The organism is Luteibacter sp. 621 (genome assembly GCF_050435445.1).
Classification (GTDB): Bacteria; Pseudomonadota; Gammaproteobacteria; order Xanthomonadales; family Rhodanobacteraceae; genus Luteibacter.
Map to the genome: position 1 here is coordinate 168,828 of NZ_JBNDKI010000005.1, position 44,783 is coordinate 213,610.

A 44,783-nucleotide genomic window follows, 5' to 3' on the forward strand; every position below is an offset into this window, starting at 1 on the left:
CGCAGCCATTCCAGGTCCAGTGCTTCGCCCAGTTCGTAGAACACCTTGGCGACGGTAGCGATGTCCTTGCCGCTCTGCTTCGAAACTTCGACCATATCGAGCGCCGAGCGCAGCACCGAAACGCGGGCCAGGCGAACCGCCAGGTCAGTCGGTACGCCAAAGCCTTCCCACTTCTCCTGGCTCGCGGCGAAATCGCCACGGCCGGTATTCGTAAGCGCATCCGGCAGGGCCTTGCGCAGCGTGGTGACTTCGGCCGCGTAGCGATCGACGTTGGCGGCGATATCGAGCGACCCACCCGGACGATTGAGCAGCCAGCGCGTGAGGTGACGCAGCAGCGACCAGATCTGCAGGATCGCGTCGATCTGCGTGTCCTCAGCCACCTGGCCATCCAGCGCCTCGAGCTCTGCCCACAAGTCGCGGGCATCGAGGATCTCACGGGCCGCCGTGTAGGCCTTCGCGATCGCCGCCGGGCCGTGGCCCGTGTCTTCCTGCATGCGCATCATGAAGGTGGCGCCCATGCGGTTCACCGTCGAGTTGGTCACCGCGGTAGCGATGATCTCGCGCTTCAGGCGGTGGCGCTGCATGTGCTCGGCATACTTCTCGTGCAGCGGCACGGGGAAGTAGCGCACCAGCTCACGCGACAGGTACGGATCTTCCGGTACATCCGAATCCAGTAGCTGCTGGAACAGGCGGATCTTGTCGTAGGACAGAAGCACAGACAGCTCAGGACGGGTCATGCCCTGCCCGCGCTGCTTGCGCTCGGCCAGCTCGGCCGAGGTGGGCAGTGATTCCACCTGGCGATCGAGCAGGCCTTCGGCCTCCAGCGTGCTGATGAAGTGGGCCATGGAACCCAGGCGGCGCACCGACTGGTGCTCCATCACGGTGATGGCCTGGTTCTGCCGGTAGTTATCCCACAGCACGAGGCGACCGACTTCATCAGTCATTTCGGCCAACTGCTTGTTGCGGCCTTCGAAGGTGAGTTCACCACGCTGCACGGCATCGTTCAGCAGGATCTTGATGTTCACCTCGTGATCGGAGGTATCCACGCCCGCGGAGTTGTCGATGAAGTCGGTGTTCATCAGCACGCCCGCCTGCGAGGCTTCAATGCGGCCCTTCTGGGTCATGCCCAGGTTGCCGCCCTCGCCGATCACCTTGCAGCGCAGTTCATTGCCGTTGACACGCAGCGCATTGTTCGCGCGGTCGCCTACCTCGGCATGCGTTTCGCTGGTGGCCTTCACGTAGGTACCGATGCCGCCATTCCACAGCAGGTCGACCGGTGCCTTCAGGATCGCGGATAGCAGATCGTTCGGCGCCATGTGCGTGGCATCCGAGCGAATGCCCAGTACCGTCTTCACTTCGGCCGAGACCGGGATCGACTTGGCGCTGCGCGGGTACACGCCGCCACCGGCGGAGATCAGCGATTTGTCGTAGTCATCCCACGACGAGCGCGGCAGCGCGAACATGCGCTGGCGTTCCACGAAGCTCTTGGCCGCATCCGGGTTCGGGTCCAGGAAGATGTGACGGTGGTCGAACGCGGCCAACAAGCGGATGTGCTCGGAGAGCAGCATGCCGTTGCCGAATACGTCGCCCGACATATCGCCCACGCCCACCGTCGTGAAATCCTGGGTCTGGCTGTCGCGGCCCATGGCGCGGAAGTGGCGCTTGACCGACTCCCAGGCGCCCTTGGCCGTGATGCCCATGCCCTTGTGGTCGTAACCGTTCGAGCCGCCGGACGCGAAGGCGTCATCCAGCCAGAAGCCGTGCTCGGTCGAAATCGCGTTGGCGATATCGGAGAACGTGGCCGTGCCCTTGTCCGCGGCAACCACCAGGTACGGGTCATCGTTATCGTGGCGGACCACGTCGTGCGGCGGGACTACCTTGCCTTCGACGAGGTTATCGGTGATATCCAGCAGGCCGTTGATGAACATGCGGTAGCACGCGATGCCCTCGGCCAGCTGTGCATCACGGTCACCACCGACCGGCGGGCGCTTGACGAAGAAGCCGCCCTTCGAGCCGACCGGCACGATGACGGTGTTCTTCACCATCTGCGCCTTCACCAGGCCGAGCACTTCCGTGCGGAAATCCTCGCGGCGATCGGACCAGCGCAGGCCGCCACGGGCCACCGAGCCGAAGCGCAGGTGGATGCCCTCCACGCGCGGGGCGTAGACGAAGATTTCGCGGAACGGCACCGGCTTGGCCAGGTCCGGCACTTTGTGCGAATCGAACTTGAAGGCGATGTAGGCGCGGAACGTACCGTCCCAGGCCTGGAAGTAGCTGGTACGCAGCGTGGCGTGCACGAGCGAGATGAAGCTGCGCAGGATGCGGTCTTCATCGAGGCTGGAGACGTTATCGAGCAGCGCGTTGATCGCCTCTTCCACCGCGGCGGCCTGCTGCTCGCGCGGCAGCGACAGGGCGGCGATAAGGGTACCGATCAGCGCCGGATGCGCCGCGAGGGTTTCCTGGTCGATCAGCGCATGCATCTCGTGCGAGAGCATGCCTTCGGCGTAAGCGCGTTCCTTTTCATCCATGTTCTCGCGGCGTGGATCAAAGCGCGCGTTGAACATTTCGATGATGAGACCGGCGATCGCCGGGTAGCGGTTCAGCGCGTCTTCCATGTATGCCTGCGAGAACGCCACGCCGGTCTGCAGCAGGTACTTGCAGTACCCGCGCAGCACGGCCACCTGGCGCCAGTTGAGCTTGGCACCGAGCACCAGGCGGTTGAAGCCATCGTTCTCGGCATTGCCGCGCCAGATCTGCTCGAAGGCGTCTTCGAAGATGGTGCCCACCTGCGATACATCGAACGCGAGGCGGCCGACCGGCTGCACCTCGAAATCCTGGATGTACAGCGAGGCATCGCCCAGCTTCACTTCATACATGTGCTCGGTAAGCACGCGCAGGCCCAGGTTCTCCAGCTGCGGCAGCACTTCGGAGAGCGCAATATCCGAGCCCGAGCGGTAGACCTTGAAGCGCAGCTCTTCCGGGCGATGCGGCGGGTGGTAGAACGACATGCTGATGGCGTCGGGGCCATCCAGGCCGGCCAGCGCGCGTACATCGGCGGCGGCCACGGAGGGCGACACTTCATCGACGTAACCGGCCGGCAGCGCCTTGCCGTAGCGGTTGGCAAGGATGATGCCCTGCTGCTCGCCCGCGGTACCGATCAGCTGGTCACGCAGTTCGTCGTACCAGTTACGTGCAATCGAAACGATCTTCGCTTCGATCTCGGCCGCGTCGTACACGGGGTGATCGCCGATGCGCGGACGAACCGTCACGTGCAGGCGCACCAGCGCGGCTTCACCCATCAGCACGGCGGAATCGACATGCTCGCCGTGGAATGCATCGCGCAGGACGGCCTCCACGCGCTCGCGCACGGTGGTGTTGAAACGATCGCGCGGGATATAGACTAGGCACGAGAAGAACCGGCCGTAGCTATCGCGGCGAATGAACAGGCGCGTGCGCGTACGCTGGGCCAGCTCGAGCAGGCCCGAGGCCAGGGCGAACAACTCATCGGTGCTGCACTGGAACAGCTCATCGCGCGGCAGCGTGTCGAGGATGTGCTGCAGGGCCTTGCCCGAATGGGAATCGCGCTTCAGGCCCGAGCGGGCCATCACCGCCTCGCACTTATCGCGCACCAGTGGCACGTGCTGCGGGTGGGCCATGTAGGCATTGGACGAGAACAGGCCAAGGAAGCGCTGTTCCGCCGTCGGGCGGCCGTTCGCATCGAACTTGAGGACGCCGATGTAATCCATGTAGCCCGCGCGGTGGATCGGCGAACGGGCATTGGTCTTGGTCAGGATGATGGCATCGGTGGAACCCGAGCGCGGCAGCTCGCTGGCTACCAGGGTGCGCAGCGAACGCGGCGCGAGCGAGCGCTCGGCGGCGCGCAGGATGCCCAGGCCCGAGCCGTCGACCGTCTTCAGCACTTCATCGCCGGCATCCGCGGCCACTTCGTATTCACGGTAACCCATGAAGGTGAAGTGGTTATCGGCCACCCAGCGCAGGAACTCGGAGGCTTCACGCACTTCTTCGGCCGTGTACGGCAGCGAGCGCTTGCCGAGATCGTCGGCCACCTCGGTCATTTTCGCGCGCATGGCCCGCCAGTCGGCGACGGCTTCGCGCACATCGGCCAGGGCGGTCTCGACGTTCGCCTTCACCGTATCCAGCTCGGTGTCGTCGATGCGGTCGATTTCAAAGCGCATGATGGATTCGTTGTGGTCGCCGGTCCCCATGGCTTCCAGCTGGCCGGCGGCAGAGCGCGATACCGGCACCACCGGGTGGATGATCGCGTGGATATCGGCATGGGCGGCGCCCACCATCGATACGGTATCGACCAGGAAGGGCATGTCGTCGGTGACGACCTCGATCACCGCACGGGTACCGGAGACGCCGGGGTTATAGACCCGCACCTTGGCCTTGCCGGGGGTGCGCTCGCGGGCGAACGCCAGCAGGTCGCCGATCAGCGCGGCCCAGCGCTCAGGGGTGTGCAGGGCATGATCGGCCTGTGCCATGCGCTCGAAAAAGGCTTCGATAAAAAAGCGCGCCTCATTAAGGCGCTCAGCGGGAAAGGCGAGTTTCTTCAGTTCATCGAAAACGAGCGTCTGGAACTGGCCGTTTTCGGCTGCGCGAATCGCATTCATGGGCGGATATCGATGTGGGGAAGTTGGGAAAACCGTAAAAGGATAGCTCCCGTACGTGTCATAGAGCCACACCAATCGCGAATGTGATTCAAGTGATTTTCACCGCAGCGCGACAATTAATCGGTAACCGGCGACGCACTTCGCTCGCCTATCCAATTGGCATGACATGTGCGTCGCAACAATTCGCGTGCGAATGGGCGTCATGACCGTTGACGCTGGTCCCGGGGAGATTCTAAACTGGACGGTATAGTCCAGCAGGTATAGGTATGTCTCACCTGGAGAGCCGCCCGCCTTCCGACCGGCAGCAGCGGGTGCTCCAGGCGGCGTGCGCCCTGTTCCTGCGCGACGGTTACCGCGTAAGCATGGGTGCCGTGGCCCGCGAGGCGGGGGTGTCCAAGCAGACCGTATACGCGCACTTCGAAAACAAGGACACCCTTTTCCACGCCGCTGTAGAACAACTTGTCCTGCCACTGCACGCGAGCCTCGCCCCGGAGCGCCGCGGGCTGGCCGCCACGCTGCAGGCCCTGGCGCACGCGCACCAGACCCACGTGATGGACCACGACAATGTCGCCCTTGGGCGCATGTTGATTGCCGAGGCACCCCGCTTTCCGGCGGCGGCCAGGACATTTTTCCGCACCGCCATCGAAACGGTGGCCGTGCGGCTATCGCACTGCATGGCTGAGGCAATGGATAACGGTGAGATGCGCCGGGAGGACCCGGAGACGGCTGCGGAACTGTTCCTGTCCATGTTGCATGGGCTGGAAGGGGACCGCCGCCTGTTTGGCCTGCGTGCAAGGGGACCGAAGGCACAGGATGACTGGGCCCGGCACGCGGTAACAGTATTTATGCACGCGTACGACATCCTCCCGGATGCCCGGACACGAACGAACAAGAAACCTGGAAAAGGAACGGAGTTCTCATGAAACCCCTGCCCCTGCGCACCACCCTGCTGGCCGCCGGCCTCGTCGCCGCACTGGCCGCCTGCCACAAGCAGGAAGCCCCACAGCAGCCACCCCCGCCGCAGGTGGGCTTCGTCACCGCCCAGCCGCAAGACGTCCCCCTGGTCCAGGACCAGGTGGGCCGCGTATCGGCGTTCCGCACCGCGGATGTCCGCGCCCGCGTGCCCGGCATCCTGCTGAAGCGCCTGTACACCGAAGGCACGGACGTGAAGGAAGGCCAGTCGCTGTTCAAGATCGACCCTGCCCCGCTGCAGGCCGAGCTTGACCAGCAGCTCGCCAATCTGGCGTCGGCCAAGGCCACCGCGGTAAACAGCAAGGCCCAGGCGGATCGCGCCCGCGGCCTCATCGGCAAGAACTACGTGTCCCGCGCCGACCTGGATACCGCCGAAGCCACCGAGCGCACCTCGAATGCTGCCGTGAAGCAGTCCGAGGCCGCCGTGCAGTCGGCCCGCATCAACCTGGGCTTTACCGACGTGCGCTCGCCCATCTCGGGCCGCGCCGGCAAGCAGCAGGTCACCGAGGGCGCCCTGGTCGGCCAGAGCGATACCACCCTGCTCACCCAGGTGGATGAGCTGGACAAGGTGTACATCAACTTCAGCATGTCCGTGGGCGACCTGGACACGCTGCGCACGGCCGCCGCCAAGGGCGCCGCCACGCTCTCGTCCACGGATGAGTCGAAGGTGCGCATCCAGTTGCCGGATGGCTCGGACTTCGGCGAAACCGGCCAGCTCGACTTCTCGTCGGCGACGGTGAACCCGCAGACCGGTACGACCGATCTGCGCGCCCTGCTGCCCAACACCAACCAGCGCCTGCTGCCGGGCCAGTATGTGACCGTGAAGGCCACCCTGGGTGACCTGCACAACGTGTACCTGGTGCCGCAGGTGGCCGTGTTGCGCGATACCAACTCCGCCTACGTGATGGTAGTGGGCACGGGCAAGGTGAAGGATCCCCAGACGGGCGAAGAGAAGACGGTGGAATCCGCCGCTGTTCGCCGCGTCATCCAGACCGATCGCCTCAGCGGTTCGGACTGGGTCGTGACCGGCGGTCTGCAGCCGGGCGACAAGATCATCACCGAGGGCCTGCCCAAGGCGAAGGAAAACTCGCCGGTCAACGCGCAGCCTGCCAAACCGCAGGCCGCCGATGGCGCGGCACCGGCGAAGGCGGGCACCTCGGCCGCCCCCGCCGGCAAGCAGTAAGGGAGTTTCGTCATGCCGAGTTTCTTTATCGACCGCCCCATCTTCGCGTGGGTCGTGGCGATCCTGATCAGCCTTACCGGCACGATCTCCTTGCTGAACATGGGCATCGAGTCGTATCCGAATATCGCTCCGCCGCAGGTCGTCGTTACGGCGACCTACCCGGGTGCGAGCGCGGATACGACCGAAAAGACCGTGACGCAGGTGATCGAGCAGCAGCTGACTGGTATCGACCACCTGTTGTACTTCAGCTCGCAGTCGAGCTCGTCGGGCCAGGCAACGGTCACGCTCACCTTCGAAACCGGTACCGATCCTGACATCGCGCAGGTGCAGGTGCAGAACAAGGTCTCGCTGGCGACGCCCCGCCTGCCTTCGGAAGTGACCCAGCAGGGTGTCGTGGTGGCCAAGTCCAACCCCGACTTCCTGATGTTCGTCGCCCTCACCTCGACCAACCCATCGATCGATAGCTATCGCCTGATGGATATCGTGTCGTCGCAGGTGCTCGACCAGGTGGCTCGTATCCCCGGCGTGGGCAGCACCCGCCAGCTGGGTTCCGAGTACGGCATGCGCGTATGGCTGAACCCGGACAAGCTGCGTGGTTATGGCCTTTCGGCCACGGACCTGCAGCAGGCCCTGTCCACCCAGAACGTGCAGTTCGCCGCCGGCTCGATCGGTACGGACCCGGCCACCAACGGCCAGGGCTTCAGCGCCACCGTATCGGCCGAAGGCCGCTTCACCTCGCCGGAAGAGTTCTCCAACATCATCCTGCGTGCCAATAACGATGGCACGGTGGTGAAGCTGAAGGACGTGGCCCGCGTCGAGCTTGGCCCGCAGAGCTACGGCTTTGCCACCGAGTGGAATGGCACCCCCACCGGCTCGTTCGGTGTGCAGCTGCTGCCTGGCGCGAACGCGCTGGACGTGGCCAATGCCGTGCGCGCGAAGATGGCCGACCTAGCCAAGAGCTTCCCGGATGGCGTGACCTGGTTCGCCCCGTACGACACGACGAAGTTCGTGGTGATCTCGATCGAGGAAGTGGTCCATACCCTCGTCGAGGCCATCATCCTCGTCTTCCTCGTGATGCTGATCTTCCTGCAGAACTTCCGCGCGACGATCATCCCCACCCTGGTTATCCCGGTCGCCCTGCTCGGCACGTTCCTGGGCCTGTCGCCGCTGGGCTTCACCATCAACCAGCTGACCTTGTTCGGCATGGTGCTGGCCATCGGTATCGTGGTGGATGACGCGATCGTCGTGATCGAGAACGTCGAGCGCATCATGTCCGAGGAGAACGCCACTCCGAAGGAAGCGACGCGCAAAGCCATGGGCCAGATCACCGGCGCCATCATCGCGATCACCGTGGTACTGGCGGCCGTGTTCGTCCCGTCTGCACTGCAGCCGGGTGCCTCGGGCATCATCTACAAGCAGTTCGCACTGACCATCGCCGTCTCGATGGGCTTCTCCGCGTTCCTTGCGCTGTCGTTCACCCCTGCCCTGTGCGCCACGATCCTTAAGCACGATCACGGCCAGGGCAAGAAGAACATCGTCTACCGCAAGTTCAACGAAGTCTTCGACTGGACGACGCACACGTACGCCGGGCACATCACCTCGGCCGTGCGCCATGCACCGCGCTGGATGGTGGTGTTCGTGCTGATCGCGGTGCTCTGCGGTTTCCTGTTCACGCGCCTGCCCACCAGCTTCGTCCCCGACGAAGACCAGGGTTACGCGCTGGCGATCGTGCAGCTGCCGCCGGGCGCCAGCCTGGCCCGCACGCAGAAGGCACAGGAAGATATCCGCAAGGTCATCCTGGGTGACCCGTCGGTGGATGGCGTGTTCCAGATCTCCGGCTTCAGCTTCCTGGGCCAGGGTGAAAACGTCGGCATGGACTTCATCCGCCTGAAGGACTGGTCTGATCGTGATGTCACGGCGACCCAGTTCATCCAGGCGATGAACGGCAAGATGCAGTCGGTGACCAACGCCACGATCTTCGTGGTGAACCTGCCGACCATCCGCGGCCTGTCGCAGTTCGGCGGTATCGACATGTACCTGCAGGCACGTGCCGGCCAGTCCCGCACGGAGCTGACCCAGGCCCGCAACATGCTGCTCGGCGCTGCCGCGCAGGATAAGCGCCTGGTAGGTATCCGCCCGAACACCCTGGAAGATGCACCCACCCTGCAGCTTGACGTGGATCGCACGCAGGCACAGACGATGGGCCTGTCGGTCAGCGATATCTACACCGCGATCCAGCTCACGCTGGCCCCGGTGTACATCAACGACTTCCAGTACGGCGGCCGTGTGAAGCGCGTGATGCTGCAGGCCGATGCGCCCTACCGCATGGGCACGGACTCGTTCGAGCACATCTTCACGCCCAGCACGCTCAGCTCCACGTCCTCGAGCAGCTCGACCAGCACCGGAGGAACGGTTTCCAGTTCGTCGACCACCACCGATAGCACCATGATCCCGCTGTCGTCCGTGGTGCATTCCAAGTGGACCAACGTATCGCCCAGCCTTACCCGCTACAACGGTTACTCGGCCGTGGAAATCGTGGGTAACCAGGCGCCGGGGTACTCCACCGGCCAGGCCATGGGCATCGTCGAAGGTATCGTGAACGACAAGCTGCCGAAGGGCTTCGGCTATGACTGGACCGGCCAGTCCTACCAGGAAATCCTGGCGGGTAACTCGGCCACCATGCTCATGGTGCTGTCCATCGTCATCGTGTTCCTCTGCCTTGCCGCCCTGTACGAAAGCTGGTCCATCCCGGTGGCCGTTCTGCTGGTGGTCCCGCTGGGTATGCTGGGTACGGTGGTGTTCTCGGAACTGCGTGGCCTGCCGAACGATATCTTCTTCAAGATCGGCCTGATCACCGTGATCGGCCTGGCCGCAAAGAACGCGATCCTGATCGTGGAATTCGCGGTGGAACAGCAGGGCACCGGCAAGACACTGAAGGATTCGGTCGTGGAAGCAGCCCGCCTGCGACTGCGCCCCATCCTGATGACCTCGCTGGCATTCATCCTGGGCGTGCTCCCGCTGGCCATCTCCACCGGTGCGGGCGCCAACTCCCGCCACGCCATCGGTACCGGCGTGATCGGCGGCATGTTGTTCGCCACGTTCCTGGGCTTGCTGCTCATCCCCGTGTTCTACGTGGTGGTGCGCCGCCTGCTCGGCGATAAGCTGGACGAAGCCTCGAAGACCATCCGCCACCATGGCGATGATGGCCACGACGGCCACGACCCGCACGACGGTGGCAGTGGTCCGCAGGGCGGTGGCACTCCGCCCGTGAACGCGGCACCGCACGCACCGAATGTCGGTGATGTAAGGGCCTTCGATTCCGACCCGCGACGCGGAACGGATCGCCCGTAACAAGAAAAGCCCGGCGAAAGCCGGGCTTTTTTTTGGGTTGACATCCCGCGCTCCTGCCACCAGCATGAAATAACGATCTGGCCGTCCAGACGTCTCACCGGGCCAACACCAAGAGGCATCCGTGATCCCGACCATGCAGCACCCCAACAACACGCCTTCCCTGCCGACCACCCTGCGGGTTGCGGCGTGTTGTTGCCGCTGTCGGGCGTAACCCCCTAGCCGCTCTGGCCCGCCGGGCCCTGTAGGAGCGCGCTTGCGCGCGATCGGCCGTCCCTCAACGGCTGATCCCCGCTAATCCCCCCATTTCCTACAAGCGTTCGCCCCCACGGCGAGCTAGCGTCGTTCGCGTGCGTTTTTGCGAATGGCGTCGCCTATCCATCGCTCCCCCACCAGGATCGCACCCCATGTTGCACGCTCCGCTTCGTCGCCTCGCCCTACCCGCCCTGCTCGCTGCCAGCCTCGGCACGCCCGTCGCAAGCGCGCAGGAGACGCCACCCGATGCCCAGGGCAAGCCGCCCACGCAGCTCGAACAGGTCGTTGTTACCGGTACGCGCTCGGTCAACCGCAGCCAGGAAAGCTCGCTTTCGCCCATCGATATCGTAACGGCGAAGGATCTGCAGACGGCCGGCGACACCCAGCTAGGCGCCGTGCTTTCACGCTTGGTGCCGTCGCTGAACTTCCCCCGCGCGCCGGGCAATGACGGCTCCGGCATCGTGCGCCCTGCCGCCCTGCGCGGCCTTTCGCCCGACGAGACGCTCGTGCTGGTCAACGGCAAGCGCTGGCACACGAGCGCCCTGCTCAACCTGCAAGGCGCGCTCGGCCGTGGCTCAGCGCCCGCTGATTTGAACTCGATCCCGATTTCCGCGATTGACCACATTGAGGTACTCCGCGATGGCGCATCCGCACAGTACGGCTCCGACGCCATCGCGGGCGTGATCAACATCGTGCTCAAGGGCGCTGCGAAACCCGGTAGCAACGAAGCGAGCATCACCGCCGGCCGCTACAGCGCCGGCGACGGCAAGCAATGGCAGGGCGAGGCGAGCATTGGCGTGCCGCTGGGCGGCGACAAAGGCTGGGCCCGGCTGAGCGTCGTGCAAGGCCATGCGGACGCCACCAACCGCGGGGGCCGTGATTACCGCGACCCGACATCACCCGTGTATGGCCAGATCACCCAGCGTATCGGCGAGCCAGATATCAGCACCCACCAGGCGCTGCTAAACGTGCAATACGCGATCACACCGCATGCGGAGTTCTACGCCTTCGCGAGCACGAGCAGCCGCGAAGGCACCTCCCCGGCCCTGTTCCGCCCCTACAACAGCTCGCGTAACGTTCTCTCGATCTACCCGGAGGGCTTCCTTCCGCTCAACGACGTGCGCTCCATCGATAGTGCGCTCGTGGCGGGTGTGCGCGGCACGACGACGGGTGGCTGGCGATGGGATATCAGTGGTAACTACGGCCGCGACCACGTCAGCATCGATCCCATCCACACGTTGAACGTGGACCTGGGCGGCGCCAGCCCCACCCGCTTCAACGCTGGCCGCCTGGTCTCCACACAGAAGGCCTTCGATGTCGATATCGCGAAGGACCTTTCGGTCGGCTGGTTGCAGAATCCGGTGACGCTGGCGTTCGGCGTGGAGTATCTCTACCAGCGTTACGGCATCGAAGCGGGCGATCCGGCGTCGTATTTCGGCACCGGTTCGCAGGGTTTCCCGGGTTTTACGCCTGGCGATTCGGGCTACCACGCACGACACGATGTCGCCGAGTACATCAGCCTGGAGAACCAGATCACCGACAAGCTCAGCGGCTCGCTCGCGGTGCGCCATGAGGACTACACCGACTTCGGCAACACCACATCCGGCACTCTTTCGGCCCGATACGACTTTACCGATACGTTCGCATTGCGTGGCACGGCAGGCACCGGGTTCCGTGCACCGTCGCTCGCCCAGCAGTTCTACACGACCACGTCGACCAACGTTATCGGCGGCGTGCCGACGCAGATCCGCAACTTCTCGGTAAACGATCCCGTGGCTCGTGCGCTCGGCGCCGAACCGTTGAAGGCGGAGAAGTCGCACAACTACACGCTGGGCGCCACCTATCTCCCGGGTGGCTGGACGTTCTCCCTCGACGTTTACCAGATCACGATCGGTGATCGCATCGTGCCTTCTGAAAACCTGGTGGGCAATGATGTCCAGGCCTATCTCACCAGCCAGGGTTACGCGAACATCCAGGGCGGCAGCTACTTCACCAATGCACTGAAGACCCGCACGCGCGGCGTCGATTTCAGCAGCGGCTACCGGCTGGACCTGGGTAACGCTGGCCTGCTGCAGTTCACCGCGGCCTACAATCGCAATCACACGACCATCCTTTCCGTTGCGCCGAACCCACCTGCCCTCGCGCAGAACGGCCTCGAACTCGTCCGCGTGGGCCATATCGCCCAGGGTTACATCACCAACGGCGGCCCGCGCGACAAGATCGCCCTCGGCACGGACTACACGCTAGGCAACTGGAGCGCACACGGCACGCTCACCCGCTACGGCACGTTCCTGCAGAACCAGGATCCAGTGAGCAACCCCGGCTACGACCAGTGGTTCCCCGCACGCTGGGTGCTTGATCTCTCCACCAGCTACGCCGTGGATGGCTGGACCTTCACCGCCGGCGTGGACAACCTCACCAACGTGTATCCGCAGAAGTACAAGGCAGGCAGCGATGGTGCGGTGGGTGGCACGTGGCCGTACCCGGATTATTCGCCGTTTGGGTACAGCGGGCGGTACCTTTACACGCGGATCGCCTATCGCTGGTAGGCGCCGTCATTTCGTGCTGATGGCTACGGACATTCGCATAACAACGTTTGGCTGACGCGCCCGCAGAGCGCGGCCTACGCGCGCTTGAGATAACGGCCTGCATATCTAGAAAAGCCTTTCGAAGACGCTTGTTTCCCGTCTTTGAGTTGCTGATCAGTCATGCAGGTCGTGCATCAACCACGTTTACGTCGTCACGGTGTATGTGGCTACATACGCCGCTGCTCTCCATGAGAGGCGTTGGCTTCGAATGGGACGAGGCGAAGGCCCGCAGCAATCTATCAAAGCACAAGATTTCGTTCTTCGCTGCCGTTGAGATATTTCGCGATGACTTCTTGCTAGAGCGTCCCGATGAGCGGTCGCACGCGGAGTATCGCCATCGTGCCATCGGCATCTCTGATAACCGCATACTGTTCGTCGTTTTCACTAACCGCGGAGATTGCATCCGCCTCATATCGGCCCGAAGGGCTACTCGCCATGAAACAATCAGATACTGGAAAAACCGTTTACTACGTGCTTGATCTCGATGCCCCGCCCCGCCGAATGAGCGCGGCCGAGCGCGCAACGTTAGACGAATCCCCCATCGACTTCAGCGATCTTCCCGAGCAGACGATCGACGAAAGCTGGTACATGCCCAACTGGCCAGAACGCTTCACGGCACGCGCGGCGAGTCTTGAGGTCAAGGGCACGGTGGACGACGCATTGATCTATTGACCCACAAACCGCCCGTCGGTCACTTCACAACGAAAAAGCCCTGGCACATGGCCAGGGCTTCTCACATCAAACGAAGTGGAGCGCGCTTAGCGCAACCCCGTCTCCGCACGCGCAATCACAAGGCGCTGGATCTCGCTGGTGCCCTCATAGATCTCGGTGATCTTGGCATCGCGGAAGTACCGCTCCAGCGGCATTTCCTTCGAATAGCCCATGCCGCCGTGGATCTGCACGGCCTGGTGGGTGATCCACATGGCGGCTTCCGATGCCACCAGCTTGGCCATGGAGGCCTCGGTGCCGAAGCGGCCGCCGGTCTTTTCCACCTGGCCCTTGGTCCAGGCGGCACGCAGGGTCAGCAGCAGGGCGGAGTCCAGCTTGCACTTCATGTCGGCGATCTTCGCCTGGGTCATCTGGAACGTGCCGATCGGCGTGCCGAACGCCTTGCGGTCACGCGACCACTGCAGGGTGGCCTCGTACGCGGCCCGGGCAACGCCCACCGCCTGTGAGGCAATACCGATACGGCCGGCATCCAGCACGCCCATGGCAATGGAGAAGCCCTTGCCTTCGGCGCCCAGCATGTCTTCCTTCGGGCACACGTAATCGTGGAACTCGATTTCACAGGTGGCCGAGGCGCGGATGCCCAGCTTCGGCTCGGTCTTACCAGCCAGGAAGCCCTCGCGCTTGGTATCGATAATGAAGGCCGATACGCCCTTGGCGCCGATCCCCGGCGTGGTCACGGCGAACAGCACGATGTAGCGCGCCACCGGGCCCGAGGTAATCCAGCTCTTCTTGCCGTTGATCACCCAGTCGCCATCGGCATTCTTCACCGCGCGGGTGTGCATGTTCGAGGCATCCGAACCCGACTGCGGCTCGGTGAGCGCGTAAGCACCAATGGCCTCGCCCGAGGCAATGGCGCGCACGTACTTTTGCTTCTGCTCTTCGGTGCCGTTCTTCAGGATGCCGTTGCAGAACAGCGAATTGTTCACCGACATGATGGTGGAGGTGGCGGCATCGGCTGCGGCGATCTCGACCATGGCCAGCACGTAGGCCACCGGGTCCATGCCCGCGCCGCCGTACTCTTCGGGCACTTCAATGCCCATCAGGCCCAGCTGGCCCATTTCCTGGATGTTCTCGAGCGGGAATTCACCCTTGGCGTCGTGCTCGGCGGCGACGGGAGCGATGCGCTTCTGGGCGAAATCGCGGGCGATGGACTGGATCGACAGCTGGTCGTCGGTAAAGCGGAAATCCATGGGTCATACCTCGGGCCGACAGGCGGCTCGGCTAGTCTTTGGGGGGAAGCGATCCGCCCATTCTAACGGTCGTTCGACTCTTTGCCGCCCTGCACCGCAACATGCGAACTTGACGTTGGCCGCATTGGGCCCCATCCTTAGTATCTCTGTATCGCGATAAAAGGATGTGGGATGGATCTGTCGACTGCCTCGACGGTGTTGCGGCTGTTGGCCGACCCCACGCGCGTGCGCCTCCTGGCGCTGCTGGATCGCGAAGAACTGACCGTGGCCGAGCTGGCGGCGGTGCTCCATCTGGCCCAGCCGCGCGTCTCAACCCACCTGGCCAAGCTGAAGGAAGCCGAGCTGGTACGCGATCGCCGTGCCGGCGTCTCCGCCTATTACCGCGCCAATGCCGAGGCCGACCCGACCCTGGCGGCCCTGGTCGCATCGCTGCGCGATACGCTGAGCGACGCCCTGCTCCGCGAGGATGCGGAGCGCCTGCCCGCCGTGCTGGCCCAGCGCGCCAGCACCGAGGGCTGGGCCGATACCGTCGCGGGTGACATGGAGCGCCATTATTCGCCTGGCCGCACGTGGGAAACCCTGGCCCGTTCGCTGCTCCAGCTGCTGGAAACCGGCGATGTGCTGGATATCGCCTCCGGCGATGGCGTCACCGCTGAGCTGCTGGCCCCGCACGCCCATTCCATCCTCTGTATCGATAGCTCCGAGCGCGTGGTCGAAGCGGCCCGCCAGCGTGTCTCCGCCTTCCGAAACGTGGAAGTACGCCAGGGCGACATGCACAAGCTGGACCTGGGCGAGCGCCGTTTCGACCTTGTGCTGATGATGCACGCCCTTACCTACGCGGAACGCCCGGCGGATGTGTTCCGCCAGGTGGCCAGCGTGCTCAAGCCAGGCGGCCGCGTGTTGGCCGTCACCTTGGGCGAGCATGACCACCGTGCCGTCGTGGAACCGTTCGACCACCGCAACCTCGGCTTCAGCCGCGACGGCCTTACGGCCATGGCGCGCGATGCCGGCCTGGACGTGGTGAGCTGCGACCGCCTGAGCCGCGAGCGGCGCGCCCCGCATTTCGAAGTGATCAGCCTGCTGGCACGCAAGGCCTGAGGAGGCATACCGTGAGCAACCTACCCTGGCTCCACCCCGAGCGCGTGGCCCTTATCCAGAAGGGCCTGGCCGAGAGGATCATGATCCTCGACGGCGGCATGGGCACGATGCTGCAGAACCATAAGCTGGATGAGAGCGGCTACCGTGGTGAGCGCTTCGCCGGCGGCAACGACAGCACCCACGATCACGGTCACGACCATCCGGGCGAATGCGACCTGAAGGGCAACAACGACCTGCTGCTGCTCAGCCAGCCGGAGATTATCCAGGGCGTGCACCAGGCCTACCTGGAAGCCGGTGCGGATTTCATTGAAACCAACACGTTCAACGCCACCCGCGTGAGCCAGTCGGATTATCACCTGGAACACCTTGTGCCCGAGCTCAACCGCGAAGGTGCACGCCTGGCACGCGAAGTGTGTGATGCCATGACCCTGAAGACGCCTGAGAAGCCGCGCTTCGTCATCGGTGTACTGGGCCCGACCAGCCGCACGGCGTCGATCTCGCCCGACGTGAACGACCCGGGTTTCCGTAATATCGATTTTGAAGAGCTCAAGGCCAATTACATCGAAGCCGCCCGCGCGCTGATCGAGGGCGGGGCCGACACCATCATGGTCGAAACCATCTTCGATACGCTCAACGCGAAGGCTGCGCTGTTCGCCCTCTCCGAGCTGTTCGACCAGCTCGGCGCACGCGTGCCGGTCATGATCTCGGGCACCATCACCGATCGCTCCGGGCGTACGCTTTCGGGCCAGACCGCCGAGGCGTTCTTCTATTCGGTCGAGCACATCCAGCCACTGTCCGTCGGCCTGAACTGCGCCCTGGGCGCCGAAGACCTGCGCCCGCATGTGGCCATGCTCGCCCGCATCGCCAATGCCGCCGTCAGCACCCACCCGAATGCCGGCCTGCCGAATGCGTTCGGCGAGTACGACGAAACGCCCGAGAGCATGGCTGCCACGATCCGCGATTTCGCGGCCGATGGCCTGATCAACATCGTGGGTGGCTGTTGTGGCACCACGCCTGCGCACATCGCGGCCATTGCCGCCGCTGTCGCACCTTACGCGCCGCGCGCGCCCAAGAGCACTGCCGAAGCCGCATGAGCATTCGCTACACCCGCCTTTCCGGCCTTGAGCCGCTGGTCCTCACCCCCGACCTGAACTTCATCAACGTCGGCGAGCGGACCAATGTCACGGGCTCGGCCCAGTTCCGCAAACTGATCAAGGAAGGCCGCTACGAAGAGGCCGTGGATGTCGCCCGCCAGCAGGTGGAGAACGGCGCCCAGATCATCGATATCAACATGGACGAGGGCCTGATCGATTCCGAAGCCGCGATGACGCGCTTCGTGAACCTGATTTCGTCCGAGCCCGATATCGCCCGCGTGCCGATCATGGTCGATTCCTCCAAGTGGAGCGTGATCGAAGCCGGCCTGCGCTGCATGCAGGGCAAAGGCATCGTCAATTCCATTTCCATGAAGGAAGGCGAGGCGCTGTTCCTCGAGCACGCGCGCAAGGTGCGCCAGTACGGCGCTGCCGTAGTGGTCATGGCGTTCGATGAGCAGGGCCAGGCGGATACCAAGGAGCGCAAGGTCGAGATCTGCTCGCGCGCCTACGAGTTGCTCGTGGACGGCATCGGCTTCCCGCCGGAAGACATCATCTTCGACCCGAACATCTTCGCGATCGCCACGGGTATCGAAGAACACAATAACTACGCGGTGGACTTCATCGAAGCCACTCGCGAGCTCAAGAGGCGATTCCCCTCGTCGCATATCTCCGGCGGCGTCTCCAACGTATCGTTCTCGTTCCGCGGTAACAACCCGGTGCGCGAGGCCATCCACTCCGTGTTTCTGTTCCACGCGATTGCCGCGGGCATGGACATGGGTATCGTGAATGCGGGTGGCCTGTCGATCTACGACGACCTGCCGGAAGAACTCCGTGAGCGGGTGGAAGATGTCGTGCTCAACCGCCGCCCCGATGCCACTGAGCGCCTGCTCGATATCGCTGACAAGTACAAAGGCGGCAAGGCCGGCGTGGTCGTTGAATCGGCCGCCTGGCGCGAAAAGGGCGTGCAGGATCGGCTCAGCCACGCGCTCGTGCACGGTATCGACCAGTACGTGGTGGAAGATACTGAGGAGGCCCGCCAGCTGTCGACGCGCCCGCTCGATGTGATCGAAGGGCCGCTCATGGCCGGCATGAACGTCGTCGGCGACCTGTTCGGTGCCGGCAAGATGTTCCTGCCCCAGGTGGTGAAATCCGCCCGTGTCATGAAGAAGGCCGTGGCCCATCTCATCCCGTTCATCGAGGAAGAGAAGAAGCGTTCCGGGGAGGCCGCTCGCAGCAACGGCAAGATCGTGCTGGCGACGGTGAAGGGCGATGTCCATGACATCGGCAAGAACATCGTGGGCGTGGTGCTCCAGTGCAACAACTTCGAGGTGATCGACCTTGGCGTGATGGTGCCGACGCAGAAGATCCTCGACACGGCACGTGCCGAGAATGCGGACATCATTGGCCTGTCGGGCCTGATTACGCCTTCGCTGGAAGAAATGAGCCAGGTCGCGCGTGAAATGCAGCGCCAGGATTTCCAGGTGCCGCTGTTGATCGGCGGTGCCACCACGTCGCGCGCGCATACCGCGCTACGTATCGAGCCGCACTACAAGTCACCGACGGTCTGGGTGAAGGATGCCTCGCGCGCCGTGGGCGTCGCCCAGTCCCTGGTGAGCAAAGACCTGGTCGATGAGTTCATGGCCAAGGTTCGCTCAGAATACGCCGAAGTACGCGAGCGCCACCGTGGCCGTGGCACGGGCAAAACGCTGGTGCCGCTGGGCAAGGCCCGTGACCAGCGCTTCAAAGGCGACTGGGCATCGTACGTTCCGCCTACGCCGAAGACACCGGGCATCACCGTATTCGACGACTACGACCTGGCCGAACTGCGCCGGTATATCGACTGGTCGCCGTTCTTCAACGCGTGGGAACTGGCGGGCAAGTTCCCGGCCATCCTGACCGATGACGTGGTCGGCACCCAGGCTACCGAACTCTACAACGATGCCCAGGCGATGCTGGATAAGCTCATCGCCGAAAAATGGCTTACCGCAAAGGGCGTCATCGGCTTCTGGCCGGCGGCCCAGGTAGGCGACGATATCGAGGTCTACGCCGAGCCCGGCACCGACGCGCGCAAACCCATGGCCGTGCTGCACAACCTGCGCCAGCAGGTCGATAAGCCGGTGGAGCGTCCGGACTTCTGCCTCTCCGACTTCGTCGCGCCGAAGGACACGGGTGTGCCGGACTGGGTGGGCGGCTTCGCCGTCACCGCAGGCATCGGCATCGATGCCCATGTCGCCCGCTTCGAGGCGCAGCACGATGACTACTCGTCGATCCTGTTGAAGGCGCTGGCCGATCGCCTGGCGGAGGCGTTTGCCGAGCGTATGCACGAACGCGTCCGCAAGGAATTCTGGGGCTACGAACCCGATGAGGCGCTCGATAACGACGCGCTCATTGCCGAGTCGTACCGCGGTATCCGCCCTGCCCCCGGCTACCCGGCCTGCCCGGAGCATACCGAGAAGCGCACGCTGTTCTCGCTGCTGGATGCCACGAAGCACACGACGGTGGAGCTGACCGAAGGCATGGCGATGTACCCCACCGCCGCCGTTTCGGGCTGGTACTTCTCGCACCCCGATAGCCAGTACTTCGTGGTCGGCCGCCTTACCCGCGAGCAGGTAGACGACTATGCCAGGCGAAAAGGCTGGGACCGTCGGGAAGCCGAGCGCTGGCTGGCCACGAACCTCGACTACGACCCCGACTAAGCCAACCCTGTAGGAGCGCGCTTGCGCGCGATGGGTACTTGTCCCAGTGCCTGATCGCGCGCGAGCGCGCTCCTACAAAGGCACGACGCTCGGCGGAACGCACGAGGCACTGCGATCAGTTGTCTTCCGGACCACCGGGCTTCACGGTTTCCTTCGGGTCCTTGTTCTTCAGGTGTGCGAACACGTTGTAGAACGAGACCAGCATGGGGAACGCCGTCTGGATGATGCCGACCGAATCGTTCTTGCCCCAGATGAAGTAGGCCAGGGTCAGCACGCTGCCGCTGACCGACAGGTACCAGAACGACATGGGGACCGTGACCTTCTTGTTCTTCTTCGTGGCGTAGAACTGGACGAACCAGCGCGCCGTGAACAGCAAGGTGCCGATCAGGCCAATGATCTTCCACGGGGTCAGGGTGATCAGGTGGAGCTCGGTAAGGGCTTCGTGCATGGCGGTGTCCTGGGCGTGCGTCCGCCGATTCTAGGCCGGGACGCTTGCCGGATGCTTACGCTGGCCGGCGGGCAAAAAAAACCCGGCACTAGGCCGGGTTTCGAAAATCGATGGTGGGCGGTACAAGGATCGAACTTGTGACACCTGCCGTGTGAAGGCAGTGCTCTACCGCTGAGCTAACCGCCCATCGAGCCGCGCATTTTACGTGGGAGTTCCGGGCACGTCAACGGTCTGGGCGCTAGAGGGTGCAGGCCGTGGCCGGCGCGAGCTCAGCGATCGAAACACCGCCCGAGGCGTTGAGCGACACCGTCCGACCTGGAATCTCCACGGTGCTTTCGCCACCATCCCCGGCCTTGTTGAGCACGCAAACCCTGAAACTCTCTGCGGTGCGCCCACTATTCGCTACCGGCAGGCCGCTCTGGTTGAAGGTGAGGACCTTCTCATCGGTCGCCGCCAGCGTTGTACGGCTATCCCCTTTCGAGGCCCGCAGCAAGGCATGTGCTGGCGTCGCCGTGGTGCTATACGCCTGGTTCGGGCCCGTGCTGCCGCCGTCGTACGCGTAGATCAGCCATCCCGTGGCGTACGATTTTGAGGTCCCGCCAGCACACGTAGCCGCATCAGACGAACGGCAGATGGATACGTACTTGTGCCGACCCGCCGCTTCCGCGCGCGCGTAGGTCAGATCGCCCGCGAGCGCATTGGTCGTGTTCGAGACATAGCCGCGGCGCATCGCTGTCCGTAGGGACGGTACCGCCACGGCCAACAATATGGCCAGGACAGCGATCGTTATCATCAGCTCAACCATTGAGAGACCGGCTGTGGCATGGGCACGCATGGGCAAGGACAGTTTCACCAGCACCTCCCGTTAACGTTGTCCTGGCCGCTCTGCGACTTGATGCCAAGCGAATTGATTGTCAGGTTGGCACACACATCCTTGGCCTGCCCCACCTGAGGTGTCGCCGTGGCGATGTAATCGGTGGAGATGTCCTTAATGGCTGCAAGGGTGATCTTGTAATAACCGTTGTCGGTCGTATCAGCGCCGAACTTCAGGTCGCCCGTCACCGATGTCGCGTATTTATTGTACGTCGCGTAATAGCGTTCCTGCGCCGTCGCCACCCGCATCAGCATGCTCTGCGCATCCGCACGTCGAGCGCGAAAGGCATAGCGGTTATAGGACGAAACCGCTATGGCCGTAAGAATCGCGATCACCGTGACCACGATCATCAGTTCGAGCAGGGTGAAACCGCCCTGCCCGCCGTGCCCCCTGTTCATACGCATGATCAGTTGTTCCCGTTGTTCAGCACGCGCCACGAGCGACGGCGCCAGATCGCATCGCCGAAGCCAAACGTCGCTCCGCTCTTTGAGAGCGAGATACCCGGCAGGTAGATCTGGCCGCCACCGACCTGCGACGCCGCAGGCAGCTGGCCGTTGGTCGGGACGTTGGTCACGCGGGCACCGGCCTGAGAGAAATCGCTCGGCCAATTCTTGATGTCACCGAAACCGACACCAGCACCAGCACCACCCGTCGCCGCATCAACCACGAGCACTGCGCCCTGGCGGTCTGGTTCGCACGGATCGCTACCCGTCGGGATCAGCGTCGTGATGATGGCGCGGCCGCTGTCGAACAGAGCCGTGGGATCAACCACAACGCGCTCGCCGGCGTCGGTCACGTTGTTATTCGAATCCGTAACGACCAGGTCGAAGTACCAGCCACCCACGGCCTTGTTGTTCGCATCGACCAGCGGCACCGCTTTCGTGGTCAGCCCGCGGATCTGATCGACTTCGGTCATCTTTTGCTGGATCAGCGAGCCCTCCTGGACGGCGGCCTGGCCTGTCTTGCCGGCTTCACGAATGCCGTAAACGCCCTGCACCGGAGTCGTGGAGTCAATCGTGTTATCGCTCCCCCCCAGGTACTTACCCGTACCGAAGACAACGATGAAGTTCTGGCTGTTCGGGTCGGCGAACAGGCGCGGCATGACGGTAATCGGACGCTTGCCGAGATGGTCGGTCGAAGGCTGGTACGCCAGATCGACCGTCCACTTGGTGGGATCGGCGTTAGTTAAGTCAAAACGCCACAACTGCCCCTGCAAGTCGCCGGCAAAGGCAACATCATCCACCTGATCACTGTTGTAATCGCCAAGCACGGGAGACGCCAGGCCGTAGCTCGTCGTTCCTGCCGGGGTTTTGAGTTCTTTGATCAGCGCACCGGTTTGTGCGTCGACGACAAACAGCGAGCTCGTCGTATTGCACGCCGCTGGGACCGCTGTGCAGTCGGTTCCGGTCGGGAAGTAACCGCTGGGGATCAGCACCACCCACTTCTTGTTCGCGAGGCGGCCCACGTTCGGACGGCCGTAGGTATAACCCAGGTTTGCCGGATTCCCCGCCGTCGTGGAGGCCACGGAGCTGTTGAACTCCCAAAGCACCTTGCTTGACGCACCCGCTTCGGTCGCGGACGGATCGGTGATATCAAGCGCGTAAACACCGCGACCACCCATACGCAGGCCGCCGATCAGGATCGAATGCCAGCCCTGCGTACCCGACGAGAAGAAGACATCACGGACCACCGGGGTGGCATCGACCGTGGGGATGAATTTGTAGTTGTTCACCACCGTCAAATCGTAGAGGTGGTTGAACACAGCATTGGGAATGTAGGCCCACCGCTCCTTGCCGGGCGACGGCGCACGATCCACCGTGTCGGAGGCAGCGCCGGTGTACTTATCGCTAGCCAGCGTGGCATCGAACGCGTGGAGCATGCCGTCATTCGCACCGACATACAGCGTTGGCGCACGTTTCGCCCAGGTGTTTGCAAACGCGGTGTAGCTATACAACGGCTTCTTGGACGAATCCGTAGCAGATTCCGGATCACTCGCCGGCCAGGAATCGGAGTAACCCGCAGCAGGATACGCCACGTACACGGCCTGCGAATCGATGATCGCGCCGACAACCGAGCCGCGTGCGCGGAAGGTCGTGTTCTCATCCGTGCGTAACCCACGCAGGTAGTCCGTACGCTTCTGCGCGTTGCCATCGGAGGTGTAACGGGAGTCCACGGCTTTCAGGTTGACGCCGAGATCGCTCGTGTCACTCCAGGTGAAGGCCGTACCTACAAGCTTATTGCTGCTGTTGAATGCGGAAGTAAGGATGACACGATCACTGGGCGCTCGCGCATCGAGAAGTGCAGCCGCATCCCACAGCACCGCACCTACGTTACCGCTCCCGTCCACGCTCTTTGCGACGACCGAGCCCGAGTAATCCGTGCTGTTGAAGCCCGTGACGTAGGTGACAGCATTCACGCCAAGCACGGCCGTGTTGAGCGCGCTGGCCACCGGCGCTGTTTCGCGAGTCACGATACTGTTGATCACCGCCAACAACTGGTCGATCAACTGCTGCGGATTGTTTGCGCTGAACAAGCCACCACGACTATTGATCGCTGCGTGCCAGGTATCGTCCGCCTTCTCCGGAACGTCCTGCAGCTCGTTCATCGCAGCTGCAGAGTCCCACGCCGTCCACACCTTGGTGCCCTGCCGAAGCGCCTTGAGGTCACCCGGGAAGTTAAGGCTGCCGCCCAGGCCAAATGCCACGATGAACTGGGTCAGGTGGGGCCAGGTCGCTGGGTCATTCGCCGGGTTGAAGTAAACCTCATCAGGCAACTTCGTGGGATCGTTACCGATAGCAGTCGTTACCGGATCCCCGGTGATACCGGTGGTCTTGTCGGGGATATAGGGCACCACATTGTTCTTCGCGAACGTGCGCAGCGGTGTTGCCCAGTAATAGAAGGCCTGATCGGCGAAGCCCGGACGGCCGGTCTGATCAGGGCCGCTTCCGAAGATTGTAGCCACCTTGGATGTCGGATCGTACTTGCGCCCATCCGGCAACGTAATGGCGGCCTGATCAGCGTTCTGGTTAGGTGCTGCCGTCGCTGCGTTGGCGACCGAATTCAGGGTGAAATACTTATCGGGCGTCGTGACGCCGTTCTTAGTGGAACCTGCCGTAAAGTCGTCTTTCCAGCCACCATCGGTCACCAGCAGGTGGTAGTTGCGACGGCAGGTCAGCTCCTTCTTGTAGAAGCTGTCATAGTACGGATCGTTATCATTGTTGTTGGCATTGCCTGGACCGAGGTAGCGCATGACGCGCTCGGTGGCGCCTCGGGTAGGCGTGCCGCCACTTGGGGCCGATGCGTAAAGAAAGGTGAAGAACTTTGTTCGCTGCGTGGCGTCTGAAAGCGATTTAAGGATCGCACTGTTCGCAAGGCCGCTCGTGTTAAGCCGCTGCCACTGGATACGAATATTGCTCGGAATCGCCTGGAACGCACGAGATACGCTGGTTCGTGCTGCCAAATTGCGACTGCGGTAATAAGAATACCAGTTCGCAAAATTTGTCTGCTGCGTAGCCGTAAGCGCACCGACGTCGACAGCCGTGTAGTTGGCCGGCTTGTAGAGATTGGCGGTGTTACTAGCGTCAACGCCACTCTTCAGTACATAGTAGAACGCACGCGAGGCGCCCGTGGGAAACGGCATGTACCCAATCGAAAGATTGTAGTCGGCATTTTTTGTGTCGGTAATACGTGCCGCCGCTGCGCAGGTGGTCGATGCACTCGCGGCAGCCGCATTCCGAATAACATCGGGGCGAGGCGTGCTTCCAGACCACGACACCTGATACGCGGTGCTTAGATCGCGTGCCGCTGTCGACCCGCCCGAGTTCGCCGCGATACCGTCGTTCCAGGCAGCCGTGTATTTCGAATCCGGCATCGCCGTTCCATCGATTTTCCTTGGCGGCGTGTAGGTAACGTTGGGATCATAATAGAGCGTGTTCACCGCAGCGGAGAACGCCCACGGGTGTATGCCAGGAATCGGATCCTTGAAAGCGGTGGTGCCCGTGCCGGTGACACCATACCAGGTACACATCTTCCCGCCCGACGCCGGATCCTTGATATATCCAGCGTTGAGGCCGTACTGCGGATCGCCATCGCCGAGGATACCTGGCACGTACGACACCGACATGCTGCCCGAGTCGTCGTAGGTCAGGATGAGGTTGGGCGCCACCGCCAGGGTAAGGTCGGGCGGCGTCGCGCTCAGGTCGATGGTGTTGGGGGTGGCCGGCGCGGCGGCTCCCAGTACGCCGCCAGAGAGCGTCAACAGCAACGCCGCGGCAAGGGCCTGCAGATGGGACGAATGCTTGATCATGGTAGGTCCGTTCCTCAGTCCGACTTGGCGGCAAAGGTGGTTTCGAGGACACGCACAGCGTTTTCGCTGTTACCCACACCGCGCGCGGTCACGCGATAAATGTGCCGGTTGGTGCTGGTATAGCCCGTGCCGGTGCCGCCGGTGGAACCCGACTCGCGCTGCAGGCCTGCGCCCTGCGGCACTTCACGGCCCAGGTCTTCAATGAGGTAGTACGGGTTGTGCGCCAGCTTGAAGCTGTTGTCAGCTGATTCGTCGGTGAACTTGTCGCCGGTCGAGATGTATTCGGTACCACCCGTCGTGAACCAGCCCCCATTCGAACGAAAGTCCGCCGCTACCGTGCTGGGCGATGCCGCGTTGTACGAGATGCAGTCGCTCAGGGCACCCTGGGTGCATTTCATCAGCGTCGACGGATCGCCGCTGGCACGCCACAGGCGCCATTCGGCACCGCGCAGCGCCGACTCGGCAGACCATTCTGCCAGCTGGGAATTGCGCAAACCGCCGGCAAGGCGCTCCTGCATCAATGACGTGCCCGACGCCGCGACGGCAAGCAGGGTCACCAGCAACAGGAAGATCAGCGACACCACCAGCACGACGCCGCGTTGCTGCCGGGGGTTGTACGAAGTAAGGGGCGTAGCCATGGCGCGTTACCTTTAAGGGTTGTAGTTACGCATCATCACGAGCACGTTGAACTCGCGGCGCATCATGTGATCGTCAAAGCCCTGGTCGGATGGCTTAACGGCGAAACCCGACGACGAGGGAGCCGCCGGCGTCGTGATGCCGTCCGGGCGGTATGAATGCGCCAGGTCGGGCTCAAGCAGCGTGTACAGAGGCTTCTGGCCATCCATCAGAAGATGCAGCTCCACTGCCTTGACGGCACGCCACAGGCACCCGGCATCCGGCGTCAGCTGTTTCGCAGCGCCCGGGGGGCATGCCAGCGAACCGCTTCCCGCCGTTGCCGTATCCACCTCGTTCGCCGTGAGGTAGCGGACCATGCCGTTGGCATCCTCCACCGCGTAGCGGAAATCCATGCGCTCGACGCCGCGGGCGATCTCCTGGCACGGATCGGTGTTGTCGTTATCGCAACGCATGAGCGCGCCGGTCTTCGTCCCGTTGGCAGTGCCGTCGTTGCTTACGACCTGCAGGTAGTAAGTCACCGTACGGAAGGCACGAGTGAAATCGAAGAACTTGGGTGCGGCCTGGTCGGTGAGGCGAACGGCACGCGGCACGGCAAGGTTGTTGCCGGCGTCGGGCTTGAAGTTGCCGTTGCCGGTCACGGCGAACACGGTGGCATTGGAGCAATCGGCCACCATGCCGAGGTCACCCGCCTTGAAATCGGTAAGGGGCGGCTCGCCCGTGGCCGGCGAAATGCTGACATCGGTGATCTCGCCGTTCACAGAGGTCATGGTGCTCGCACCGCCGAGCGCCCAGCCCTGGGCCGAATCCAGGTAGCGCACGGTAAGCACAGCCGCGCCCAGCACACGGTTACCGATATCGGTGCCCATCGCCGGGACTTCAGTCGGTGCGGTGGGCGTGCAGGTCGCGGTGTTGCAATCGTAGCCGCGCATGAAGAAGAACGACGGAAGCGGATACGGCTCAGCAGGCTCGGCTGGATACGGCGAACCCCACGGCGTGGTGTTGTGCAGGGGGGAGAATGTCTTCGCGTAAACCATGGGCGTACGCAAGCCATCGAGAAAGACGCCGCTGCTGGTGGTGTTGGCGACGCCGCCCGTGCTGCTGCAGTACTGCGCGTTGACCATGTTGAGATCATCGGTCAGTCGCTGAACCGCGAACCGGCCCTCCTCCTGCAGGCGCGCCATCTGGGTCTGCGCGCTGTTGCTGCTGGACATGGACATAAAGACGCTGATGACGCCCGCGGATACCAGCAAGCCGAGCAACATGGCGACCATCAGCTCGACCAGCGTCACGCCGCGTACCGACCGGGAAGAAGTCATCGAACTCATGGCTGGAACACCCAGGTAAAGGATTGCAGGCCGTCGGCGGAATCCACCGTGCGGTCGTCGTTACCCGTAATGCCGCGTTCGGCCCAGGTGATGATCATCTTGCAGGAGCCGCCGTACGGCGGGCGCATGCCAATCTGGCTCGACGGGTTGTAGCTCAGGCCGGTGTTGACACAGGTGATCGTGGTCGTTCCCAAGCCCGGCACCGTGTCCTTCAACATCTGGCCCCACTGCAGCTGGTCGCGCAGCGCCACCTTGTTCGGATCGCAGGGGTTAGCCCCGTCGCAGACGGGATCGGTGCCCGACGCAAGCGGGTACGTACCGTTGTATTTCAGGCCCCACAGCCCATAGGGATTCGCACGCATGCGGTCCGCCATGTTGTTCGCGAGGAAGGCGACCTGGGTTCGGACGTAAGCCGTGTGGTTGGACTTGGTCGCGACGATTAACAACCCAGCCACGCCAATCAGGCCGATGCTGAAGATCAGCACGGCCATCAAGACTTCGATAAGCGACGCACCGCGCTGGCCGCGCGGCGTCTTCGATTCGGTCACGCTGGTTCCCCTACCCCTTTCGGACGCCTTTAAATTATCCAAAGCACAGGCGAACACCAGCGTCCGCCGACGTGCGGTCAGACTTTCCCGATAAGCGGTAGCCCTCCCCTGACACATCGCCGTCGTCGCCGGATAACACGGCGGTCACGGTGCGCCAGTGACAATTCACCGGTCAGGCAGGAGCAGTGCCCCGTGCAAGCCCAATACGTCCATTCGAGCCCCCAGGCGCTCTTCCGCATCGTCCGCCATGGTCACCGCTGGCGGGCGCTTTGCGATGGGCAGGAACTGGGCCGCTTCGACACCGCCGAGGAGGCCGTGCACGGTTTGCGTGAGGACCAGCCCAACGCAAAGCTGCCACGCAGGCTCACCGACTGGCGCTACATACCGGCGCCCGCGCTCGCACATCTGGCGCCGCCAAGCGCCGCAACCATGGCCCGGCTGGCCAGCGCGGCCTGAATCAGGACCCGGCGTCCCCGATCAGGCGATCAATGGCTCGCCTGGCGTGCTCGAGCAAATGATCCACCGAGGCGCAGTCCGCCAGGGGCGCGTTCGCGTCCGCCGTACCGATGTTGAGTACTTCAGCGCCGCCCTTCATCACCGTATAGCCGGTCAGGCTGCAAAGGATCTCGTGGCCCCTGTAATGGTGCACTGGGTGGTCCATGGCGGTTCCATGCGTGGGAAGGCTGCACCGGGAGGCTGCCCATCCTTGCCGGCTAAGCGCTTTTTATGGCCCCTGCGTCATGAAGCCTCTGTGTTTCGCTCGGCCCGCGCCATGCGCATTTAAGGCAAAAATACGCTCAGCGTTCAGCCTGTTGCCGCCATTCCCGGTCGAGCATGGCGTAGATCACGTCATCCACCCACTCACCCCGGAAGAAATAGCTCTCCACATGGTGAGCTTCCTGGCGGAACCCCAGCGAGCGCAGCAAGGCGATGCTGGCCACGTTCCGGGGGTCCACCGACCCCACGGTACGGCGGTAGCTCCACTCACCGAACGCGAGATCGAGCATGGCGGCCATGGCTTCGCGGGCGTACCCATTGCCCTGCCGGTCAGGCCGCAGGGAGACGCCAAACTCGATGGCATCGCTGGTGGAAGCCGGGAAATGGATTCCAAGGTCGCCGACGAGCTCACCGCTGGCGCGCTCGCGCACGGCGAGCTGGCACCACGCATCCCGGGTTCCGAACGGAAGCGTAAGTTGGTCGGCGATAAAGGCTTCCGCCTCACCTAGGTTCGCGGGCTTCCACCCCTGGTATCGGGCTACCGCATCGTCCCCGCGGTAGGCGAACAGCCGGGGTGCATCGGCCGGATCCAGCCGATCCAGGCGCAGGCGCGCCGTTTCAATGTTTATATCCCGCGTTGCGTTCATGCGTTCCTCGCGATCGTTGGGGCCCCCGCCGCGCAACCTTTTACGCAGGCGTTACCCGAAAAGCGCCCTTACCGGGCAGCATTTTTACGTTAGCGGCGAAGATACTGGCGCCACCTTCCCGAGGGAACACCTGACGATGTCGATCCTTGTGATCACTGGCCCACGAAATGACATGCCGGCAGCCCCCCTGGCGGATGCCGCCATGTGCCGGTTGTGGGAGCGTGCGCAGTCGGCCGGTATCGACCTGAGCTGGCGGCCATGCCGGGATTTCAGCGAGCTTGGCCATTGCCTTCGCTGCGGCAACAACGCAGAACTCATCCTGCTGGATGTGGATGCGGATAGCGTGCCCGCCTGCCATGTCGCGGGCTTGCGCGACGCACTGAGCGCCCTGCCCGTCCCGTACATCGAAGTCCACGATGACAGCCGCGAAAGCGATGCATCCGTCCTGGCCCCCGGGCACCCGGCGCTGGTCAGCGTGGTCGTGCCGGGTAACGCGGCGGCGGGCTACGACATGGCGCTGTCGATTGGGCTGCGGTATCTGGCCGAAGGGGCGCGCCTGGCGGCGTGAGCCGGCTGCGCCGGGATCGCGCGCGAGCGCGCTCCTACACAAGACCTGCGCGACAGGCAAAAAAAAAACCCGCGTGAGCGGGTTTCTTCGTGTCTTCCGCGACCGCGCCGGGCAATCGGGGAAGCAAAGTGGTGCCGGAAATAGGAATCGAACCTACGACCTCATCATTACGAATGACGCGCTCTACCAACTGAGCTATTCCGGCGAGACGCGGAATTCTAGGGGACCTTAGCCCCCTGTGCAAGACCTCAGGACGCCAGGCGCAGTTCTTTGGGCAAGGCGAAGGTGATGCTCTCGGCTTCGCCATCCAGTTCCTGCACGGAGCCCGCGCCCCACGACTGCAGGCGGGCGATCACTTCCTTCACGAGCTTCTCAGGGGCCGATGCGCCCGCCGTGACACCGATACGGGCCTTGCCTTCAATCCAGGCCTGCTCGATATGCTCGGCGCCATCGATCAGGTAGGACGGCACGCCCTGCTTTTCCGCCAGCTCGCGCAGGCGGTTGGAATTGGAGCTGTTCACCGAGCCGACCACCAGCACCAGGTCGACCGCATCGGCCAGGCGGCGCACGGCATCCTGGCGGTTCTGCGTGGCGTAGCAGATGTCGTCCTTGCGCGGGCCTTCGATGGACAGGAACTTGGCGCGCAGGGCCTTGATGATGGCGATGGTGTCATCCACCGAGAGCGTGGTCTGGGTGACGAAGGCGAGCTTGTCCGGCTGCACCGGCACGAGCTCCTCGACATCCTCGACCGATTCCACGAGATAGATGTTGCCGGCGTTGGCCCGGTTCCACTGGCCCATGGTGCCTTCCACCTCAGGGTGGCCGGCATGACCGATCAGGATCACGTCGTGACCGGCGCGGCCCAGGCGGGCCACCTCCATGTGCACCTTGGTCACCAGCGGGCACGTGGCATCGAAAACGCGCAGGCCACGGCGGTCGGCTTCCTCGCGCACTGCCTTCGGTACGCCGTGGGCGCTGAAGATAACGGTGGAGTTATCCGGCACTTCGTCGAGCTCTTCCACGAACACGGCGCCATCGGCGCGCAGGCGCTCGACGACGTACCGGTTGTGCACCACTTCGTGGCGGACGTAGATGGGCGCACCGTACGACTCGAGCGCACGCTCCACGATGGCGATGGCGCGATCGACGCCAGCACAGAACCCGCGGGGGTTGGCAAGAAGGATATCCATGCCCTGGATTATCGCACGGCCGGGGTCAGGCTTTCTTCGGGGTGGGCGTGAACAAGCTGAACACGATGAGCCCGGCCGCACCCACGGAAATGGCGCAGTCGGCCACATTGAATACCGGGAACGGATAGCTGCCCAGGTACACCTGGATGAAATCCGTGACCTTGGCCGCGTGTACGCGATCGATGAGATTGCCCAGCGCGCCAGCGATGATCATGGCAAGCGGTGCGGCGGTGCGCCAGTCGCCGCGGGGGGTGCGGGCAAGCCAGGCCGCCAGGATGGCGCTGATGCCCACCGCCAGCACGGCAAAGAACCAGCGCTGCCAGCCCGCGCTATCTGCCAGGAAACTGAACGCGGCGCCGGTATTGAACGTGAGCGTCCAGTACAGGAACCCCGGAATGACCGGATGTGGCGTCTCGGCGGGCTGCAGGGCCACCAGCGCCCACCACTTGGTCAGCTGGTCGGCCACCATCAGGCCGAGGGTGAGCCAGAGCCAGGCCAAAGCATTGGGGCGGGGGCGGTTAGTCATGCAGGAAGCCAATCAATAGAGGGTCTGCCCCTGTTGGGGCGCGCTTGCCCCCCGAAGAGGGGGTAAACGCGCCCCAACAGGGTTTGAGGCTTAGAACCAGCGGCGGTCTTCGCCCGGGCCGGTCACATTCTCCACGCAGCGGGCGCAAGCCTCCGGATGCTCCGGGTCGTGGCCGACATCCGGGCGGTGCTGCCAGCAACGGACGCACTTGGCCCAGTCGGTGACAGCCGCCGAAACGTACACCTCACCCTCTTCCAGCTCTACCTTCTCCGCCGTGGCCGGGCGGCCATCGAGCGTTGCCAGAGCGACGTCAGAAGTGATGAAGAAGAAGCGCAACTCCTCCGACGACTCGGCGAGGGCCGACTGGGTGGCCACATCTGCGTGCAGCGTGATCGTGGCATCGAGCGAGGCGCCGATCTGGCCGGCCTTACGCATGCCCTCGAGCACCCGCGAAGCGGTCTCACGGATGGCGAGGAGCTTGCCCCACCACGCGCGGGTCTCGGCATCCTGGCGCACCTCAAGGCCTTCATAGAAGGTCTCGAACAGCACCGATTCACTGCGCGAGCCCGGCAGGTGCTGCCAGATCTCTTCCGCGGTGAAGCTCAGCATCGGCGCGATCCAGCGCACCATCGCCTCGGCGATGCGGTACATCGCGCTCTGCGCGCTGCGCCGGCCGCGGCTCTCCGTCGGCATGGTGTACAGGCGGTCCTTGGTGACATCCAGGTACAGCGCGCCCAGCTCGTTGGTGCAGAAGTTCTGCACGCGCTGGACGATTTCCGGGAAGTCATAGCGCTCATACGCGGCAACGATCGCCGCCTGCGTATCGGCAGCCTGCCGCACGGCCCACTGGTCAAGCGGCAGGCAGGCATCCGTGGCCAGCAGGTGCTTGTCCGGATCGAAGCCATCCAGGTTGCCGAGCAGGAAGCGTGCCGTGTTGCGGATGCGGCGGTACGTATCCGCTACGCGCTTCAGGATCTCATCCGACAGCGACATCTCGTTGCGGTAATCGGTGGAGCAGATCCACAGGCGCAGGATGTCTGCACCCAGGGTCTTCATGATGTCCTGCGGCTCGATACCGTTGCCCAGCGACTTGGACATCTTGCGGCCCTGCGCATCCACGGTGAAACCGTGGGTAAGCACATGGTCGTACGGCGCGCGCCCGTGGATGGCAGCCGAGGTGAGCAGCGACGACTGGAACCAACCGCGGTGCTGGTCGGAGCCTTCCAGGTACATCACCTTGTATTCGCTGGCGCCGCCGGCCTGCAGTTCGGGGCGCTGGCCCACGACCGCGAAGTGGCTCACGCCGGAATCGAACCACACGTCGAGGACGTCGGTCACCTTCTCGTACTTGTCGGTCTCATCGCCGATCAGCTCGCGCGGATCGAGCGTGAACCAGCTATCGATGCCTTCGTGGGCGACCTTCTGCGCCACCTTTTCCATCAGTGCGACGGAATCCGGGTGCGGCTCGTGCGTGTTCTTGTCGACGAACAGCGTGATGGGCACGCCCCAGGTGCGCTGGCGCGAGATGCACCAGTCCGGGCGGCCTTCGACCATGCCACGGATGCGCTCTTCGCCCCAGCCCGGCACCCAGCGCACGGACTTGATCGAGGTCAGCGCCGTCTCGCGCAGCCCGGCCGTTTCCATGCCGATGAACCACTGCGGTGTGGCGCGGTAGATCACCGGGGTCTTGTGGCGCCAGCAATGCGGGTAGCTATGGGTAAGCTTGGCGAAGGCGAGCAGCACGCCACGCGAACGCAGCAGGTCGACGATGGCGTCGTTACCCTTCCAGATGTGCATGCCGGCAAACGTGACATCGCCCGCCAGCGGCAGATCGCTGCGGTACACCCCGCGGCCATCCACATAATTCAACGTGCCGATGCCGTACTGCTGGCCCACGGCAAAGTCTTCCGCGCCGTGGTCAGGCGCGGTGTGCACGGCACCGGTACCGTCCTCATCCGACACGTGGTCGCCGAGGATGATGGGCACGTGCTTGTCGTAGAACGGATGCTTTAGCTGCTGGTTTTCCAGCGCGGCACCCTGCTTGCGGCCGAGCACGTTCACACCCTCCACGCCGTAGCGTGCGAGTGCCTTTTCAGCGAGTGCGGAGGCGACGACGAGCAACACGCGCTTGCCATCACGGGCTGGCCCCTCGACGAGCGCATATTCGATTTCGCCACCCAGCGATACCGCCTGGCTGGACGGAAGCGTCCACGGGGTGGTGGTCCAGATCGGCACGGCGACGATCGCATCGCCAACCTCGACGCCAAACTCGGCGCCCATTTCCTTCGGGTACACGGCGTCGTACGCCACGTCCACCGCCGGCGAGGTCTTGTCGGCGTACTCGATCTCGGCTTCGGCCAGGGCCGAGCCGCAATCGAAGCACCAGTACACCGGCTTGGCGCCGCGCACGACGTGGCCGTTATCGACGATGCGCGCGAGCGCGCGGATCATGTCGGCTTCGTAGGTGAAATCGAGCGTGCGGTACGGCCGCTCCCAATCACCCAGCACGCCAAGGCGCTTGAAGTCGGTACGCTGCAGGTCGATCTGCGCCAGGGCGTATTCGCGGCACTTCTGGCGGAAGGCGGCAGCGTCGAGCTTGTCGCCCGCCTTGCCGAACTTCTTCTCGATAGCGATTTCGATCGGCAGGCCATGGCAATCCCAGCCCGGCACATACGGTGCGCGGTAGCCGGCGATCAGCTTGGATTTGACGATGACATCCTTCAGCACCTTGTTCACGGCGTGGCCAAGGTGGATCGCGCCGTTCGCATACGGCGGGCCGTCGTGCAGCACGAACACCTTGTCGCGCCCGGCGGTCTTTTCCTGGATCTGCTGGTAACGGCCGACACGCTCCCAGCCGGCAAGCCAGTTCGGCTCGCGCTTGGGCAGGTCGCCGCGCATCGGGAATTCCGTCTGCGGCAGGTTGATGGTGTTCTTGTAATCCTGGGTCATCGCTGGCAACCGTGGTGTGTCATGCATCGGCAAGGATGGGGTTCATCCCCAGGGCCTGCCGGGCGGCGCGTTCGTCCTGGCGCATCTGTGCGGTCAGGGCGTCCAGGCCGTCGAATTTTTCTTCATCGCGCAACTTCCGCACAAACTCCACGCCGATGCGCTGGCCGTAGAGATCGCCGGAGAAATCGAACAGATGGGCTTCGAGCAGGGGCTCGCTTACTTCGTTCACCGTGGGGCGAAAGCCCAGGCTAGCCACGCCGGGCCAGCTGCACGGGCCGTCGCCAACGCCAATGCGCACCGCGAAAATGCCCTGGATGGGGCTGACGCGGTCGCGCAGGTGTACGTTGGCGGTGGGGTAGCCCAGTTCGCGGCCAAGCTGCTTGCCGTGCTCCACGTGGCCGTCGATCACGAAGGGACGGCCCAGCAGCACGGCGGCATCGGCAAAGCGGCTCTCGGCAAGCAGGGAGCGCACCTTCGACGACGAAACCCGCTCGCCATCGACCAGCACCGGGGCCACGGCATGGGCCGTGAAGCCCAGTTCGGCACCCATGGCCTGGAGCAAGGCAAAGTCACCGCCACGGCGGTGGCCGAAGCGGAAATCCTCACCCACCCACACCTCGCGGGCGGCGAGCCGACCGACGATGACCTGGCGCACGAAGTCCTCGGCGGACATCTTCGTCAGGGCTTCGTCGAAGCGCAGGGAAAGCAGTTCAACCATACCCGCCGCGGACATGCCTTCGGCCTTCTCGCGAACGCCGGACAAACGCGGCACCGGCTCCTTCGAAAAGAAGGCGCGCGGCAGCGGATCAAAGCTGATGACAGCCGGGGCCAGCCCCTTGTCCGCGGCGCGCTGGCGCACCTGGGCAAGGATGGCCTGGTGGCCCAGGTGCAGGCCATCGAATGCACCGATGGCGACGACGCTACCCTGGGGCGTGAGGCAGCCGCCATCCACGTCGCGATGGAGTCGCAGCGTCATGCGCGGCCGCCTTGGGGTCGATGCGGAATAAAAGCCATCGGGCCAGTATAGCGGCCCCATTGCGCCGCACAATGCGTGCCCAGCCCCTGTAGGAGCGTGCTTGCACGCGATGGGACTGGCGGCAACCCCGATCGCGTGCAAGCACGCTCCTACAAAGAGCGGTGGCTTAGCGGGCGCGAAGCTCGCCCGGACGGAAACCCATCGCGAACAAGGCCGCCACGTACGAGCCGCCTCCGGCGCAAACCAGCACGGCCAGGCGCCCTACCCGCGTCCATTTTTCGACCCCGCTCCACTCCGGCCAGATATACAGGCCGGCCAGCAGCACGGCGGACATCACGGCACAGGCAACGGCGAGGCGGAGGATATGGCGGGGCCAGCCCGGCTGGCGTTCATACACCCCCGCCTTGCCCAGCCAGCGCCAGAGCAGGCCGAGGTTGATGTAGCTGGCGATCGCGCTGGCCATACCCAGGGCCATGTGCAGACCCGGAATGGTCGCAATGGCCTGCAGCCACGAGCCTTCCTTCTGGGCAGGCGTACCCCACAGGGCCACCAGCAAGGCCAGGCACAGCACGTTCAGCACCATGTTCGACACCAGCGAGGCCACGCCGGCCCGTACCGGGGTCCGGGTGTCCTTGCGCGCGTAGAAAGCCGGCAGCACGACCTTCACCATGGCGAAGGCCGGCAGGCCAAAGCTGAGTGCCGTGATCGAAAGCGAGGCCATCTTCGTATCGAACGCTGTGAACCGGCCGTTCTGGAAGATCGTGGCCACCAGCGGGAACGAGAGGATCATCAGGGCGAACATGGCCGGCACGGCGATCAACAGCGTGGTGCGCAAGCCCCAGTCCAGGGCGCGGGAGAAACCGTCCCGATCGCTGGCCACGTGATGCCGGGAAAGCGACGGCAGGATCACCGTGCCCAGGGCCACGCCGAACACACCCAGCGGAAGCTCCAGGAAGCGGTCCGCCTGGGAGAGCCAGCTCTGCGAACCGGCGATCAGCAGCGAAGCAATGATCGTATCCAGCAGCAGATTGATCTGCGCCACCGAGGAGCCAAACAGGGTCGGCACCATCAGGCGCATGATCCGGCGCACATCCGGCGACTGCCAGCCCCAGCGCGGCAGGGTCAGCAGATCGAGCTGGCGCAGCGCGGGAAGCTGGAACGCCAGCTGGAGCACGCCCGCCACCAGGATCGCCCAGCCCATGGCCATGATCGGGGTGTGCAGCATGGGCGCCAGCCAAAGCGCGCCAGCAATCATGCACAGGTTGAGGATCACCGGCGTCAGCGCCGGCAGGCCAAAGCGATGGAAGCTATTCAGCGCGCCGCCGCTCAGGGCGGTCAGCGAGACGAACAGCAGGAAGGGAAAGGTCAGGCGGAGCAGGTCCACCGTGAGATCGAACTTCCCCGGCTCGTTGACCGCGCCGGGTGAAAACAGCGCCGTGACCTGTGGCGCGAAGATGATACCGATGGCCGTGACCAGCAAGAGCACCCCGCCGAGGGTGCCCGAGGTCCGCGCCATCAGGTCTTTCAGGTCCGCGTGGGTACGGGTTTCCTTGACCTCGGTGAACACCGGCACGAAAGCCGTGGAAAACGAGCCCTCGGCGAACAGCCGGCGCATGAAGTTCGGAATGCGGAACGCGACGAAAAACGCGTCGGTAGCCGCGTTGGCGCCGAACGAGTGGGCAATGGACATGTCGCGGACCAGGCCGAGCACGCGCGAAACCATGGTCATGCTGCTGAAGGACAGCATGCTGCGTAAGAGGCTGGGAGCTTTCATCCGTACCTGGGGCCGCCGGTAAACCGCTAGTTTGACAAAGGCAGGCAGGCGGGGGACAGTCCTCATTCTGGATTTTCCCGGGCAATCCCCGGGGCACCTGCCCGCCCGGCCTCCCGCGCGGGGGCTAACCTATTGACGCAGCCCCAGTTTGGCCGCAAAATGGGCGTCTTTCTTAAAACCCACCGAACACTGGAGCTTTACCTTGGCCAACATCAAGTCCGCGAAGAAGCGTGCGCGTCAGTCGGAGCAGCGCCGGCTGCGCAACGTCAGCGCGCGTTCCATGGTGCGTTCCGCACTGAAGAAGGTCGTCAAGGCGATCGACGCCAAGGATAAGGCAGCCGCTGCCTCCGCTTATGCCGTCGCCGTGCCGGTCATGGATCGCTACGCCGCCCGCGGCCTGATCCACAAGAACAAGGCCGCTCGCCACAAGAGCCGTCTGAACGCGAAGATCCGCGACCTGGCCTAAGGCCTGCGCGACATCGCTGTTCACGAAAAAGCCGGCGCAAGCCGGCTTTTTTGTTGCCCACCGCACTCCACCCCATCGGGCAGCCGCTCAGGCGGCTGGCGGAAATCCGAAGTACTCGCCATGGACGCGGGCGCCCCGTGGAATCTCACGGAACAGCTTGACGATAAGCAGTACATCGCCCGAGGCGGCCAGTCCGTTCATGATCGACAGCGTGGCCAGGAAAGGCACCACCGCCGCCGGCACATAGGGCGAGATGGCCCACGGCAGCACCGTAAGGAACACGATCGGCGCGACCAGCGTCCATGCCAGCCTTCCACGGGACTGCTCACCGTTGTAGCTGGCATAGAACAGGAAATTCTTGGGCAGCACACCCACGACCGACTGGCTCGAAAAACCAGCGTAAGGGTGCGACAGCAAGTGAACCAGTTCGTGAATGACGATCACGCTCAGCAAGGTGGGGATAAAAATCTCGGGGGGCTGGTCGAATGTGCCAAACACAATCGCGTTCGGCCACAGTGAACGCCACGAGAGATAAAGCACGGGTCCTACGATCACGATACCGATGATCATCGCAATGACGTGTACGCGCGAGTAGTCCGTGACCAGCTTCGTTTTCTCGGAAAGCTGGCACTCCACGATCGGGGGCATCCCCATTCTGAAACGCATCCTTGACCTCGTCGAGTGTGGGCGACTGGGGATTTCCATATTTACTGTCGCGCCAATCGCGCGCAAGCGCGCTCCTACAGAAGCAGGATGGCGCGCCAGGAATCGCCGCTTTATTCGCCGCGCATGCGGACGTCGTCGCTCGCTTCGGTCTCAGCCTTGCGGGCGGCGCGCTCGGCGTCGAAGAACTGCTGAACCTGCAGGCAGACTTCGCGAGTGCCCTGCTGGCCTGCGGCCGAAACGAGGAACGACGGCGCAGTCCAGCCGAGACGGTTGACGATGTCGTTGGCCGTGGCCTCGAGCTCTTCCTCGTCGTCGAACACGTCCATCTTGTTGATGACCAGCCAGCGCGGGCGATCGACCAGTTCGGTATCGAAGTTGGCCAGCTCGCGCTCGATCGCCTGCACCTGCTCCACCGGGTCGGAACCATCGATGGGGCGGATATCGACCACGTGCAGCAGCAGGCTGGTGCGCGAGACGTGGCGCAGGAACTGGATGCCGAGGCCGGCGCCATCCGCAGCACCCTCGATGATGCCCGGGATATCGGCGATCACGAAGCTCTGGTCGGTACCGATGCGCACCACACCCAGGTTCGGGTGCAGCGTGGTGAACGGGTAATCGGCGACACGCGGCGTAGCGGCCGACACCGCGCGGATAAAGGTGCTCTTACCGGCGTTCGGGAAGCCCAGCAGGCCCACATCGGCCAGCAGACGCAGTTCGAGCTTCAGGTCGCGCACTTCACCCGGCGTGCCCGGGGTCGCCTTGCGCGGCGCACGGTTCACCGAGCTCTTGAAATGGATGTTGCCCAGGCCACCACGGCCGCCATCGGCCACCTTCAGGCGCTGGCCGTTGGCCGTGAGGTCGCCAATCACTTCGTCGGTATCGACGTTGGTGACAACCGTACCCACCGGCACGCGGATGAAAATGTCCTCACCGCCCTTGCCGTACATCTGGCTACCCATGCCGTTCTGGCCGCGCGGGGCCTTGAACTGGCGCATGTGGCGGAAATCGACCAGCGTGTTCAGGCCTTCGTCGGCTACCAGCCAGACCGAACCGCCATCGCCGCCGTCGCCACCATCGGGGCCGCCGAACGGGATGAATTTTTCGCGGCGAAAACTGGCACAGCCGTTGCCGCCGCTACCGGCCGTGACTCGAATCTGTGCTTCGTCGACGAATTTCATGGGGAAAACCTGGGCAGTGAATCGGGGGCCTTACAAACGAAAAGCCCCGCCGTGGGGCGGGGCCTTCGCTATCGCGTCGGGGCGAATTACGCCTGGACGACGTCGACGAACTTGCGACCCTTATCGCCGCGGGTCTTGAAGGCAACGGTGCCATCAACCAGCGCGAACAGGGTGTGGTCGCGGCCGAGGCCGACGCCCACGCCGGCGTGGAACTTGGTGCCACGCTGACGAACGATGATGTTGCCGGCTTCAACAGCCTGGCCGCCATAGATCTTCACACCGAGATACTTCGGGTTCGAATCGCGACCGTTACGGCTGGAACCTACGCCTTTTTTATGTGCCATGACTCAATATCCTCCGGCGACTCAGGCGTTGATGCCCGTGATCTCGATTTCGGTGTAATGCTGACGGTGGCCCTGCTGACGCTTGTAGTGCTTGCGGCGGCGGAACTTGATGATGCGGATCTTATCGGCACGGCCGTGGGCGCGGATCTTCGCGCTGACGGTGGCACCGGCGACCAGCGGGGCGCCAACGGTGATGGATTCGCCTTCGCCGACGAGGAGAACTTCCTCGAACGTAAAGGTCGCATCGACTTCGGCGGGGAGCAGCTCGACGCGCAGGACTTCGCCCTGCATCACGCGGTACTGCTTGCCACCGGTCTTAATGACTGCGTAGCTCATGGTGGATTCCTGTTACTGGTTATGTAGTTCTTTTTAGGGTGTTGCGGGTGTTACGAACCGCGAATTATAGCGGAGCCGAAAAGGCAAGGTCAATCAGGTGGTTGTACGGCCGCCAAGGCCCCGGCAGCTCCGCCGCACGCCCCGTAGGAGCGCGCTTGCGCGCGATGGGGGCACCGCACCCTCCCCGTCAATAGTTAAGTATATCAACAACCTGGAGTTTTGGCGCCTTCCGTGGCGCCCGATCGCGCGCAAGCGCGCTCCTACACAAAGCCGGGTTATTTCTTCTTGGCTGGCGCCGGAGCCGGGGCTGGGGTGGCCGGCTTGGCCGCCGCACCCGTGGCCGGGCACTGGCCCTGGGCGTTCAGGGTGCCCTGGCTCTGCAGCTGGCTGATCATCTGCTGGCCGCGTTCCTGGCCCCACTGCTTGCCCACCTGCATGCCCTCGGCCATGGTGGCCGGCATCTGGGTGATCACCTTCTGGCCCAGCGGCGATTTGTAGAACTTGAGCAGGCCGTCGATATCCTCGGCCGTGAAATGCTTCTGGTAGACCGGCACCATGCGGCCGATCAGCTGGTTGGTAGCGTTGGCATCCACGAAGCCTTGCCAGTAGCTGGCCGGCACGCAAGGCAGCGCGCTGGCCATCACCCCGGCCATCTGGCTGTTCATCTGGCTGAGCATGCGGCCCATGCCCACGGCATCCATAAGCTGGCGCACCTGCGCCTCGCTCGGGGGCGCCGCCATGGCCTGCCCCGCCGCACACGTCGCCAGCACGAGGCCGGCAGCGATCCCTGTCCACTTACGCATGGTATGTCCTCTTCACAATGGAAAGACGGGCCCCAAACCCGGGGGCCGGGCCATGGTAGCCGGGTGGCGACCATCCGGACACAAGGCTTGTGCTGAACCGTCAAAAGTCGATGTGAAATGAAGGCTTGACGCCCTTGGTATAGTCATCGTCTTCCCCCATTTTTGTCGGCACATGGACAGCATTCGCATCCGCGGCGCCCGCACGCACAATCTCAAGAACATCGATCTCGACCTGCCCCGTGACAAGCTCATTGTCATTACGGGGCTATCCGGTTCCGGTAAATCGTCCCTGGCTTTCGACACCATCTACGCCGAAGGCCAGCGTCGCTACGTCGAGTCGCTGTCGGCTTATGCCCGCCAGTTCCTCTCGATGATGGAAAAACCGGACGTGGATACGATCGAAGGCCTTTCCCCGGCCATCTCGATCGAGCAGAAGTCGACGTCCCATAACCCCCGCTCCACCGTCGGTACGATCACCGAGGTGTACGACTACCTGCGCCTGCTTTACGCGCGTGTCGGCACACCACGCTGCCCGAACCACGGGATCCCGCTCGAAGCGCAAACGGTCAGCCAGATGGTGGATAGCGCCCTGGCGCTGGATGCCGACAAGCGCTGGATGCTGCTTGCGCCGGTCATTCGTGAGCGCAAGGGCGAACACGTCCAGGTGTTCGAGCAGCTGCGCGCACAGGGTTTCGTCCGTGCCCGTGTGGATGGCGAGGTGTACGACCTTGACGCCGTGCCGCCGCTCACGCTGCGCCAGAAACACACGATCGAAGCCGTCATCGACCGCTTCCGCCCGCGCGACGACATCAAGCAGCGCCTTGCTGAGTCGTTTGAAACGGCCCTGCGCCTGGGCGACGGCATCGTCATCCTGGTGGACATGGATGACGCGAAGGCGGATGAGCAGCTGTTCTCATCGCGCTTCTCCTGCCCCATGTGCGATTACTCGCTGCCGGAGCTCGAGCCGCGCCTGTTCTCGTTCAACTCGCCGGTGGGCGCCTGCCCCACCTGCGATGGCCTGGGCGTGACCCAGGTGTTCGATCCGGCGCGCGTCGTGGGCCACCCCGAGCTCAGCCTCGCGGGCGGCGCCATCCGTGGCTGGGATCGCCGCAACGCGTACTACTTCCAGATGATCATTTCGCTGGGCAAGCACTACGGTTTCGATCCGGAAACGCCCTGGCGCCAGCTCAGCAAGGCCCAACAGAATGCCGTGCTGTACGGTTCGGGCAAGGATCTGATCCCGTTCCGCTACATCACCGATCGCGGCGGCAAGGTCACCCGCGAGCACAAGTTCGAGGGCATCATCAACAACCTCGAACGCCGCTACCGTGAAACAGAATCTGCGGCGGTGCGCGAGGAAATGCAGCGCTACATCGCCGATCATCCGTGCCCGGATTGCGGCGGCCAGCGCCTGAATCCTTCCGCTCGCAACGTGTTCGTGGCGGATAAGGCCATCCCGCAGATCACCGGCCTGGCGATCGACAACGCGCTCGATTTCTTCGCCACGCTGAAGCTCAGCGGCTGGCGCGGCGAGATCGCGGTAAAGATCATCAAGGAAATCCGCGAGCGCCTGACGTTCCTGAACGACGTGGGCCTCAACTACCTCACGCTCGATCGCCAGGCGGACTCGCTTTCGGGTGGCGAGGCGCAGCGCATCCGCCTGGCCAGCCAGATCGGTGCCGGCCTGGTGGGCGTCATGTACGTGCTGGATGAGCCTTCGATCGGGCTGCACCAGCGCGATAATGAGCGCCTGCTCGGCACCCTCACCCGCCTGCGCGACCTGGGCAACACCGTGATCGTGGTGGAGCACGACGAGGATGCGATCCGCGCTGCGGATTACCTGCTCGATATCGGCCCGGGCGCGGGCGTGCACGGCGGCTCCATCGTCGGCGAAGGCACGCTGGAACAGGTGATGAAATCGCCCACCTCGGTCACCGCCAAGTACCTGAGCGGCGAGCGCGGCATCAAGGTGCCCGAAAAGCGCCGCCAGGCGATCGATGGCCAGTGGGTGGAACTGAAGGGCGCCACCGGCAACAACCTGAAGGACGTGGACCTGCGCATCCCCGTGGGTACGTTCACCTGCGTGACGGGTGTGTCCGGCTCGGGCAAGTCCACGCTGGTCAACGATACGTTCTACCGCATTGCCGCGATGGAATTGAACGGCGCCAGCGAGCAGCCGGCGCCCTACGAATCCATCGAAGGCCTGAACCTGTTCGACAAGGTGGTCGATATCGACCAGTCGCCGATCGGGCGCACGCCGCGTTCGAACCCGGCCACGTATACCGGCCTGTTCACTCCCCTGCGCGAGCTGTACTCGCAGGTGCCGGAAGCGCGCTCGCGTGGTTACACGCCGGGTCGCTTCAGCTTCAACGTACGCGGCGGCCGCTGCGAGGCGTGCGAAGGCGATGGCATGATCAAGGTGGAGATGCACTTCCTGCCGGATGTGTACGTGCCTTGCGATGTGTGCCACGGCAAGCGCTACAACCGCGAAACGCTGGAAGTGCTGTACAAGGGCCACACCATCGCCGATGTGCTCGACATGACGGTGGAAGATGCGTTCAAGCTGTTTGAGAACGTGCCGGTGATCGCCCGCAAGCTGGAAACGTTGCGCGCGGTGGGCCTGGATTACATCAAGCTCGGCCAGAGCGCCACGACGCTCTCCGGCGGCGAAGCGCAGCGCGTGAAGCTGTCGAAGGAACTGTCCAAGCGCGATACGGGCAACACGCTGTACATCCTGGATGAGCCGACCACTGGCCTGCACTTCCACGATATCGAGCAGTTGCTTGAGGTGCTGCACACCCTGGTGAACCACGGCAACACCGTGGTCGTGATCGAGCACAACCTCGATGTGATCAAGACCGCCGACTGGCTGGTGGATCTTGGCCCCGAGGGTGGTGCTGGCGGCGGCCGCATCCTGGTCAGCGGTACGCCCGAGACGGTTGCCAACACGAAGGCATCGCACACCGGGCGGTTCCTTCTGCCGCACTTGAAGGCACCCGCGCCCGCCGCGAAGGAAAAGCCGGCTGCAAAGAAGGCACCGGCCAAAGCCCCCGCCAAGGCGGCGAGCAAAACCACCACCAAAGCCACCACGAAGGCGGCACCGGCCGCGAAGAAGAAAAAGACCGCATGAGCACCGAAGCTTCCCAGGCGCCCGCGCCGAACCCCATCTTCATCACGCCGATGGACGTGCGCTGGCAGGACCTTGATGCCTACAACCACGTCAACAATGCGAATTACCTGGTGTACCTGCAGGAAGCCCGCCTGAAGTGGCTCATGAACCTGCCGGATCCGTGGTACAGCCCGGAAGCCGCGCCGGTGATGGCGCACAGCGAGATCAACTACCGACTGCCGATCGAGTGGCCGGCCGATATCCAGATCGAGCTTTACGTGAACCGCATCGGCAGCAGCTCCATGACCGTGGGCCACCGCATCGTGGATAGCCAGGACGCCACCCGCATCCACGCGGATGGCAGCGTCACCATGGTGTGGATCGATACCAAGACCGGCCGGCCCGTGGCGCTGCCGCAGGCGGTTCGCGACGCGGCCAAGGGCTGATATTCGCCCTGCGGGGCGACGAAAGCGCCCCTTGTAGGAGCGGGGGGGGGGGGGGGGGGGGGGGGGGGGGGGGGGGCGGGGGGGGGGGGCGCGCCCCCCCCCCCCCCCCCGCCCGGGCCGCGGCCCGCGGCGCCGCAGCCCGGCGGGCGGGGACGCCGGGGCGC

Annotated in this window: 35 protein-coding genes and 2 tRNA genes (1 of these 37 only partly in view); 14 read left to right on the forward strand and 23 right to left on the reverse strand. The window is 63.9% G+C overall.

All coding sequences use genetic code 11. The annotated features are described in order from the left end of the window. Positions 1-4,634: the 5' portion of an NAD-glutamate dehydrogenase gene (locus tag ABIE56_RS08330; RefSeq protein WP_429243343.1), read on the reverse strand. It extends 286 nt beyond the left edge of the window; 4,634 of the gene's 4,920 nt are visible here — the first part of the coding sequence; the start codon lies at positions 4,632-4,634; its stop codon lies off the left edge, out of view. A gap of 266 nt (positions 4,635-4,900) precedes the next feature. On the opposite strand from ABIE56_RS08330, the gene ABIE56_RS08335 reads away from it, so the two are divergent. From ABIE56_RS08335 to ABIE56_RS08360, 6 genes are all read left to right on the forward strand, one after another. Further along, positions 4,901-5,557, forward strand: coding sequence for a TetR/AcrR family transcriptional regulator C-terminal domain-containing protein (locus tag ABIE56_RS08335; protein ID WP_429243344.1), 657 nt, complete (start codon positions 4,901-4,903; stop codon positions 5,555-5,557). After that, complete coding sequence (locus tag ABIE56_RS08340) at positions 5,554-6,789, forward strand: efflux RND transporter periplasmic adaptor subunit (RefSeq protein ID WP_429243345.1); 1,236 nt, start codon at positions 5,554-5,556, stop codon at positions 6,787-6,789. Before ABIE56_RS08335 ends, ABIE56_RS08340 begins: the two co-directional genes overlap by 4 nt. A gap of 12 nt (positions 6,790-6,801) precedes the next feature. Further along, entirely contained in the window at positions 6,802-10,140 is a 3,339-nt protein-coding gene (locus ABIE56_RS08345; RefSeq protein WP_429243346.1) for a multidrug efflux RND transporter permease subunit, read from the forward strand. Between the two features lie 404 nt (positions 10,141-10,544). Next, positions 10,545-12,941 carry a TonB-dependent receptor plug domain-containing protein gene (locus ABIE56_RS08350; protein WP_429243347.1) on the forward strand — a complete coding sequence of 799 codons (2,397 nt, stop codon included), beginning with the start codon at positions 10,545-10,547 and terminating at the stop codon, positions 12,939-12,941. Positions 12,942-13,168: 227 nt separating this feature from the next. Continuing rightward, entirely contained in the window at positions 13,169-13,459 is a 291-nt protein-coding gene (locus ABIE56_RS08355; protein WP_429243378.1) for a BrnT family toxin, read from the forward strand. Next, the gene (locus ABIE56_RS08360; protein ID WP_429243379.1) at positions 13,416-13,652 is read left to right on the forward strand and encodes a hypothetical protein; all 237 of its coding nucleotides are present in this window, start codon (positions 13,416-13,418) and stop codon (positions 13,650-13,652) included. The genes ABIE56_RS08355 and ABIE56_RS08360 overlap by 44 nt, the downstream gene beginning before the upstream one ends. Before the next feature lie 86 nt (positions 13,653-13,738). Here the strand turns inward: ABIE56_RS08360 and ABIE56_RS08365 are convergent, their stop codons facing one another. Continuing rightward, positions 13,739-14,899 carry an acyl-CoA dehydrogenase family protein gene (locus ABIE56_RS08365; protein ID WP_429243348.1) on the reverse strand — a complete coding sequence of 387 codons (1,161 nt, stop codon included), beginning with the start codon at positions 14,897-14,899 and terminating at the stop codon, positions 13,739-13,741. Positions 14,900-15,070: 171 nt separating this feature from the next. Between ABIE56_RS08365 and ABIE56_RS08370 the strand changes: the two genes are divergently transcribed. Genes ABIE56_RS08370 through metH form a run of 3 tightly spaced genes read left to right on the forward strand, consistent with a single transcriptional unit; the run spans position 15,071 to position 19,787 of the window. Next, a complete protein-coding gene (locus ABIE56_RS08370; protein ID WP_429243349.1) occupies positions 15,071-15,997 on the forward strand; it encodes an ArsR/SmtB family transcription factor in 927 nt (308 codons plus the stop codon). A gap of 11 nt (positions 15,998-16,008) precedes the next feature. Continuing rightward, a complete protein-coding gene (locus ABIE56_RS08375; RefSeq protein WP_429243350.1) occupies positions 16,009-17,091 on the forward strand; it encodes a homocysteine S-methyltransferase family protein in 1,083 nt (360 codons plus the stop codon). Beyond that, positions 17,088-19,787, forward strand: a complete 2,700-nt coding sequence (gene metH, locus ABIE56_RS08380; protein WP_429243351.1) for a methionine synthase — start codon at positions 17,088-17,090, stop codon at positions 19,785-19,787. The genes ABIE56_RS08375 and metH overlap by 4 nt, the downstream gene beginning before the upstream one ends. A 115-nt stretch (positions 19,788-19,902) precedes the next feature. Here metH and ABIE56_RS08385 read toward each other — a convergent pair whose 3' ends face one another. From ABIE56_RS08385 to pilV, 8 genes are all read right to left on the reverse strand, one after another. Then, positions 19,903-20,235: a lipid-A-disaccharide synthase N-terminal domain-containing protein gene (locus ABIE56_RS08385; protein ID WP_247428561.1), complete on the reverse strand. Its 333-nt coding sequence runs from the start codon at positions 20,233-20,235 to the stop codon at positions 19,903-19,905. Between the two features lie 111 nt (positions 20,236-20,346). Further along, positions 20,347-20,421 (reverse strand) — tRNA-Val (locus ABIE56_RS08390). Positions 20,422-20,473: 52 nt separating this feature from the next. Next, positions 20,474-21,028: a GspH/FimT family pseudopilin gene (locus ABIE56_RS08395; RefSeq protein ID WP_429243352.1), complete on the reverse strand. Its 555-nt coding sequence runs from the start codon at positions 21,026-21,028 to the stop codon at positions 20,474-20,476. 56 nt (positions 21,029-21,084) lie between these two features. Next, positions 21,085-21,513 carry a type IV pilin protein gene (locus ABIE56_RS08400; RefSeq protein ID WP_429243353.1) on the reverse strand — a complete coding sequence of 143 codons (429 nt, stop codon included), beginning with the start codon at positions 21,511-21,513 and terminating at the stop codon, positions 21,085-21,087. Positions 21,514-21,515: 2 nt separating this feature from the next. Further along, entirely contained in the window at positions 21,516-25,415 is a 3,900-nt protein-coding gene (locus ABIE56_RS08405) for a pilus assembly protein (protein WP_429243354.1), read from the reverse strand. A gap of 14 nt (positions 25,416-25,429) precedes the next feature. Beyond that, positions 25,430-26,053 (reverse strand): pilus assembly PilX family protein, encoded by a 624-nt coding sequence (locus tag ABIE56_RS08410; protein ID WP_429243355.1) that lies wholly within the window; start codon positions 26,051-26,053, stop codon positions 25,430-25,432. 12 nt (positions 26,054-26,065) lie between these two features. Next, positions 26,066-27,376, reverse strand: a complete 1,311-nt coding sequence (locus tag ABIE56_RS08415; RefSeq protein ID WP_429243356.1) for a PilW family protein — start codon at positions 27,374-27,376, stop codon at positions 26,066-26,068. Beyond that, complete coding sequence (gene pilV / locus ABIE56_RS08420; RefSeq protein ID WP_429243357.1) at positions 27,373-27,924, reverse strand: type IV pilus modification protein PilV; 552 nt, start codon at positions 27,922-27,924, stop codon at positions 27,373-27,375. Before pilV ends, ABIE56_RS08415 begins: the two co-directional genes overlap by 4 nt. 192 nt (positions 27,925-28,116) lie before the next feature. On the opposite strand from pilV, the gene ABIE56_RS08425 reads away from it, so the two are divergent. Further along, complete coding sequence (locus ABIE56_RS08425) at positions 28,117-28,380, forward strand: hypothetical protein (RefSeq protein WP_429243358.1); 264 nt, start codon at positions 28,117-28,119, stop codon at positions 28,378-28,380. Between the two features lies 1 nt (position 28,381). On the opposite strand, the gene ABIE56_RS08430 is transcribed toward ABIE56_RS08425, so the two are convergent. Both ABIE56_RS08430 and ABIE56_RS08435 read right to left on the reverse strand, forming a co-directional pair. Further along, entirely contained in the window at positions 28,382-28,585 is a 204-nt protein-coding gene (locus ABIE56_RS08430) for a hypothetical protein (protein WP_429243359.1), read from the reverse strand. Positions 28,586-28,721: 136 nt separating this feature from the next. Then, the gene (locus ABIE56_RS08435; RefSeq protein ID WP_429243360.1) at positions 28,722-29,288 is read right to left on the reverse strand and encodes a GNAT family N-acetyltransferase; all 567 of its coding nucleotides are present in this window, start codon (positions 29,286-29,288) and stop codon (positions 28,722-28,724) included. 172 nt (positions 29,289-29,460) lie between these two features. Here ABIE56_RS08435 and ABIE56_RS08440 point away from each other — a divergent pair, with 172 nt between their 5' ends. Beyond that, a complete protein-coding gene (locus tag ABIE56_RS08440; protein WP_429243361.1) occupies positions 29,461-29,856 on the forward strand; it encodes a hypothetical protein in 396 nt (131 codons plus the stop codon). Positions 29,857-29,985: 129 nt separating this feature from the next. Here the strand turns inward: ABIE56_RS08440 and ABIE56_RS08445 are convergent. From ABIE56_RS08445 to murJ, 6 genes are all read right to left on the reverse strand, one after another. Next, positions 29,986-30,061: transfer RNA gene (locus ABIE56_RS08445), tRNA-Thr, on the reverse strand. Positions 30,062-30,104: 43 nt separating this feature from the next. Next, entirely contained in the window at positions 30,105-31,046 is a 942-nt protein-coding gene (ispH, locus tag ABIE56_RS08450; RefSeq protein ID WP_429243362.1) for a 4-hydroxy-3-methylbut-2-enyl diphosphate reductase, read from the reverse strand. A 25-nt stretch (positions 31,047-31,071) separates the two neighbouring features. Further along, positions 31,072-31,572 carry a signal peptidase II gene (gene lspA / locus ABIE56_RS08455; protein WP_429243363.1) on the reverse strand — a complete coding sequence of 167 codons (501 nt, stop codon included), beginning with the start codon at positions 31,570-31,572 and terminating at the stop codon, positions 31,072-31,074. A gap of 90 nt (positions 31,573-31,662) precedes the next feature. Continuing rightward, the gene (gene ileS, locus ABIE56_RS08460; protein ID WP_429243364.1) at positions 31,663-34,521 is read right to left on the reverse strand and encodes an isoleucine--tRNA ligase; all 2,859 of its coding nucleotides are present in this window, start codon (positions 34,519-34,521) and stop codon (positions 31,663-31,665) included. Positions 34,522-34,540: 19 nt separating this feature from the next. After that, entirely contained in the window at positions 34,541-35,497 is a 957-nt protein-coding gene (locus ABIE56_RS08465) for a bifunctional riboflavin kinase/FAD synthetase (RefSeq protein WP_429243365.1), read from the reverse strand. A 166-nt stretch (positions 35,498-35,663) separates the two neighbouring features. Further along, a complete protein-coding gene (gene murJ / locus ABIE56_RS08470; RefSeq protein WP_429243366.1) occupies positions 35,664-37,271 on the reverse strand; it encodes a murein biosynthesis integral membrane protein MurJ in 1,608 nt (535 codons plus the stop codon). Positions 37,272-37,473: 202 nt separating this feature from the next. On the opposite strand from murJ, the gene rpsT reads away from it, so the two are divergent. After that, positions 37,474-37,737, forward strand: a complete 264-nt coding sequence (gene rpsT, locus ABIE56_RS08475) for a 30S ribosomal protein S20 (RefSeq protein ID WP_090052307.1) — start codon at positions 37,474-37,476, stop codon at positions 37,735-37,737. Positions 37,738-37,824: 87 nt separating this feature from the next. Here rpsT and ABIE56_RS08480 read toward each other — a convergent pair whose 3' ends face one another. The 5 genes from ABIE56_RS08480 to ABIE56_RS08500 form a co-directional block, all read right to left on the reverse strand. Then, positions 37,825-38,391, reverse strand: a complete 567-nt coding sequence (locus tag ABIE56_RS08480) for a DUF3267 domain-containing protein (RefSeq protein ID WP_429243367.1) — start codon at positions 38,389-38,391, stop codon at positions 37,825-37,827. 122 nt (positions 38,392-38,513) lie between these two features. After that, complete coding sequence (gene cgtA, locus ABIE56_RS08485; protein WP_429243368.1) at positions 38,514-39,581, reverse strand: Obg family GTPase CgtA; 1,068 nt, start codon at positions 39,579-39,581, stop codon at positions 38,514-38,516. Between the two features lie 86 nt (positions 39,582-39,667). Next, positions 39,668-39,925, reverse strand: a complete 258-nt coding sequence (rpmA, locus tag ABIE56_RS08490; RefSeq protein ID WP_036111438.1) for a 50S ribosomal protein L27 — start codon at positions 39,923-39,925, stop codon at positions 39,668-39,670. Between the two features lie 21 nt (positions 39,926-39,946). After that, a complete protein-coding gene (rplU, locus tag ABIE56_RS08495) occupies positions 39,947-40,261 on the reverse strand; it encodes a 50S ribosomal protein L21 (protein ID WP_429243369.1) in 315 nt (104 codons plus the stop codon). A 275-nt stretch (positions 40,262-40,536) separates the two neighbouring features. After that, positions 40,537-41,064 (reverse strand): DUF2059 domain-containing protein, encoded by a 528-nt coding sequence (locus tag ABIE56_RS08500; RefSeq protein ID WP_429243370.1) that lies wholly within the window; start codon positions 41,062-41,064, stop codon positions 40,537-40,539. A 172-nt stretch (positions 41,065-41,236) separates the two neighbouring features. On the opposite strand from ABIE56_RS08500, the gene uvrA reads away from it, so the two are divergent. Beyond that, positions 41,237-44,194 carry an excinuclease ABC subunit UvrA gene (uvrA, locus tag ABIE56_RS08505; RefSeq protein ID WP_429243371.1) on the forward strand — a complete coding sequence of 986 codons (2,958 nt, stop codon included), beginning with the start codon at positions 41,237-41,239 and terminating at the stop codon, positions 44,192-44,194. Beyond that, positions 44,191-44,619, forward strand: coding sequence for an acyl-CoA thioesterase (locus ABIE56_RS08510; RefSeq protein WP_429243372.1), 429 nt, complete (start codon positions 44,191-44,193; stop codon positions 44,617-44,619). The genes uvrA and ABIE56_RS08510 overlap by 4 nt, the downstream gene beginning before the upstream one ends. Positions 44,620-44,783 lie beyond the last annotated feature (164 nt).

Coding starts and splice junctions, on each gene's coding strand:
- ABIE56_RS08360 (WP_429243379.1), top strand. CDS start 13,416: ATGAAACAATCAGATACTGGAAAAACCGTTTACTACGTGCTTGATCTC.
- ABIE56_RS08430 (WP_429243359.1), bottom strand. CDS start 28,585: ATGGACCACCCAGTGCACCATTACAGGGGCCACGAGATCCTTTGCAGC.
- uvrA (WP_429243371.1), top strand. CDS start 41,237: ATGGACAGCATTCGCATCCGCGGCGCCCGCACGCACAATCTCAAGAAC.
- rpmA (WP_036111438.1), bottom strand. CDS start 39,925: ATGGCACATAAAAAAGGCGTAGGTTCCAGCCGTAACGGTCGCGATTCG.
- ABIE56_RS08345 (WP_429243346.1), top strand. CDS start 6,802: ATGCCGAGTTTCTTTATCGACCGCCCCATCTTCGCGTGGGTCGTGGCG.
- ABIE56_RS08370 (WP_429243349.1), top strand. CDS start 15,071: ATGGATCTGTCGACTGCCTCGACGGTGTTGCGGCTGTTGGCCGACCCC.
- ABIE56_RS08400 (WP_429243353.1), bottom strand. CDS start 21,513: ATGCGTATGAACAGGGGGCACGGCGGGCAGGGCGGTTTCACCCTGCTC.
- ABIE56_RS08500 (WP_429243370.1), bottom strand. CDS start 41,064: ATGCGTAAGTGGACAGGGATCGCTGCCGGCCTCGTGCTGGCGACGTGT.
- ABIE56_RS08385 (WP_247428561.1), bottom strand. CDS start 20,235: ATGCACGAAGCCCTTACCGAGCTCCACCTGATCACCCTGACCCCGTGG.
- ABIE56_RS08355 (WP_429243378.1), top strand. CDS start 13,169: ATGAGAGGCGTTGGCTTCGAATGGGACGAGGCGAAGGCCCGCAGCAAT.
- metH (WP_429243351.1), top strand. CDS start 17,088: ATGAGCATTCGCTACACCCGCCTTTCCGGCCTTGAGCCGCTGGTCCTC.
- ABIE56_RS08395 (WP_429243352.1), bottom strand. CDS start 21,028: ATGATAACGATCGCTGTCCTGGCCATATTGTTGGCCGTGGCGGTACCG.
- rplU (WP_429243369.1), bottom strand. CDS start 40,261: ATGAGCTACGCAGTCATTAAGACCGGTGGCAAGCAGTACCGCGTGATG.
- ABIE56_RS08465 (WP_429243365.1), bottom strand. CDS start 35,497: ATGACGCTGCGACTCCATCGCGACGTGGATGGCGGCTGCCTCACGCCC.
- ABIE56_RS08435 (WP_429243360.1), bottom strand. CDS start 29,288: ATGAACGCAACGCGGGATATAAACATTGAAACGGCGCGCCTGCGCCTG.
- ABIE56_RS08340 (WP_429243345.1), top strand. CDS start 5,554: ATGAAACCCCTGCCCCTGCGCACCACCCTGCTGGCCGCCGGCCTCGTC.
- lspA (WP_429243363.1), bottom strand. CDS start 31,572: ATGACTAACCGCCCCCGCCCCAATGCTTTGGCCTGGCTCTGGCTCACC.
- cgtA (WP_429243368.1), bottom strand. CDS start 39,581: ATGAAATTCGTCGACGAAGCACAGATTCGAGTCACGGCCGGTAGCGGC.
- ABIE56_RS08335 (WP_429243344.1), top strand. CDS start 4,901: ATGTCTCACCTGGAGAGCCGCCCGCCTTCCGACCGGCAGCAGCGGGTG.
- ABIE56_RS08350 (WP_429243347.1), top strand. CDS start 10,545: ATGTTGCACGCTCCGCTTCGTCGCCTCGCCCTACCCGCCCTGCTCGCT.
- ABIE56_RS08410 (WP_429243355.1), bottom strand. CDS start 26,053: ATGGCTACGCCCCTTACTTCGTACAACCCCCGGCAGCAACGCGGCGTC.
- ABIE56_RS08510 (WP_429243372.1), top strand. CDS start 44,191: ATGAGCACCGAAGCTTCCCAGGCGCCCGCGCCGAACCCCATCTTCATC.
- ABIE56_RS08415 (WP_429243356.1), bottom strand. CDS start 27,376: ATGAGTTCGATGACTTCTTCCCGGTCGGTACGCGGCGTGACGCTGGTC.
- ABIE56_RS08480 (WP_429243367.1), bottom strand. CDS start 38,391: ATGGGGATGCCCCCGATCGTGGAGTGCCAGCTTTCCGAGAAAACGAAG.
- murJ (WP_429243366.1), bottom strand. CDS start 37,271: ATGAAAGCTCCCAGCCTCTTACGCAGCATGCTGTCCTTCAGCAGCATG.
- ileS (WP_429243364.1), bottom strand. CDS start 34,521: ATGACCCAGGATTACAAGAACACCATCAACCTGCCGCAGACGGAATTC.
- ispH (WP_429243362.1), bottom strand. CDS start 31,046: ATGGATATCCTTCTTGCCAACCCCCGCGGGTTCTGTGCTGGCGTCGAT.
- ABIE56_RS08365 (WP_429243348.1), bottom strand. CDS start 14,899: ATGGATTTCCGCTTTACCGACGACCAGCTGTCGATCCAGTCCATCGCC.
- ABIE56_RS08405 (WP_429243354.1), bottom strand. CDS start 25,415: ATGATCAAGCATTCGTCCCATCTGCAGGCCCTTGCCGCGGCGTTGCTG.
- ABIE56_RS08440 (WP_429243361.1), top strand. CDS start 29,461: ATGCCGGCAGCCCCCCTGGCGGATGCCGCCATGTGCCGGTTGTGGGAG.